We start from the raw sequence: 57,671 nt of genomic DNA, 5'->3' as shown, positions 1-57,671 counted from the left end.
TATAGATCTCGCTTGGGGGAAGAGTATTTCTTCCCCTTTTCTTGCTAAGAAGATTCTTATTTAGACGCCAGAGTAATTATCTCATTTTATCTACCAGGTAATGGCTAAACCAGAAAGAGAAAATCACACCGAAAACCGAAGAGGCAAACACCTGACCATCAGGCAAGTGGCCAAACAAATAAATAAATAAAATAGAAAAAACAACCGTAAGAATCATTGCCGCAATGTCTGGTAAAATAGATTTTATGGCTTTAATCATAATGTCATCGCTCGTAAGAGATATCTGATAGTGCCTTACGCGATGCTTCAGCATTAGTGCAGTCGTTAACCGCTTAATAATTTAATTCAGTGAGCGGGTGGATAGTTATCTCTACTATCGTAGCAGACAAGAAAATTCCCATACTAACGCAGTTGAATTTAACAGTAGTCATTGATCTTGAACATTAGAGAAATGGAGTGGTTTATTCAAATGGATAGTAACGAAAAAGTTAAAGAAATGATATGCAATTATGAAAAGCAAATCAATGAATTTAGATCGTCGGTGAATACGAAAAGCATTTGGCTATTTCTGGCAACATTGGGTTGCTGGGGTGTTGAGCAAATATGGATCCAAAATTTTGCTTTTTTTATAACATTTATCTTCTTTACATATCAGATCCATTCTAAAATAGAGGATAAACGTTCATTCAATAAAATAGAGAACGACATTAAAAAAGTGATAAATACTGAATTAGATGGTGACACACAAAAGGCACGTCTGTATGATTTATCAGAAATAAAACGACGAAAACACTCTATCATTCCCATCATTAGATCTTCATTTATACTTTCCTTAAGTTTTATATTTTTCTTCTTTACAGTATTACATTTTGCAAATCAGTGATTATCACCAATATTGACGACTCCAACAGAATTTAAAACCAAACATTTATTTTTCCGGGAAATAATTATCATGAAAAAAACACTTCTAGTACTGATACTACTTGGCCTGGCTGGATGCTCTTCGATTAGTGAACTCAGAACGAGAGGTCCTGACCAGACTTTTGAGTCCCAAAAATCGGCAAAGGCTGTTTCTGAGTGCATACTCTTCGGATGGCAAAAAATGAACATTCGCTATGGGGTAATTAATATCCAGCCATATGGTGACGGTTTTACCGTTTTTTCAGCGGAGAATATCGAAGTTGCCGATATAACGACAACTGCCTCTGGATCTTCCATAAAATTCTATGAACAAGCGGGAACATTACAGTACAGAACTAATCTAAGTACTGGGGTAATAAAAAGTTGCATTTAGTCGTCACAGATAAAGAAAATAGGTCGCCATGTGCGACCTGTTTATTTTCTAGCGATAAATTGAATAAATAGTTCTCCGTGAGCATGCCAATCACCATAGCATTAGCCAACGGCTCCCCCTTCTTTTCCATGGATACAAAAATGCAGGTACTCCACAAGCGTTGTCTAATTGAGGAGTGGGATCGCCTTTGTCATAAAAAAGAAGGTGACGCCTTTGCCAGAATATCCTGCAAAAACGTGACGACCGCACGAATGCGTGCAGAGGCTCTGAGGTCTGTATGTGTGACCAGCCAGAGTTCCTCTGAAAAAACCTTGTCGGCAGGAATCACTTCAATCAGTGTTCGGTCATTGACTGCCACAAAGCATGGCAGCAGCGCCAAACCGATACCGGCTTTGGCGGCCGCGTACTGTGTGGAGACACTGCTGGTGACCAGTGCAGGATTACGGTCACAGTGATGTTTTTCCAGCCAGAGCGCAGTGGGTAAATGGGCATGGGCTTTATCCCAGATGATAAAAGTTCTGTCGCTTAGGGGGTTTTCCGGTGTGGCCGGATGTCGGCTCAAGTAATCTGCATTGCCATAAACGGCAGAAGCCATCGTGCCGAGCTTCTGGATAACCAGATTGCCATATTGTGGGCGCACTAAACGCAGGGCGAGATCGGCCTCATAACGCTGCAGATCGACCATGCCAACACCGGTAATGATCTCAAGCTGCAGTTTTGGATAGCGCTCAATCAACTGCGGTAGTGCAGGCACGATCAGGTGAACTGCGAGTGTTTCTGCCGTCGCCAGTCTGACAATACCTGAGACATTGGCATCCAGATCGGCCACCCCCTTTGCCAGTGACAGCATACTCTCTTCGATCCCTTCGGCTTGACGCAGCACATCGCGCCCGTGATCAGTCAGAAAATAGCCGGTGGCATGACGCACAAAAAGATGGGTGCCGAGACTGTTTTCGAGCGCCGCAATCCGTCTTGCAACGGTAGATGGGCTAACCTGCAATGTCTGCGATGCGCCACTCAGACTGGTGGTACGGGCAACGCCAAGAAAAAAACGCAGATCATTCCAATCCATATTTTCCATTTTTAGAAAGCCCCTTGCCGATTTTGTCCGTAGTTTTGCAAAAAGAAAAAGCAAATAATAATACAAACACAGATAACTGCCATATAGAGAAGCAGTTTTTTCTTTTTAACTTAGGAACTACGGAGATGACAATGCAACCTGGAATATCTCGCCCCGCCTTATCGCCTACCGAACTCGTCGAAAACTATTTCGCCGCATTTGCGACTGGCAATATAGACGCGGCCTTGGAGCTGATGACTGAAGATGTCATCTGGCATATCGACGGCAGTACACATGTGTCGACAGTTGGCCTGCTGGCCGGGCGTGCACAAGTACGCACATGGCTTGAATCTTTTCCTCAAAATTTCCAGCCACAGACCTTTACTATTGAGCAACTCATCGCGTCAGACAATACTGTTGTCGTGCACGGTCATTTCCGGCACAGCGTGATCTCAACCGGGAACGCATTCAGTGGTGATTTTGTCATCCTCTTCACGCTTCGCGACGGTTTGATTGCACGCTACCAGATTTTTGAAGATTCAGCGTCCTTGTCACGGGCATTTGACCCATCCATCTGCTGGCAGAAACAGCGCATTCGTCTGAATGGCGTTGAGTATGCCTTTTCCGATAGAGGGAATGGCCCGGTTGTCATGTTCAGTCATGGGTTATTTGTTGATCGTACTTTTTTTGAGGCGCAGGTTGCGGCGTTGGAAAAACACTACCGCTGCATTGTTTTAGATATGCCAGGGCATAGTGAAAGCGGGTTTGACCCACAGGGCTGGAGCTTCGATAACATCACCGCTGACCTGGCTTTGATGATAAAAGAACTGTCGTTAGGGCCAGTGACATTTGTCGGCCACAGTCAGGGAGGCATGGTCGGAATGCGTCTGGCTGCGCGTCACCCGGAACTGATCTCGCGTCTGATAATCGTCGGCAGCAGCGCTCGCGCCGAATATGCGGAACGTATCCCGAACTGGCAGGCTCTGCGGCATACTCTGTTGCAGGGCAACGATGCAGAACGGGTTACCGCTTTGGAAAATGTTCAACGCCTGGTCAACGCACCGCAGTGGTTCAGTGATAACGCTGAATTACTGGCAGAGGAGCGAACTATTATGCTGGCACACGATCGTATCGGCATAACCCTGGCACTTGATGCCGCAACACTTAATCGTCAGGACTGCCGGAACCTGCTGGCCGATATCAAGGCGCCCACTCTTGTTGTCTGCGGTGACAAGGATATTGCAACACCGCTCGAACTAAGTCAGGAGATCGTCGATGCTATTACCGATGCCCGCCTCGAAATCATGGCAGGTGTCGGACACCATCCACCTCTTGAAGCGCCACAAGAGTTGGCATCGTTGATTGCCGATTTTTTACAAGACACACGGCGCTAAGCCTATGCTGCCAATGAAACGATGGTTTTTGTTTCGTTTCATTGGCGATTTAGATCGAGAGGGGACGCAGGTAAATCAAAAGGGAGCAACACTTTCAGCGTGATAACGCATCGCCAGACATGTACGTACCCCCTCGCTATCAGGCTATAGATTATTGAAATAAATACATATCATCACCACTGCTCCCGTCTGGCGGGTGAGTCTGCATGAACTTTCGACGCTTCCTTTGCTTCGGATGCTGGGGAGGTGAACTCCGAGGAAAGCACCATTTCAATGCCTTATAAGCTGTAAATAGTACCGCAAGCCGATTATTTCCGCCCAAACCCATATGGTGCTATATTTATGCCGGTTAGTATCTAAATTCACATGCATACTATTTGGTTATCTGCGTAAGGTCGTGACCAACGGCCTTCTAAGCCGTAGGTCTTGCGAGGTGGTTGCGTCGTTAGAATTCTTGATAAAATGAGTAATCAACTTGAAAGAGTGTATTCACACAATCGATACTCCAGTCATGCCACATCATTAGTAATGCTATTATTTTCATGGTATTACATGAAATCTAAGCACCCTATTGCATCTCTTATCGAAACTTAAATCATCCCCTGTTTCGTTACAGCAACGTGCCATATAATCCAGTCACTACGGTAAATCGTAGTCGGAATTGGCGTTCCGGAAATCAGTCTGAAGGTAGCTTTTTCACCGTTTCAGTCCGGAGGCCAATATGCCTATTCTTGCTTCTGTTTCAGTTCTCTTTCTCTTCACCTCTTTTCCCAGCTTCTCTGCCACCAGTCGTGCGGAGGTGCATCATGTATGACAATACTCCGCTGTCACTCGGTGAAATCACCGACCATTGCCGTGCACTGGTTTATGCCATTCTCGAAGTGGAAGATCACTCAGCCAAAGAGCTACTGACTTATGTGTTGTGGGAACGGATTGATCTACTTTATAGAACGCTGGATATGCCGGTTGATGCTGGGGAAGTTTCTCAGGAACTGCATAGTTGAAATTGGCGCAATGTGGATATTGGGAAATGATTTTCCTGAATTGAAGGAAAAAAGACGTCTTAGGGCGTCTTTTTTCCTAATTATGGTGCGAAGGCCGGACTCGTACTATAAATACAATTTATTGAAATGGTTGATTTTAAATTATAGTGAATTTTTTACCGACCCCCTTTCTGACCCCTACACAGTTTTTTGATGGAAATTGCTGCATAAAAAATAGACTCTACGATTGCAAATCGTATCCTTTGGGATACACTAAAAGCCATGAATATACTGATCCTCACCGCCGATTTTGATACTTGGTTAATTCAGCCTTCGTAGGCTTTTACGAATGAAACGAAATAGGAATTATTAAGTAACCGTGGCTTAATAATCATTCCCTTTTAAAGCAAACCAAAATTAATTTAATAATAATGAAGATTCCGAATACAGCTGCACAATTGTAGGGTGACAAACAAATGCCTAAGCTCCGCTGAAGATGTGCAGTCGTCTAAATACAAGCGAAGCCAAATAGCAAAAGGCAACATTTTAACACCGAGCACTACTCGAACAAGCTTTTTTATAAGCATATTAGCGGCATAGACACCTACTCATTAAATGAAAAAAATACTACTGGTAAGACTGTGCATGCAAAACCTATTCCTTTTGATAGTTTTAATTATTTAAATTCAGCTAGCGATCTGTATAACCAAGGGAGAGTTTTTTGTTGGTTAAAATTCAACCAGCATATGTATACCTAAAATAATTCGAGTTGTTTATAGGCAGCCAGTCCGAGAGTCACCAGGAGCATAGATAACTATGTAACTGGTGCGAACGGACGCAGCTAACACCAAAGCAAGTTGAAGCATGAAGGGTATAGATGCCTATACTTTAACGGGTGATACTCGGCCAAAATGAACAGGTGAGTTCCACGATGGTCTTATACATAAACGACTACCACAAACTCTTTATAGGTATCCAACCCAATGAAAAAAATGCTATGTTTAGTCATGCTACCATCTGTTGCTTCGTTATTTGATAAACTAATTGTGGCTCTGGTTTTTTAGCTAACCATGAAAATGCGGAGGCTAACGCAATGTAGAGGTCTTGGCATCTACGTGTTCTTAGCAAACGAATATAAAATACATCAAATGTGAGATAAAACATGGATAGATTTCTTGTAAACATGGCAGTCGTTAGAGTAAATTGGGACACAAAAGGCTCTGACATTTTAGATAACTATATCCCGTTGGTGCATGAAGCACTGGATAAAATGAACGAGGACGTTTTTTCTGTTGATGATTTCAAGAAGAAATTTATTGAAATCTCAGAGTTTAAGATCCCGACAGGTGCAGTACTTAGTTTGTTAAAAAGAGCCACTACAAAGTACCAACTATTGGAAAAACAACCGCACGGAATTTATAAAATACAAAGAGAGCGTATTAAAAGCTCCAACTTCTCTATCATTCGAGATGCTGAGCAGCGCCGATACAATGGCCTAGTTATAAAATTTGTAAACTACTGTAAAGAGCATCATGAGTTAGAGGTTGAAGAGGAAAGCGCTTCAACATATTTTTTTGAGGTCTTATATGACATAGCTCCATTACTTTTTGTAAACCTAAATGAAGCTGAGAAAATTAAGGCCTCACACTCTGATAAAAATAAATTTTTAGTTTCAAAATTCGTGGCTTATTCTAATAAATATGACCAGGATTCATTTGAATCAATTCTGTCATTTGTTCGTGGTTCCATGCTAACAGAAACATTTTATTACTCACAAAATACCACTGATATTCAGAATAAACCACTTAAAAATGTTGTAGTGTATTTCGATACTCAGTTTCTAGTAAGAATTCTGGGATTCTCTCAGCGAGAGCTATGCATTCCGTGTGAGGAGCTAATGGAAATGCTAAGCGATATGGGAGTAAAAACCCGTTGTTTTAGAAACACTTTTGACGAACTGTATGGTATTTTCTTCGCTGCACTAAACCAACTTGACCAATATGGAAGACTAAGACCAAATAAACCAAGTGATGTTTTTGATTATATTAATCAAAATTCAATAACACCTTCTGACTTGCTGATAATAATGAACATGCTTGAAGAAAAGCTTAATGAGAATGGGATATTTGTTGAGGAGAAACCCGAAATAATTGAAGCATACTCGTTGAATGAAACGGCTCTATCTGAAAAACTCACCAGAGTATTTGAACATCAATCCGAGAAAGCACGCGCTCACGATATAGCATGTCTACAAGCAATTTTCCAACTACGGCAAGGAAGAAGACAAGACTACCTTGATAGGTGTATCGCAATTTTCATAACAACAAATGCACAGTTAGCTAGGTTGTCAACCTTGTTTTTTAATGAGCAATATGGGCACTCTAATGCATCGGTTTGCATGGGTGACCACGTCTTCACATCATTGGTTTGGATGAAGTCTGTCAAAAAAACAGCTGACCTACCAAAAGACAGATTGGTTGCTAATTGTTATTCAGCTCTCCTACCTTCAGATTCATTATGGTCAGATTATATAAATGAAGTAAACCGTCTCAAGGATAAGGGAAAAATAACTGAACATGATTATCATGTATTGATTCACAGTATGGCAGCAAGAGACCAGTTGATGGATCAAGCGTTTTCATCTGATGACAATATGTTTGGTTCAGTAAATACAATTCTTGATAAAGCAAAAAAGATCTATACAGAAGAGTTAGGGAGCAGGCTGGATGAGGTGGAAAAAGTAGTTGAATCACAAGTTAAGAAAATGGATAGAGTTATTGGAAAAATATCTCTTTATGTTAATCGCATAGTTTTAGTTTCAATCATAGTTTTATGGGTATTTTTTCTAGGTTACGGTCTAATTTACACGACCCCAGATTCCATCAGCGACCTTGGTAACCTTGATAATAAGTCACTGGTATTTTTGGTGTTAGTAATTATAACCGTATTGAATCTAATATTTGGAATTAAATTAATTGATATTTGCAAGCCATTGGCTGATAAATGTGGGCAGAAAACAGCAGACAAAATTCGTTATCTTATAGACAACACCTAACAAGCAAGCTCCTGCACCGGAAGACAATACAAAGCAGCGCTATTGTCTTCCGGTAAGATAAGCGTTGTTCAAAATCTTCTTCTGGTGCAGGCTGTATGAAAACTGCTAACCATTTTTTGGTCTTAGCGACCGACTTATAGAGCCATTCATTTCTGATAAACACATTTTTCCCTTGCCGCTTTATTAAAAACATTAGTATACTAATTAAAAAATACATTACAATATTACCCATCATATTAGAAGGCCAAGGCAGGCGACAAGTGTTGCGAAAATCCCAGCAAGTAGTAGTTCAGGATCTACCGAACTACTTTCACACGATCTGAGAAAAAAGCGGACCAATGGATCTAAGGTCATAATACAGGTATTACTAGGCTGTGTCCCTTAACCTCCCTACACACCCAAAAGTACTTTAGGAATCATTTCCAAAATGTGATTCTTGGTTGAGTATTGAGCGTTTTCAGGACGTCATTTATCGCTTAAGAGTGTTTTTTCACAGTTATAACGATATTGATTTGTACAAATAAAGTTACGGGATACGCCCTAGCAGTCGTGTGTCTTGAACAGAGGGGAAATGTTCATGTTTGTTATATGCCATTTAGCGATAATCTTTTTCATTTAGCCATTCAATAGAATCACTGCATGAATTATAGTGAACGAAGATTATGTTAGAAGGAGGCCTTTGGCCCTCGAATACACAGCCTATAGACTCTAAGGTTTTAAGCCCCAGATGGTAATCGGAAAGAAACTCCATAAATCTATTGGCAATTAAACCATAATTGTCACCACTGATTGACTTCGGTATCAGCAGTTTGAATGTGTATCCATTCTCAGCTTCAGCGAGAATTGAAAATGCAAGAGAAAAGGGATTATGGGTAATAATCTTCCCCTGAGAACCAAACAGTGTTGGCTCAATTCTTGGGTTACACATTACTTTATTTGTTAAATTTGAAAAACTTTCTTTCATAGATTGATAGTGGTCTTTCCCCATTTCTTTCAAAAAGCCATCAAAATAGCTTTTGCCGATAAATGCAACAACAACGGGAAGTATAAACCACTCTGGACACGCCATCAGGCCTAGTGGCTTCCTAGACTCCACAACCAGATTCAAGCCCTCTGCTTTTACGTTACTTTCAAAATCCTCAAAAAATTCACTGGGAAGACTTTCTTCGAAAATTACACCAACATCTGGTTTGTTCATATTATCTCCAAAGGAATACAACGCAGAAATCATGTTCTTATTATGTATATTACCTGGCAATGGCTTCAATTAAATTTTTCATTCATAAAAAAATAGCATCTTAGTTATTTTAATTAAATTCTCATTAAAAATTAGTAATTTCATGCTTTACCTCTAAACGATCGCTGGATCACCAAAAGTAGGAAGTATTAGGATCCACTTCTGATGCACAATGGTCAACTAAATAATTCATTTTTAGAGGTTATCCTTTACATTTATTGGCACCGAATGTTGATGAATCACTGTCAGCCTCATACTGCATCTGACTCAGATCTCTCCAGTGCGTTAGTTTGGTTCGTGAATATATGAATATTTCTTAAATGTGTTCCAATCATCTAGACTATCTTCTTTTAAACTCGAAATTCTTGGTTGGTTCTTCTTAAACATCCATTGTGAGTGTGAAACAAGACGTTGCACAATCTCAGGTATAACATTTCTAGGGGAACTATTAGCAATATTTATTGCAACTAGGGCTGGAGCCCCCTCTCCTTCAACCTTAATCGTCACAATAAATGGTTCATTTTGCATGAAACATATATATTCATCGCTGGGAGGCTTACAAGACCAGTGATAAATATCTAGCTTCGTTAAATCTAAAACCAAATGTAAACAAATATGCAACCACCGACCGAATTCATTTGACGTGATTATACTACTAATTTTTTGAGCTTCTGAAGGGTGCATGTTTTTATCAATATGTGCAGAAAGTTTATTTCTAACCGTAGATATATCAGCCTTATGATCATGAGGAAGAAGGCGAGAAAACAATTCTTGAATTTCTGACACATCTTTAATTTTTGATTCATCTAGAAGGCAGCGAGTTTCTTTATTACTCTGAATATCATTGCAAAGATCATCCACAGACTTAACTAAGGAGTGAAGGGGTGTCAGTGCTATCTTTAACTTTCTTTTTCTCTTCGTAGAGTTTTTTTGATTCGCTGAGTCAACTAAAAGATCATCCAAGTCTCGTAGGCACTCCAAACAACGCCATAGTTTTTGAGCAGCGTTATTTGAAGGAAACCATGAATCCATCTCAACTTCCTCCAACGAGTCAGAAATACTCCTTGAAGTTTCATCTAAAAATATCGGCATTCCTTTTTTTTCTGAAACATTACTCATAGTAGATTCTTCTAATAACACCGACGACACACGCGGTTTTATAGTTAAAGTAAAGCCGCAACGAATCTGCTCACACATAAGTATAGGTTGTAAATTCAATATGATGAACATTACTCTGCTTCGTAGCAATTTTCAATCAATTGTGTTGACAATAAATACTAAGTAACCAGCCTAAAAAGCCAGCAATCCCTTGAACAATCAATGGACGCAATTATAATTCTATATATGGGGTGAAATTATTTTCTCTAGGCACTATGTAGTCTAGTCTGCCGGAATTTGTGCAAAACTTATCCTCCAAAATTGTCATTAAAAATAATAAGTCTGTGCAAAGCTGTCAAATCAACACCTTCAACCCATGCTTCTGCACCACACTAAGCAGTTTCAGCGATAACCCACTAGGGCGTTTTACGCCACTTTCCCATTTCTGCACCGTTGAAACACTGGTATTCAGGTAGCTAGCGAAAACCGGCTGGCTGACGTTCAGCTTCTCACGCAGTGCCTTTATCTCAAGGGGTTGAAGATCCTCCACACTATTGAGGCATGTTTTGTCAAAGTTGCGCATGGTTTCCTGTGGGATAGCATCAACGCTGAATAACCCAGAAGCCGCGCTGTGGATTGCTTCAAATGCAGGACTTTTGAATTTAGTTTTTGCGGTCATGGCAAATCTCCACCAGTTCTTTACTCTTAATCAGTGCCGTAATCTTTTCATCAGCAAGAGCAGCGTAGTGCTTTGCTAACTCGCGGAATCCGGCTAGTTCGCGATTATCAATGTTTGCCATATCCTGCTTGGCATACAAGAACGTGTAAAACCAATGATCTCCACCTTTAGCAAGGATGATGGCGCGATCGCGATTCTGGTTCAGGCGTTTTTTGTAAACTCCACCGCCGAGATCGTCGGCTTTCCCTTCCATTACCGCATCAATAGCCCGGCACAAATCACTATCTTTAATAGCATGGGATTTAGCAGCTTTGGTGAACCATTTGGTTTTAAATACACGCATTAGGCTAACATCCTGTCACCTTAACTATAGCACTTAGTGCTAGATTACTCTCTTTAATCACAGAATCAAAGCACTTGAAGTCAGTAAAGCTTTGTCGTAATTTTATCCACGTTACTTCGCTGTCGATGACAGCACCCAATGTTTCCAGTATCAGGATGATACGAGTGATCTGCGAGAAACGCCTTCGGGTGGTCACAAACCCAAAGTCATAAGGAATGGAGTGTGGTCTGAGACTGACGCTTTCGAGCGACCACTAAAAAGCTACCGAAACCTGAAAGGAAGCGCTTTAAGAGCGGTAACCCCCCTGAGCCTTTGAAAGCGGGGATCGCAGTAAATGCGATGAAGGTATACTTATCCCAGTGAAATGGCTAACAACAAGCATTTCTTAGCCGCCAGTATTGCCAGCCGAGGATACTGTGATTGGCTTTCAACCAAGTGACGACTAGCCATTATCAGGCAACGGCTTTCTAAGCCCCAGACCTGCTAAAGCGCAACTGTCATCACATCCTTAATCCGGGTTGCCCCGCTGCAACTCAAGTTATCTATACCCAAAATCTCTAGCGTCCAATAAACGCTGCTGGCTGCGCTCTGCTATGCCGAAAGGCATCTGCTAGCGCCTGCCCTGCTGCGTTTGGTGCACGGCGTCACTTTTACTTGTGAAAGTGACGCCGCAGCACGGACCCACTTCAGCCTTAGAGATACGCAACTTCACACAAAAGTCATGCATCTGACACACATGTTCTACGTCGGGCTGACCATTTTTTACAGGGGAGTTGAACTGATACCGAGGCAGGCCACAACGGCCTGAGGGGATACCTGCATCGCAGGAGGCTGCACAGAGTGCATTACCGATACCCCGCCATACCTCAACTGCTGCCGCTCTGGCGCACAGGTATCGTTCCAGGCAGATCATCTTGATGCTTCTGCCGTTTAGCCCATGCGCCAGAGAAATGCAGCGTGTTGATATTGTGAGAAGTTTGCTATGAGTAAATTAAGCCGTGAAATGAAAATGCTGGCGAAGCGAGTCGGCGGTAGCTTTAAAACCGTGCATGATCGTACCCGCATTATGGATAGATTTTGCCGTCACCTGCTTGCGCTCAATATTCAGGTTCGTGATGTTCAACATCTAAAATCCAAGCATATCGAAAGCTATATTGCCGCTCGCCAATCGGCAGGTATCGCGATCCGTTCCCTTCATAACGAAATGTCGGCACTGCGCACGGTGTTTCAGATGGCGGGTAGGGAAAAGCTAGCCATGTCTGAACGTCTGACCAATAAAGCGCTGGGATTAAGCGGAGCGAGCCGAGCAGGCACCAAGTTCGCGCTCCCGGAAGAACGTTTCCAGGCCGTATTACAAAGCGCAAAACAGCATGACAAAGGGCTGGCTTGTGCTCTTCAACTTGCCCGGTTGCTGGGGTTACGTTCCCAAGAGGCGGTGCAATGTGCTAGCTCACTGAAAAAATGGGAGAAACAGCTTGAGTGCAATCAATCCACTCTCACCGTTGTTTTTGGTACGAAAGGTGGCAGGCCACGTGAAACGCGGATCATCGATCGCAACGCGGTTCAGCAGGCGGTAAAAGACGCTTTACTGGTTGCTCAAACACGTAACGGCAAATTGATCGATAAACCCGATTTAAAAACCGCCATGAACTTCTGGCGCTCTCATACCGCACGCTTAGGGCTCACCGGCCATTATTCCCCACACAGCCTGCGCTACGCATGGGCGCAGGACGCTATCCGTTTCTACCTGTCACAGGGATTCTCTCGCAGTGAAGCCAGGGCGCTCACGTCAATGGATCTTGGGCACGGTGATGGTAGAGGGCGCTACGTTGAGCGCGTTTACAGCAGGAAGGAGGACTAATCATGGCGGATATCAAGTTGTTGCGCTTAACGGATGTGATGCAAAAAACTGGATTCAAGAAATCATGGATTTACCTTTTGATAAATCAGGGCGGTTTTCCTCCTGCGGTCAAAATCGGTTCCCGCTCTGTAGCTTGGGTGGAAAGCGAAGTGAACGCATGGATTGCTGAGCGTATCAACAAACGCGAGGAGTCGCTCAAATGATAAATTCTTATTTTTTTCTGGCGGGCCATTTACGATATAATGCCGATGCTGCGGCAAAATCCGCAGCCGGAATTGGCGTTCCGAATCCCCTGACGGTTCTCAAATACGCACACAGAGTGTATTTGAGAAATGCTCGTGCACACCTGTTGTCTATGGTAGTCCGGGCAGGGCTTCCGAAAGGAAGGCCGGTATCCGTTGGGGCCGGTACGCCAACCCTGTTCGGGCTACCACCCAATGGGCTTGGCGTCTCTGGTGGTAGCGTAAAAAATACCCCAACGGAGGCGGCCCTATGGCTACTACCCTTCCTTTTTTATACCCGCAATTCTTCATTTCTTCTGCGGGGGTGCATCATGTATGACCCCACACCGCTTACGCTGCAAGAACTCATCGATCAATGCAGGGCGTTGGCTTATGCCATCATCGAACTGAGTAACCCCCTCGCTAAAGAACTGCTGACGTTTATCCTGTGGGAGCGTCTCAACCAGTTGAATCAATCACTGGAAGCGGAGGTGCCTAACGATGAGTAAATTTGTCTCGGATATCGCCGCTAAGTGCCGCCACCGCTGGCCGTCTGTTCTTGCTGCGCTGAATATCTCTATTCTACCTGGAGGGAAGCACGGCCCTTGCCCTGCCTGCGGTGGGAAAGACCGTTTCCGTTTTGACGACAAACAAGACCGGGGAACGTGGTTCTGTAATCAATGTGGTCATGGTGATGGGCTCGATCTGATCGCCCTGGTAAAGCAATGCGATCTGTCAGCCGCTGCAAAACTGGTGGCGAGTCTGACATTACCAGCATCCACAGCGCCAGCCAGGGAAAAAGCTGTTAACCGTTTACCGCCTCAGGAAAAAATCCATCATATGCTGGCCCATGCAAGCAGTGGTGAAAGCGCGTATCTGAAAGCCAAGGGTCTATCCGCCATTCTTCCCTGCCTGACCGCACAACAAAAAATGCAAATCAGCGGCATTACATTCGATGAAGGTAGCCTTCTGCTAACGCTGTATCGTGTATCTGGTGAACTCACCGGCGCACAGTTGATCAATGCCAGCGGGGAGAAACGGCTAATGCCAGGCTCTCAGTTAAAAGGGGCCTTTATCACGGTAAATTTCCCAAAAGCACCTGAAACCATCGTGATCGCTGAAGGTTACGCTACCGGCCTTACTCTCAGCCAGATCACAACAGCGGCAGTTGTCGCGGCGGTTTCTGCCAACAACCTGATGAATGCCGCCAAAGCCTTACGCAATGAGTATCCCGAGGCCACCATTATTCTGGCGGGCGATCATGACATTCACACCGATGGTTCAACCAACATCGGTAAAGAGCTGGCAGAAAAGGCCGCGCTAGCCGTGGATGGCTGGGTTTCATTACCCCCTGCCACTACTCTCTGCGACTGGGATGATTTTCGCCAACAATACGGCCTTGAAGCCACCAAAACCGCTTTCAACCAACAACGCTATAAACCAAGTACCATGCCGATACCTCTTACCCGCATTGACTACACTGCACCGGAATTCAACACCTCACTTCCTCTGCGTAAAGGTTCTGACGGCTTTGATACGCGGCAGGATTACCTGATTAAAGGCTATTTACCCAGTTCGTCTGTTGCCAGTGCTTACGGTGCCAGCGGATCTTATAAATCCTTCCTGGCTGTATCTTGGGGATGCCATATCGCCACCGGCAAACCCTGGGCTGGCAAACCGGTTACACAGGGAGCCGTGATTTATGTCGTTGGTGAAGGTGGGATCGGCGTTCCCCGCCGTATCCGGGCATGGGAACAGACGATTAACGGCGGTAGCCCAATTGATGCGCTTTATCGCGTCGACTGCCCCATCTTTCCGGCCAGCCCGGAGAGCGTGCAACAGGTGATACAAGCCGCCAGCGATGTTAAGGCCGCAACCGGTATGCCGATTCGCCTGATCATTCTGGATACGCTCGCCCGCTGTTTTGGTGGTTCAGATGAGAACGCCGCCAAAGACATGGGCGCTTTCATTCAAGGGTGCGACTACATCAAAGCGGCAACGCAGGCTACGGTGTTGATTATTCACCACTCTGGTAAAGATCAGGACAAAGGCGCACGCGGCTCTAGCGCCTTTCGGGCCGCTTTAGATGTGGAGTTCAACGTGCGCCGTGAGGGTGATGGCGGCGCGTTGATCCTCAGTTGCACCAAAATGAAAGATGCAGAAGAGCCGTCACGACGCGCCTATGACCTGAATTCTGTCGACCTGTACGTTGACGATGACGGTGACCTGATCACCTCACTGGTACTGAACGATGAAGGCCGCGAAGTCAGGGAAGATGATGTCGCTAACGATCCCGATTTAGCCGGTATTTCTCGGCTGACGGAAAATCATGTCGCCCTGTGGCAAGCCATTCGTTCACGCACGGCCAGCGGCGATAGCTGCACCCGCGCCTTGGTTAGAGACGATATGAAAGCGATGGGATTTGATGTGTCCAAGAAGTTTGCCCGTTGGCTGGACAAGCTGGAAAAAGACGGCTTGATCGCATTCGACGGTGAGCACATCACACCATTACCGCACCGAAATAAAGTGGGGGATTAACTGGGGGAGATGTGGGGGAATCTGGCTATCGGGTTTTAATATTCAGCATATTCCCCCACTTCCCGGATGTATATATACGCTAAGTGGGGGCGATAAACTAACCATCTAAAAAATAACACTTTTCAGTTAAGCTCAGAAACAAAGTGGGGGAAGAAGTGGCCCACACTTAAGTGGGGGATAAAGTGGGAGAAACTCTTTCTGAACGCTCACCTATCATTCCCCCTTTTCTACTCTGGCCTTTCTATCAAGTAATCTCCCCGAATCATCAAAATAACGACTGGGCCAGATCTCCGCAGGGTGTATTTCAAGTGCGTTTGCCACAAGCCATTCCCCTTTCGGCCATGGACGAGAAAGGACATTGCCAAGTGTTGACGAGCTTAGCCCTGCCGAACGTGATAACGCTGACATAGTGGTCCCTCTTTTCCGTAATGCGGCAATGATATCCGCCTGATGCCAGTCTTTTTGTGGTGTCATACCCGCTCCCGTTAAGATCTCAAGTAAACAGCAATACTAAGTATTACTTAGTATATTTTCAAGGCACACAGATGAGAATCGCGACAAGGCACGTTTGAAATCAGGATTCTCATGCTACCCCATCGCTTAAAAGCCGCACGTTTAAAGGCTGGCCTGTCACAGGAACGCTTAGGGATCCTGGCCGGGATCGATGAAGCAACGGCCAGCGCCCGCATGAATCAGTACGAACGCGGTATCCATACGCCAGACTTTGAACTGGCATGCCGGTTAGCTTCGGTTATGAATATTCCGGCATGTTATTTCTATGCGGTGGAAGATGATCTGGCGGATGTGATACTTGCGTATTATAAATCACGTACTGTCTAATATTATTTCAAGGTTATTAATTTAGACAAGCATGTTTTCGGAGTATAAATTTAATAAAGTTTTTTTAGTAAGGATAATAGCATAAATGGATTTTATCAATTTAATAATAGAAAATAAAATAAGCATGAGTGCTGCAATTTTAATTGTGGCCTTTTGGTTTTTAAAGGTCATATTCAGCTCACCTAAAGAAACATTAAATCTTATTGAGCACTTAACAAAAAAGAAAATAAAAGATCTTGATGAGCTATTGAAATTACCATCATTACATGATGATGATATAAAGAAAATAGAGCAAGAGCAACGGAAGCTAGCATTGCAAAAATTAACAGGCATAAGGAATATTAACAAGGTAATCCCATTATTCGACATTATAAAAAAACAAGATCTTCCTGTTACATTCTTTGAAAAGTCAAGTCAATATATAAATAATAAAAATGGGAATCTTACACTCGACACAGGATGGACATTTTGGCTATTTGATTGGGTTTTTACTCGAATAATTTCAATCATGGTAATATCTCAGAGTAATTTCATAATTATATATTCAATTTTTGATAATAAAATAAAACCTCACACCTTCTTGCTCTTATTAATCATTTTTTTACCTTGTGTATTATTTGGTGTATATATTTGGAAAACAAGCTTAACCATATCAAAAATAAAGAGCATAGAGTTAATACTTGAAGAGAGTCAACGAGATAACGAATAGAAATCTCATTAACCTCGCCTCGTTTTTTTATGGTTGAAAAAGTAAAAAATTCAACACAAGCTATAGTAAGAAAACCGTCCTTGTACACTTCTGTTATGGTGCCATATCCCATGAATTGCCGACGCACAAAAGTCCGAAAATATAAGTTAAATTTATCCACCAACACTTATCATTATATAAATGATTACAACAATAAAAAATCACTTAACGTAAAAATATATTAACATTATAATATTTACGCACTTACTCTTTAAATGAAATTATCTTATATTTTCTTGGGTTTGCATTTTTTTATTTTAAGAATAAATGGAGATACATCTATTTTTGCAATTGCCACATTATAATCAAGTGCCTTCAGTGTTTTTAGGGTGTTTTTTAATGTTACTTTTGAAAAAAATGGTAGCTCTTCAGGTATGTTTTTAACTGTAGCAATAGCATAAACAATAGTATATTTCTTTGGGTTAGGCCTCAAACCGGCATCTTTCAGCCTTATTGATTTAGGCAGTTTAGGGTTTAATTTTTCTCTATAAGACTTATCTTTAATAAAAGCCTCTGCGCCAACCATACCTTGGAAAAATAGATGACTTAACGTGCTGGAACTTCTATAATACTTGACGTGAATAAAATCACTGCCATTTCTAATAAGATCACAGTGTTCTAACTTATCATATGCACCTCCTATTTTTATATTCTTTTTATCCATTAAAGAAAAATCAGTATTATTTTTACATACATATTCATTGTAAAACTCCTCCCTCTCATATTCATATACCGGGAATTTAAAACCATAATTTTCCAAGTCAACTAAATAAGAATCGACTTCTGTCAAAAAATCCTGATTTATCTTATACCACACACCATTTCTTAATATATAATGGTCATTACCAAAATCAATTTCAGCATATAAACATCTGTATACTGACCAAGACTTTATTGACGAAAATTCACTATTGTTTATGTGGACAACATCATTTTTAAGGTTAGTCACACACATCGGTTCATTATTGATGTGTTGCACATAGTCATCTAATGTCAGAATAACATGCCTTGGGGTTCGCGGATACATATCAAATGAATATCCAATTTGATCTTCCCAGTCGACTATTTCAGGCTCGCCTAACCAAAAATTAGAGTAATTATTAGATGACAAATAATCATCTAACTCTAAATCAAGAATTTCAATTTCATCCAGATCGCGGACTCTATTAATGTTATCAACCCAAGAAAACTTGTCAGGTAATTTCATTCTGTATCTGAAAATAGCTTCATGCAAAATTCCTGGTATTTCATTCAGCGTAGTTTCTACAGCGATGGTAAGAGCATCCCGCCCCGTTACTTGGTTACCAAATTCTTTAACTAAGGAAGCCCCTGTAACTGCATAAAGCATTTCAGACTCTGAGTCTAAATGAAGATTAAAAACATCTACATCTCTTGTACTCTGTGTTCTTGAATTCAATGGGTTATGATCATAACTAGCTTTATCTAAACTTCTTAATTTATCTGGATCTACTGAATTTAAAGTCACTCTTAAACCGAAGTCTCTTTCTATCTCATCATCTTTTATCAAATGAAAACCAGTACCAAATGATAAAATAAAGGCACTTCCAAAAACTCTCATAATAAAAACAGCACCAACATTACTTGATTCACCGAAATACTCTGACTCCACGCCTTCAGTTAAGGTAAACATTTTTGTCCACGATGGAGTCTTTTTAAAACTATTTTTAGCATATAAAAAAGAGGATTCACTCTCATCTATATAAATTTCTATACCTTTCTTAGCATTTTCAATTTTGATCAATTCCTCATCTTTTCTATTCACATTTCTTGCAAGGTATATTGAAAGTTTTTCCTTTCTAATTTTTATTTGTTCCATATGAAGTCTCATTATATCTTTTGATATCAAAAAAGAAATTCATTAAAAACATAACGTTATTTTTTTACTATTACATCAGAACTTCCTTTACCAAAGAAACGCTCGTACTCCTGAATGGCAAACGAGTCCATCATGCCTGCAATGTGATCGACAGCTAACCTCTCTATAGAATCAGATTGATTTCTTATTTCAGGTGGAAACAATAACTTCCCCCTATTAGTTTGACTAGTATAAACCTCGAAGAGCCCTCGAATAACATTCTCACCTTTTAACTCGTAAAATTGAATATTTCTTTTTCTTAAAACCGCTTTAAATAAAAGTTTCTTTAATCCAACGGCCAACTTATTTTTTGTTTTATACCCCAATACAGTAACATTACTATTACTATTACTATTACTATTACTATTACTATTACTATTACTATCAACCATACCTATATCCCTACAAAGAGTATTCACGATCTGTGAGGTAAACTCTTTTCTCTCAACTAAAGAAAACTCTTCTGAAGTATTTAATCTATGAGATTTCAAGGCGTCAGCATGTACAAATTGATAAATATTATTTATATCATCAAAAGCCATATTAAACTCATCACTTATTTTAAACTCATGAAGAATTTCTCCCATAGTAATATACCCCATACTTAGTGCGTCTTCTAAGTCATGCGCTGCATAAGCAATTTCATCAGAAAGATCCATAATTTGAGCATCTATACTTTTTGTTAATTTTATATTTTTTTCTTCTAAAACATCTTTTAAAAACAAATAATCCTCATCATATAAAAACTTTTTAGGATTACTATCTTTAGTATAAAAATATTTTGTCACTGATAATAATGTTCTGATTGTAAGATTCAAGCCTGAGTAGGAATGATGTTTCTTTTCTAGCAATCTCAATATTCTAAATGTTTGAGCATTCCCTTCAAACCCACCTTGATTTTTTATAAGTTCATTTAAAACTATCTCTCCATTATGCCCAAAAGGAGGATTACCCAAATCATGAGCTAAAGATGCTGACTCAGCAACAACAGGATTTGCTAAACCTAAATCTGTAGCTATTGAGCGAGCAATTTGCGCAACCTCTAAACTATGTGTCAATCTATTTCTTGTGAACTTACTGTGATCAATATCTAGTAGTTGCATTTTTCCTTGTAATCGCCTAAAGGATGAAGAATATAAGATCCGTGCGTAATCACGCATCATGTCATCTCTTCCGCTTGAGCGACGTTCATCTTCCAAGAAATTACGAAAGTTTAATTCTAATAATTTTCTCTCTTCTTTCTGAGCAAAATCCCTAACGTGGCTATCAAACATATAATTACACCTTCCATGATTTATTTTTATTTAATAGTAGGGCACAAAGGAAAGATAGATACCTATTTATTATGAAAAATTATAATAAGAAATCCATTTTTATTCTATTTAGTTACAACCTAAACTCATACGGCACCACATGCGCCTTGCGGTTCGCATCCAGATAATCCGCCCACCATTGCAGCATCAGCTTACGTTCTTCGATGTGTTCAGCCTTATGGATATAAGCCGCACGCACGCTATTGCGTTCCTGGTGGCTCATTTGCCGCTCTACTGCGTCCTTTGACCACTGCCCTGACTCAACCAGTGCGCTACAGGCCATGGTGCGGAAACCATGCCCGCACAACTCAGTTGTGGTGTTATATCCCATGACGCGCAACGCATTATTGACGGTATTCTCACTCATGGGTTTGGTAGGACGATGATCGCCGGGGAAAATAAGCTCATGGTTGCCGCTAATCGCCTTGATCTCTTCCAACAGTGCTAAAGCCTGCCGGGATAAAGGCACCAAATGCTCGGTACGCATTTTTGCCCCACGTTGAGAGTGTTTTACACCCGGTATCGCTTCACGTTCAGCCGGTATGGTCCACATAGCACGTTTAAAGTCGATTTCAGTCCAACGGGCAAAGCGCAGTTCGCTGGAGCGGATAAAGACACATAGCGTTAACTTTAAGGCTAAGGTGGTCAACGTCCGCCCTTTATAGTGCTCAATCCTTGCCAGAAAATCCGGTAACCTCTCCAGTTTCAAAGCAGGGCGATGGGTGGCTTTTGGCGAAGCTAACGCCCCAGAGAGATCTTGGGCGGGATTACGCTCTATCAGATCGTTCTGCACCGCATAGCGCATAATATCGGTCACCCGCTGGCGCAGCCGTGACGCCAAATCGAGATGGCCGTTTTGCTCCACCACTTTCAACGGCTCAAGCAAGTCTTTGGCTTTCAGGTCAGCAATGTGTCGCTGCCCTATCGCTGGCAGAATATTGCGTTCCATATCACGCCATACCCTTTCAGCATGCGTTTTTGACCAGCGATTCTGACTAATTTGCTGGAACCAGTCATACGCCACTTTTTCGAAGGTATTCAGCGCAACCTGCGCTTCTTCTTTTTCTACTTCCCGTTTTTCTGCCGGGTTGATGCCATCGGCTAACAACAGCCGTACCTCATCGCGCTTCTCTCTGGCCTTGGCCAACGAGATCAGCGGATAGGCACCAAAAGCAATCCGGCTCTCCTTACCGGCAAAACGGTACTTGAGATACCAGCGCTTAGAGCCGTTAGGATTTACCAAAAGATACAGGCCATGCGCATCCGCGAGTTTGTAGGCTTTCTCGCGAGGCTTGGCGGTTCTAGCTACAACGTCTGTCAGGGCCATAATTGGGGGTCAACTCATTATCGAAGTGGGTTGACCCTCATCTTGACCCCCAAATCATCTGGATGTCAATGGACGAAAAAAGACCACTGTGGATAAAGCAGACAGCTCGCAAAGGAACAAGGGAATGCAAAATATGTTATTTAACAATAATATATGGACGTCAATGGAAGATTACGGACATAAAAAAAGCCACCCTAAGGTGACTTAATTTCATACTATGGTGCCGAAGGCCGGACTCGAACCGGCACACCCGAAGGCGGTTGATTTTGAATCAACTGCGTCTACCGATTTCGCCACTTCGGCACTGAAGTAGTATGCGGAAAACGTGAGCATTATACCCAGTGGCGATCACCACGCAATACTTATCCCGTCAAATGTCGCTTAAGTGCTGAAAAAAACGGCATTTGCCCGGTTTGCTTGCCCTTTTTACCCTTTCAAACCCGCTGGTTGGTGCATTTTCAACCGTGCATTGCGGGTGATTATTTTGTTCCACCAAATTTCCTGCACTAAAAAAGGCAGCCTTTTTGGGGCTGCCCTTGCGTCTTGCTCGCTTACCCAGCGTGGGCAGGCTATCAGCTAATTGGGCTCGGCATGCCAGAGCGCAATTGAATGGTTCTTGCTACCGCGTCCTGATTAACCGTCACGTCTTGCAGCACGGTATTTACGGCTGGGGTGAGCGTAACCGGCAGCGGTTCGAGAGAGTTGAATTCTTCTTCGTCGGCTGACAGTGGGTTATGCACTTCCAGGTAACGCTTGCCGTCTGGTTCCGTCGTGGCTTTCACCGGTTCATTGATAAACCGAACCTGGGTGCCTACCGGTACGTTCTTGAACAGGTATTTGATGTCATCGGCACGCAAACGCACACAGCCGTGGCTGACGCGCAAACCAATACCAAAGTTCGCATTGGTTCCGTGAATGGCATACAGACGGCCTACATACAACGCATACAAGCCCATCGGGTTATCCGGGCCTGCTGGGAATACGGTTTTCAGGGTTTCGCCACGCGCGGCATATTCAGCATGCATCGCAGCGGTCGGCGTCCAGGTTGGGCCATCTTTCTTGCGCTGGATGGTAGTGGTCCAGTCCAACGGGGTATCTTTTCCTAAATCACCAATACCGATCGGCAATACCACCACGGTATTGGAGCCTTTCGGATAGTAGTAAAGGCGCATTTCTGCACTGTTTATCACAATGCCTTCACGCGGCAGATCCGGCAGGAGCAGTTGCTGAGGGATCGTCAGAACGGTACCCGGTGTTGGCAAATAGACGTCAACGCCTGGGTTTGCCTCCAGCAGGTTACTCAGCCCCATCTGGTATTGTGCGGCGAAATGCTCCAGCGGCAATGTGTTACCGGCAGGGACAACAACTTGAATGTTCTCCCCAACAAGGCGGCTGTTATTGGCTGGCAGTGGATATACAACGGCAAAGGCTGATCGGCTAATCGCAATGAATGCCACAAGCACCGTGAAAAACGCACGGATACTTATTTTCATGTTCATATTCCTGGTGAGTTAAACCGCAGAGGCGGTGTAATGAGATGTTCAAGTTAAGGCCAGTGTTTTCTGGATGCGCATTATATGTGCACAACCGCAAAAATGGTAAACATTAACGCGTAACAAAGCACCTTATGTTTTACAGCGCGGCCAGTCAGATATCGCCAGGAATGTCCGCCCCAAAATTCGTAACGTTTTCATGCTACCAAAATGTACACTTGCATTACTATACTAACCCCGGCCTGACTTCTTTTTTCGCTGATAAAAATGGATAAACCCTTGTTGAAAACCCTCTCCTCTTCGCTGCTGGCCATCGCATGTGCGGCAATGCCTGTCAGCAGCTATGCCCTGCAACAAACGGAGCTTCTTTCGTCGCAGGTAGTTGATAATTATGCCGAACATATCTTCTATAACAGCGGTGCGTCGGGGATGGCATTGGTCGTCATTGATGGTAATCAGCAGGTGTTCCGCAGCTTTGGGGATACCCGTCCGGGGGATGATGTAAGACCACGTAAAGATTCGCTGATCCGCATTGCGTCGCTGACCAAACTGATGACCAGCGAAGTCATGGTGAAATTGGCGGATGAAGGCAAAGTGAAACTTTACGATCCGCTGCGCAAATATGCGCCTTCCGGGACCCGTGTACCGGCGTATAACGCCAAAAAACCGATTACCTTGCTGAGCCTCGCGACGCATACCAGCGGATTGCCGCGCGAGCAACCAGGCGGAGTCGCGCACAGGTCGGTATTTACCTGGCCTACGCGTGCCGATCGCTGGCAGTGGTTGAAAGCTGCGCCGGTCAGCGTGCCGCCGGGCGTGCGGGCGAACTACTCCAATCTGGCTTACGATCTGCTGGCGGATGCGCTGGCCAATGCCTCAGGCAAGTCTTATCCCACGCTGTTCCATGAAAAAATTACGCTTCCGTTGGGGATGAAAGACACCACCTATACGCCGTCGCCAGAGCAATGTTCACGCTTGATGGTCGGTAAAGGTGCCAGCCCGTGCATCAGCACCACGGCGGCGATCGGCAGCGGCGGTGTCTATTCCACGCCTGAAGATATGCAGCGCTGGATGCAGCAGTTCCTGTCATCGAACATCGCCAAACGTAATCCACAGGCCGATCGGGAGCAGAAACTCTATTATCGCCGCGATCAGTTGACGCAGTTGAAAGGTATGGATGTTCCGGGTAAAGCCGATGCGCTGGGTCTGGGCTGGGTGTATATGGCTCCGCAGAATGGTCAGCCGGGAATCATTCAGAAAACCGGCGGCGGTGGCGGGTTCATTACCTATATGGCGATGGTGCCGGATAAAAACATCGGCGTATTTGTCGTGGTCACCCGCACCGAGTTAACCCGCTTCACCAATATGAGTGATGGGGTGAATCAGTTGGTGTCGGAACTGGCGAACAACGGTTAGTAAGGCGAGAAATGATGGCTGACGCAGGGTTGGCCGCCAATTTCCTTTTTAGCCTGCGTAATCAATGGCATTAACGCTCAACGGTTGACTGGACTCCCTCACCACCAGTTGACCGTTGAACGGCAAAATGGGGTCGAGCGGCAGTTCGGCAGAGAGACGCAGCGCCTGATCGATCGCGACGCGGCTCATTTCGCTGATGGGCTGACGCACGGTAGTCAGCGCGGGCGTCATATACTGCGCCAGAGGATCGTCATCAAATCCCACCAGCGAAACCTGTTGCGGCACCTGAATCCCGTGTTCTGACAGCGCGCGCAATGCACCCACTGCCATGTCATCATTGCAGGCAAATAACGCCGTGAACGTAACGCCGCATGAGAGCAGTCGCTGGCAGGCGTGATATCCGCCCGCAATCTCGTTATCCCCCTGCTCAGTCAGCGCTTCACAAGGCGTAATCCCGGCTTCCGACAGCGCCTGATGAAACCCGCATAACCGCAGCAAACCCGTCATCGTTCCGAGTGACGAGGTTATGCAGGCGATCTCACGATGCCCGAGAGAAACCAGATGTTGCGCCGCCAGCCACGCACCCTGCTGCTGATCGAAGTAAATGCTGTGTTCTGGTCGCTGCGGCAAAGGCCGGTTCATCACCACCAGCGGAACCGGCAGCGTATTAATCAGCGTCATCAGTTGGTCTTCATCCATCCGGCGGGTATGGATAACAATGGCATCGCAGCAACGTTCAACCAGCAGGTCAATCGCCACGCGTTCAGTCGCGGCGTTATCATGGCCGTCAGTCACGATTAAGTGTTTACCGGCGGCTTCAATCTGCCGCGCTGCCTGTTTGAGCAACGTTCCGAAATAGGGGCCGCAGAAGTCTGAAATAATCAGCCCAATGGTATTGGAGCGCTGTGTCGCCAGCGCCTGCGCCAGCGTATTGGGACGATAACCCAACGCCTCTATGGCGGCAAAAACCCGCGCTTCGGTCAATGGATTGATCTGTCCGGTACGATTCAAAACGCGGGAAACGGTCGCTTTGGACACACCAGCCGCTTGCGCCACATGCAGCATGGTCACTTTCACTGGCACCTCCCATCGTGAAATAGTCCGCGACGAACCCTGATTGAGTTCGTCGCGGCAGGTTTACAGCGTCTCGCCGTTGGACTCAATGACCTTGCGATACCAGTCGAAGCTGAGTTTTTTCTTCCGTGCGAGATTGTTCTCGTGGTCGACATACACAAAGCCGTACTGTTTCTGATAACCATTCAGCCAGGAGAGCAGATCGATAAACGACCAGGGATAATAACCGCGCACATCCGCGCCCTGAGCAATCGCATCCGCTGTCGCTTTGATGTGGTCGCGCAGGTAATCGATGCGTGGTTGATCCAGCACTTCACCATTAACGATCGGATCCTTGGCACCGAGTCCGTTCTCAGTGATATAGATCGGAATGTTGCCGTAACGGTGGGTGATGCGGCCAATCGCGTCGGTCAGACCCTGCGGATAGACTTCCCAATCCCAGTCGGTATACACGCCGTTTGGATTGCGCACCGTTTTGAACAACCCTTTGAAACCCAGCCCGCGCCCACTGCCCTTCTGCCCCGAGTTATTCATTTCGAAGCCGTTGATATCATCGTTATGCGCAATCATCTCGCGCTTGTAGTAGTTCAGGCCGATGAAGTCGACAATGTTCTCTTTCAGCAGTTGTTCGTCGCCGGGATGGAACTCCGGTACGCCAAACGCCTGTTGCGCCATCGCCAGCAGTTCGGCGGGATATTCACCTTTCAATACCGGATCGTAGAGCCAGTGGGTGAAGATCCCTTCGGCAAATTCGCAGGCACGGCGATCTTCCGGGCTGTCGCTGATCGGATCGTTGGGTTGCAAGACATTCACAAAGCCAATCTGCCCGTTGATCTTCATCTCACGGAAACTTTTCACCGCCCGGGCATTGGCCAGGAATACGTGATGACAGGCCTGGATCCCCACTTTCGGATCATTGAGTTTTGGTGGATGCTGACCAGTGAAATATCCCATGCCGATGAAAACGATCGTTTCGTTAAACGTCGACCAGAGATCCACGCGATCGCCAAAACGTTCGTAGCACAGACGGGCATAGCCATCGAACGCATCCACGATCTCGCGAGATGCCCAACCACCAAATTTATCCTGCAACGCCTGCGGCAGATCCCAGTGGTAAAGGGTGATCATCGGGCGGATGTTGTGCTTCAGCAGTTCATCGATCAAATCACTGTAGAACTTCACGCCCGCTTCATTCACTTTGCCGGTACCTTGCGGCAGCAGGCGCGGCCATGAAATGGAGAAGCGATAGGTCTGCATCCCCAGTTCGGCCATCAGCGCCACATCTTCTTTGAAACGGTGGTAGTGATCGACCGCCACATCACCGTTCGTGCCCTGATAGGTGGTGCCGGGCAGATGGGAAAAGACGTCCCAGTTGGAGAGCCCTTTACCCTCAGCGTCATGACCGCCTTCTACCTGATACGATGCCGTCGCCGCGCCCCAGAGAAAATCTTTTGGAAACTGACTCATAACGTTTTCACTCCATTCAGATCAAGAATTCGGTATACCCGCACCAGTTCCTCCACCAGTTCGCGCGCCAGCATGGCGTTCATGATGTGATCCTGTGCGTGCACCATAATCAGGTTTACCGGCAGCTTTCCTTCGCCTTCATCCTGTCCAATCAGTTCAGTCTGTACGCCGTGGGCGCGTTTGGCGGCGAGTTTCGATTCCGCCAGCAGGATATCGACTTGATCCCACTGATATTTGCGTGCGGCCTGTAGCGCCTGCATGGCGCAGCTCCGCGATTCGCCCGCGTTAATGATCAGTTCCATCACCGTACTTTCCATATCCATCACTGTGTCACTCCTTGCGTTACGGTCGCTTGTTCTTCGGTCATTTCTGCATCTTCCTGATCGAGCAGTTGTTTCTCGTAGACCTTGAAAAACGGGTAGTAAATGACTGCCGACACGGCAGCCAGAACCACCACCAATATGGCTGCCCGGAAATCCCAGCCGGTCGCCCAGGCCGCGCCGATAGGCGCAGGTGCGGTCCACGGCACCACGGAAATCACCCGGGCGATCAGGTCCGTCTTTACCGCAAAGTAGGTAATGACCGAGTTCACCAGCGGCGCGATGATAAAGGGCAGGAAAAAGGTCGGATTCATGACGATCGGCGTACCGAATATCACCGGTTCGTTGATGTTGAATAGGCTGGGAACCAGGCTCAGTTTGCCGATGGAGCGCAAGTGCGCCGATTTACTGCGCAGATACAGCAGCACCAGTCCAAACGTCGCGCCAGAACCGCCGATGACGATGAAAAATGTCCAGAAGCCTTCCATGAAGATATGCGGTAGCGGCAAACCCTGCGCCAGTGCGGTTTGGTTGAGACCCAGGTTGGTAAGCCAGAAAGCTTGCAGCATACCCGATACGATTACCGCACCGTGGATCCCGGCGAACCATAGTAAATGACCGATCAGCACCGCCAGCAGAATCGCAGGCAGCGAATCCGCCGCAGAGATCAGCGGTTGGAACAGCGACATAATGGCTTGCGGTACCAGTTGATCAAATTGGCTCTGAATCAGCAGGCTCAGCGGATAGAGCGTCAATACCACCACCAGAATCGGAATAAGCAGATCGAAGGATTGTTTAATTTTGGCGGGCACCTGTTCCGGCAGGTTGATACCAATATTCCTTACCTTCAAAAACCGTACTAATTCTGTGGTATATATTGCCACCAGAATCGCAGTAAATATCCCCACACCGCCCAGCGCGGCGGTCGGTAATACTTTATTGAGCTGAGGTGCGGCGATCAATAAAAAAGACATCAGGGCAAGCATGGCTGCCATGAATGGATCGAGTTTATAACTCTGCGCTAAATTATAGGCGATGGCCGAGGTGATATATACCGACATAATCCCCATGGTCATATTAAACGGCGTGAGGATTTCGACCTCATATTGCCCGGCCATTGCCAGCCACCAGCGGGCAATGGCCCAATTGCTGGTAGGGGAAAAAGGTGGATAGGCAAACACCAGCAGAAAGGAGCCCACAATCATGAACGGCATGGCGGAGATAAAACCATCGCGGATGGCCATGATGTGGCGCTGCGACGAGATGCGTCCGGCAATGGGGCTGATACGGTTTTCGATGAAATTAAACATGGTCTGGCTGATACTCATTTTATCAACCCCTGGGTTATTTGATCATACTTAATGCGTCGGCCAATATTTTATCGCCGCGCATCATGCCGTAATCCATACTATTAATCACTGCGACAGGCTTATTATGCGCATCGGCAATAGCCTTGAAATCCGCAAGCTTATACTTAATCTGTGGGCCAATCAGGCAGCAATCATAATTGGATAGCGTACTTTCAAATTCCTCAATGCCCACCGCAATAATATCGACGTCAATACCTTGTTGTTCCGCCGCTTTAATCATTTTGTTCACCACCATGCTGGTCGACATACCTGCCGCGCAGCAAAGAAATATCTTTTTCATAGGGTGTTCCTGAGTAATGGGTAATTGGGCATGTCTACCAAGTATCCCCGTTATACTTCACGCAACCAAGGCGTTGACTTAACACCTCTGCAACGTCAATTATTCAGGGTTTTTAATGAGAGCAATCTGAGTATTGGTGGCTTTGGCGAATTCCGCAACCGGTTTCAGTAACCGGTTTCATTTTTTTGAACCAGAGTGTGAAGAGGATCTAAAAACTCATGGATGGAGAGAGTGTGGAAGGAATTTATTCGGGTTTTACGCTGAGAAAGATCACAGTTTGGCGATCGTATATGCGTGATCGGGGAGTGAGAAGTAAAAAACCACGCGGTTAAACGTGGTTTTTTATTCGATAAGACGGTAATGGCATCCAAACATCGTTGCATGCCACTACCGCAAGGTCATTAAGACTCTTCTTCGTTTCGTTTGAGCCAGTCGCCGCTGGCAATGCGCGGTTTTCCTTCTACCGATTTACGGTAGACGTAGATCCAGGCACTGCCGAAAGGCGTCTGTATCAACTCACGTCTGTAATCCTTGGTGTTACTCTTTAATTCATCAAGCTCAGCCAAAATGGATGAATTGATGCGATAAACCTCGCAAAACACGGTTCCCTCACCCGCTACCGCCGCCGGATAATGGCCAAGATCATAAAGCTCGAACCCCTCGAGATCATGATTTCCCAACCATTGGGCGTTAGTCATCCAATGACTGTTCCCTTGTTTGCGTCGTAAACTGCCGTAGACAATAATTCTCATTGTTAAAACTCGAACTGATAAAGCATATCTAATGCCTGATCGATACCAGACACCGCTTCCAGATATAATCTTGGCATGAGCCGATAACGTAACGTTAACGTAGCCAGTGAGTCAAATATACCCACACCGTATTTTACCTGCAGACCGGGCAGCACGTATCCACTGACCACGACTTGTGACTCATCGCCGACGCCTTGGGTATCCAATGCCAGATCGCTGACACCGAATGCCTCGCCGATTTTACCCACAAGTTTACCACTTTGAGCAACCCCCATGCCGATCAGCATGGAGGTCATCATGCCACTGTCAGCGCCTGAACTACTGAGACCCTGACCACGTAACAGATAAGAGAGTGCTTCCTGCTGCGACATCGCCGGATCAGAGAAGATCTCCAGACTCGGCGCATCGGCCTGCCCGGTGACGCGCACCCCTGCCACCACGTCGTTCTGCGTGGAATCCGGATTACGGATCGCCTCCAGGTTCAGCAACGGCTGATCCGGTGGACCAGAGAACAGCAGCACCCCTTTACGCACGATCAAATCCTGCCCGTAAGCATGGAAGCGACCAGACGGGATATTAATCTGCCCGTTCAGCCCGAGTCCATTGCGATCTTGCATGACTTTCAGCGTGCCATTGAGTTTGGCTTTCAGGCCAAAGGCATCCAGTTGGACATCGTTACCGATATTTACCGCCAGATTGCTGTTGATCGGAATCGCGGCGGTAACAGGTTTGATAGGCTGGCGCTGGTCATCAAGCATCACTTCATCCGATGAGACCGCGACGGCACTTTCCGGCAGTTCCTGTACCGTAATCCGCGCCCACGGGATATCGACCCGCCCATTGAGGGAGAACAGTTGCGGCGTGGCCTCAAACACCACATCCGGCGATACATCAATGCGCACCATCGGCGGAATGGTTACCCGAACCCGATTGCCACGCGCCGCAATCCGTGCTCGCCAGGCGTCGATCTGGCTCCAGTCGGCATCACCACTGAGATTGAACTGACCGTGCGCGGTCTGAATCAAACCATCCAGCGTTGATGTGCTGCCATTGAAGTTCAGCGTCAGGCGGCCATTGGTGATGTTGAACGGCATCCATTGCCCATCAATGTCCACTCGGTCGAGCGCCATGCGGCCAAACACCAGCGGCCGCTGTGCATTACCGCCCAGTTGCAGGTTGGCGTTGAGCATACCGGCCGCTTTCTCACCCTGCATCAGCGCCGGATTCAGCATCGCCAGCGAAATATTGGTGATGTTGACGTTGCCGGAGAGCGTGCGTGCGCCCTGCGGATCGGCCACCTGAATATTGCCCTCCAACTGACCGTTATTGGCGATCCTGATCAGCCAGCCCATTTGCGCACGGCCATTGACCAGCGCGGCGTTCAGGTTCAGCGTGTCGAAATCGATAGGCATGATGTTGCCCTTCATCGATTGACGCACTTTCACACCGTTGCCAACCAGCGAGATCCTCGCCTGCGGCAGAGCGCCATCATTCTGCCAACGCACCTCCGCACGCCCGGTAAACACGCCGGTGAGTTTGGTGTCATCGGTCAGGAACGGCGCGATCATCGCCAAATCAAAGCGGTTGAGGACAACGCTCGCCTGCCCGCTGGCACCGGCATTAATCGTGGTCGGTACGCACAGCTCGGCGTTCGGATTCACCCAGCAGTGCGGTCCCACCGTGACGCGTTGTTCGGTGTTGAAATACTCCAGCGCGACGGCGCGGCTCAATCGCCAATCCCCAACCGGCGTACCAAAATGGGTGTTGCTCAGGTTACCGCGCCAGCGCTGTTGCTGGCGATCGAAGCTGCCGCTCAAAGCCAGTTCACCGGATACCGGTTTGCCCTGGACCCGCAGTCGGAGTTGATGCTGTCTCTCACTGCCACGGGCATCGAGCGTCAACTGGCTGATCTCCAGCGCATCCTGTTTCAGTTGCTGAACGCGTACGGTCACGTCACCCTGAATCTGTTCGCCAGATCGCACGTCACCTTTGACGTCAACTTCGCGAATGCGCAGCGCCTGCCATTGCAAACCTGTCGCCCGCAGATCGGCCAAAAGCTGTGGCGCAGTGAGATCACCACGCAGCTTGAGCGTGCCCCGCGCGACACCCCCCAGCCCCGGCAACGCGCCGTCAAGACGCGGTGCATCCAGGATGGCATCCAGGTTCCATCTATCACTCAGGGAACCCCGGATATTCAGATTATTACGCCCTAACTCCAGACGCATCTGCGGAATATCCCACTGACCGGCGGCATTGCCGCGCAAATTACCGCGCGCTTTAACCTGATTCTGTTTGACGTTACCGTCCAGTTCCAGCGTGGGGATCTGCAACTGCCAACTGCCGCCATGGATACTGCCGCGGGTGGTGATTTTACCCTGCAATCTGGCAGGCCAATCCGGCCACTGCTTGGCGGTATTGATGCCGTTGATCGTCAGCAAGGTGTTCCAACTGATGGCTTTACTCCAATCCACGACGCCGCTGAGATCGGAATTGCCCTGCAGTGCCGCAACCCGCAAGCGCGTGAGGTTGAACTGTTCGACATTGCCCTTGCCGTCCAGCGTCACCGTGGCGGGTGGAATATCCGGCCCCTTGATGTCAGAACGGATCGACAGCGCGTAATCTGTCGCCTTGCCGTTGAAACGCAGTCGGAAACCGTCGACCTGCACCTGCGGATCGCCCGTCAGCGGCCAGCGCAGTTGTTTGCTCTCCAGCGTCAACGCCAGCGGCAGTCCGGCCTGTGCGAGTTCTGTTTGCAGATCAAGCTGCGCCCTGACTGGGCCGGAGAGGTTAATGCCCACCGTTAACTGCTCCCGCAACCCTCCGCCCACGGTGAGTTTGATTTTCTCCCCTTTGATCGGATCGATGTTCAGCGCGGTATTGACTGTCATTTCCACGGGCCAATTGCCGTTCAGCGTCGCTTGCCCCAGCGCGTTCAGATTGCCCTGTGGGGATTTCACCTCCAGCGCATCAAGCTGTATATGCTGATCCAGAGTACTGGCGCGCAGCAACAGGCTGGTGATCAGCACATCGTTGTCACCCGTGAGGTGCAATTGCTCGCCGCGGATCTCTTTGACGGTAATATCCAGCGGCAGGCGAATGTCCGGAAGATCCGGCAGAAGCGGCTTGGCAAACAATTGTTGCAGCATTTCACCCAGCGGCGTTTCGGGTACAGCCGGTACCGGTTTCTCTTCAACGAGCGGTTTCACGCTGTCTGGCACTGGGCTTATCGGCGTTTTCGGCAGCGCAATCAGCAACGCATTGATGCGTGTTGGCATCAGGGTCAACGCCCGCTCCTGCCACTGCATGCCGGTAGTGAATTCCCCCAGGGAGATCGCCGTGTCATCGACGGTCACTTTCACATTGTTCAGCGCCAGTTTGCGCAGCGTGATGGGGTAAGGGGTGCTGAGATTGGTAGTCGGTTCACTCTCTTCTGGCTGGGCCGTGGTTGGGGTCATTTCGGCAGTTTTAACCACTACGTCGACATCTTGCGCCGTCAACGCATTCACGCAGAACTGGCTGCGTTTCAAACACCGGAGATCGACAGAGAGATGGAATTGCCCGGCATTGACCGTGACCCCCGGCATTTTGTACTGCACACCTTTCAGCGTCAGATCGCGCCAACCACCGCTGACGCTGGCGATATTCAGCCCCGGCACCCAGCGGGCAGCGCTATTGATAGTCAGATGCAGCCCGGTTTGCGTACCCAACAGGAACGCGATCGCCCCCAGCAGCAGCAAGATAATGATCAGGAAGACAATACTTATTTTTTTCAGCAGGTTCATAATTCCGGGCCCAGGCCGATGTAAAACTGTAAGCCGTGTTCGTCTTTATCCCCGACAGGCGCGGCGATATCCAATTTTATTGGGCCTATCGGTGAGGACCAGCGAACGCCCACACCGGCACCGGTTTTAAAGTCACTCTGTCTGATGTCATTCACCGCTTCGCCACCATCAACAAATACCGCGCCCCACCAGCGGCCAGAAACATTGTATTGGTATTCGAGCGAGCCGGTCGCCAATTTCGATGCACCCGTGAGTTTGCCGTTATCGTCACGCGGTGAAAGGGATTTGTATTTGTAGCCGCGAATGCTGCGATCGCCACCCGCGAAGAAACGCAATGAAGGTGGAACACGTTCAAAGTCATTGGTTTCAATCCAACCCAGATTACCGCGGGTGATAAAGCGGTGGCTGTCCCCGAGCATACGGATCCAGACGTTCTGCGCCTGAACGACGGCGAAGTCGACGTCAGATCCCCAGGTGGTGTCCGAGATATCCAGGGAATAACGCTGGCTGTCACCCCAGGTGGGCATCATTCCGCCACGCGAACGGGTGCGGTTGATGCTCAGGCCGGGATACAGCAGCATGGTGGTGTTGGTGACGCTACCCTGTGTAAAGTGATCGAGGCTCCAGCGCAGGTTAATCGCACGCTGCCAGCCGCTCGAGAGATCCCAGAAACGCGCCACGTTTACCGTGGTGGAATCCGATTCGGTATCATTCAGATTTTCGCGCTTAAAGCCGGTCTGAATTATGTAGTATTGTTCCAGTGGGTTTTTCAGCAGCGGTATTTTGTAGCTGAAATCAATGCTCTGTTCGGGTTCCGAGAGACTGATGCTGCTCTCCATACTTTGCCCGCGCGAGTTCACCCAGGGTTTGCGCCAACTGGCCCTGACCCGTGGCCCAACGTCCGTTGAAAATCCGCCACCCACTTCGATGGTATTTTCGGTTCGCGGTGAAACAACCGCGTTTAACGGCAAAATCTTGTTCTCTTTTGCGTTGGCGAACTCAGGCGAAACCACCACCGAGTTAAACCAACCCGTCGCGGAAAGGCGGCGGTTCAATTCAGCCAGATCGGTCGAACTGTAGTAATCGCCTTCATCAAAGGGCACCAGATTTTGCAGATAATCATCACGGATTTGCGATCCCTGGAAATCGACGTGACCAAAGCGATAGCGTTGTCCGGTATCAAAATCGATATCCCAGAACGCCTGATGTTGATCTTCAATCACCCCCAGTTGGCTTTTGATCATGTTCGCATCGAAATAGCCTTTGCGTACCGCAATGCTGGTCATTGAATTCTTGAAACCGTCGTAGGTGCCGTGATTCAGGATCGTACCGGTCTTGGGCAGCCCCGTCGCCAGCAGTCGCTGGTAATCCTCGTCTTCTTTTCCCTGCCCGTCGATCGCCACGTTCACCTCGGCGATTTTTACCGGTTCTCCCGGCGACACAGTGGCAATCAGCACCGGACGCCCCGGAGGCGGGATATTCCTGAAATCAAATGCAATCGTTGGCTGGTAGTAGCCCAGCGCCCGCAAACCCTGCTCAATAGCTTCACTCACACGCGCCCTGAATCGGCCATCCGCACTGACTTCGTCAGTATTAATCGTGGCCAGGCGCGCACGCACATTCCTTTCCAAATCCCCGCTCAGCCCCTTTACCTGCAGGCGCACATTGGCCGCATTCGTCAGAGGTGAAGCCAGCAGTACACATAAAAAACAAAGGACACGGTTATGTCGCACACGTACTCCTGGTAAATTTTACTATCCTGTAAAGACAATTGCCGTTTTCAGGGACGGTAGCCTGCGGATATCGCGACAACATTCGACTTCGCAACAACACTCAACTTCGCAACAACACGGGATTTCGCATTAACGCTAAAGTGACGACCGATTTTTACCCCTGAAATATTGATTAATTTGATACATTAAATCAACGATGCGTCTTATTGTGTGCAAAGACGCGTTCATATACAACTAACGTTCCCTTAACTGTAACAACTGGAGCCCATTGTGGTGCAAAATTTCGACAAATCGAGAGCGATCGCTCAGGCTGATGCCCTGCCGGGTCGTACAACGCCAATGCCGGTGGCAACGACGCATGTCGTAAATGGTCATTCTATGACTCATATACCGGAAGGCATGGATGTGGCGATTTTTGCGATGGGATGCTTCTGGGGTGTGGAAAGACTGTTCTGGCAACAGGATGGTGTTTACAGCACGGCGGCCGGTTACAGCGGCGGTTATACGTCAAACCCGACCTATCGCGAAGTGTGCAGCGGCCAGACCGGCCACGCCGAAGTGGTGCGTGTTGTCTACGATCCTAACATCATCAGTTATAAGCAACTGTTGCAACTTTTCTGGGAAAATCACGATCCGGCACAGGGAATGCGTCAGGGGAACGATCTCGGTACCCAGTACCGTTCAGCCATCTACGCGCTGACCCAGGAACAGCTCACCGCAGCGCAAGAGAGCAAGGCACGCTTTCAGCAGGCGATGGACGCCGCCAATGACAAACGCACCATCACGACTGATATCGAGAGCGCGTTGCCTTTCTATTACGCAGAAGACGACCATCAGCAATATCTGTATAAAAATCCACAGGGCTATTGTGCCCTTGGTGGAATTGGGGTGTGCTTCCCGCCGCAATAAGCGGATAATCCCTGCGCCCGGAGCGTCCGCTAAAATTTTAACCGCTGGCGGCGCTCTTAGGGCTACTGCTATACTATTGCGGGTCGTTAATTCGGCCCGATAACACTCTTTCTGTTTGTTATCACTGCTTTTTTCAATGAGTAAACCCCTTCCTTACGAGCGCCGGAACTCTCGCCGGTACTAAACGGATAGATTATGTTAAACAGTATCTTACTGATTCTTTTATTGATCGCGGTGAGTGCCTTTTTCTCCCTTTCGGAGATTTCATTGGCTGCTTCCCGCAAAATTAAGCTCAAGATGTTGGCGGATGATGGCAACATCAACGCCACCCGAGTCCTGAAATTACAAGAAACCCCTGGGATGTTTTTTACCGTCGTGCAGATTGGCCTGAACGCAGTTGCCATTCTCGGTGGTATCGTGGGCGACGCGGCCTTCTCGCCAGCGTTCAAACTATTTTTCGTTCGCTTTATGTCACCGGAATTGGCTGACCAAATCAGTTTTGCCTGTTCCTTTGTGCTGGTCACCAGCATGTTCATCCTATTCGCTGATCTGACCCCGAAGCGCATCGGTTTGATTGCACCCGAGACGGTTGCCGTCCGTATCATCAACCCGATGCGTTTCTGTCTGTTGGTTTTCCGACCAATGGTATGGTTCTTCAACGGCTTGGCTAATGTCATCTTTCGTTTATTTAAACTGCCGATGGTGCGTAAAGATGACATCACTTCCGATGATATTTACGCCGTCGTGGAAGCCGGTGCGCTGGCGGGCGTGCTGCGTAAGCAGGAACACGAGCTGATTGAGAACGTGTTTGAACTGGAGTCACGTACCGTACCTTCGTCCATGACGTCCCGTGAAAGCGTGATCTTTTTCGATTTACGTGAAAGCGAGGAGAGCATTAAAGAGAAGATTTCGACCCATCCGCACTCCAAGTTTCTGGTCTGCGATGGTCATATCGATCAGGTAGTGGGTTACGTCGACTCAAAAGACCTGCTGAACCGCGTATTGGGCAATCAGAGCCTGATGCTCAGCAGCGGCGTCCAGATTCGTTCCGCACTGATCGTACCCGATACTCTGACGCTCTCCGAGGCGCTGGAAAGTTTCAAAGCGGCTGGTGAAGATTTCGCGGTCATTCTGAATGAGTATGCATTGGTAGTAGGCATAATTACGCTCAATGATGTGATGACTACATTAATGGGCGATTTGGTGGGCCAGGGGCTGGAAGAGCAGATTGTGGCGCGTGATGAGAATTCATGGCTGATTGAAGGTGGAACACCGATTGAGGACGTGATGCGCGTTCTGCATATCGACGAATTCCCCCAGTCCGGCAACTATGAAACCATCGGCGGCTTTATGATGTTCATGCTGAGGAAGATCCCTAAGCGTACTGACTTTGTGAAGTATTCAGGTTACAAATTCGAAGTGGTGGACATCGACAGCTACAAAATTGATCAGTTGCTGGTGACCCGCCTGACGGAGGTTGTACCAACGCCACTGCTGCCGAAAACAGCGGAAGAAAAACAGAAAGAGAAGCAAAAAGAGAAAGAAAAGCAAAAAGAAAAGTAACAGCGAACCCGGCTTTTCATCCTGCAGAAACATCAGCGGCCCCATCGGGGCCGCAATACTTCTATTACTTTAAGTTCTTACGCTTACTTCAACTTCTTGCGCTTACTTCAACTTCTCAGCTCTACTGCGTGAACATTACCACATAGAAGCTTCTGCTTTACGCTATCAACCCATTTCTGCTTGCAAGCACAGAACCTGGCGGTTAACTTCGGACATTACGCTAAAGTGACGCTTGTCGCGGACTTTAGGCAGCAGGATTTTACCGTTATCAAATTCAAATGCACCGACATCCTTAATATACAACCGGCCTCGGAACAGCGTCTTAACATACTTCGCAACTTTCATAGGGTTATAACGTTGGAAGATTCTCATTTTTTTACTCTCCTCCCTTTCGATCTACTGTGCTCTGTATCAGTAAAAATCACTAAAAACACTGCCAGAGCCAACCATGAATGCAGTGTAATAGACTATAAAAAATAGCACTTCGTTCTTGATTCGCCAGTCTATATCTTTTTTTTTACACAAACTGACGAATTAATTAACAATAGCTTATTGATTTTTATAGGCAATCAGTTAAATCCTAAATATTAAAAATTCTTATCTTTCTTGCGTAACAGGACAGACCTCCGATTTGATCCTATTATTCTTCTGTCAGTTCGCAAACAGATAACAAAAACCTCTGAAAACCTTTAATAATCAATAAGGAGATAGCATGATAAAATTTAGCATGCTAATTATATCGCTCATTCTTACGCCATTCTTCGCCTCAGCCCACAATTTCACAGATCAGCAACGTGTCAATCCCGTGGGCGTCAGTGACAAAGGTGAACTCATTTATGAGAACCAGCAGTTCAGCTACAAACCGTGGAACAGCGCGAGTCTGGTTGGCAAAGTGCGCGTCGTGCAGCACATTGCCGGTCGCACGTCTGCCAAAGAAATGAATGCGCCACTGGTTGAAGCCATCAAGGCTGCCAAACTACCGCATGAATATTACCAAACGACGACAATCGTCAATACGGACGATGCCATCATCGGAACCTCTGTTTTTGTACGAAATAGCATCGAAGACAACAAGAAAGAGTTCCCGTGGTCGCAGTTTATTGTCGACAGCAATGGCAGCGTGAAAAAAGCCTGGGGTCTGGACGATAACGGTTCAGCCGTCGTGGTGCTGGATGCGGAAGGGAAAATCAGATTCGCCAAGGACGGGGCATTGACGCCGCAAGAGGTGCAGCAGGTCATCGCGATGCTGCACCAATTGCTCAAAGAAAAACGCTGATTATTTCTAATCCAGGTCACTCTTAAAAAAGAGAGACGCGGAAGCCGGGGTTAAGGAAGGATTCTTTCGGTGTATACGTCAGGGGTTTGCCCTGCCAGTCATGCACTTGCGCCCCGGCAGCCATCGCGACGGCATGCCCTGCGGCGGTGTCCCAAATTGATGTCGGTCCAAAGCGCGGATAAAGCTGCGCCGCCCCTTCCGCCACCAGACAGAACTTCAGTGACGACCCGACGGCCACTGTCTGATGCTCACCCAACTGCGACAAATAGTCCTTCAGTTCCTGATCGGCATGTGAGCGGCTCACCACCACCAGCGGAGGACGGGCATCAAGCACCTGAATCTGCTTGCTTACGCCACCCTCTTCTTTCCACGCCGTGTTTTTCATCGCGTAATACATCACGCCAGTAACCGGCACGTAAACCACACCCATCACGGGTTTGCCGTCTTCGATCAGCGCTATATTGACGGTAAAATCACCGTTGCCATTGATAAACTCTTTCGTTCCATCAAGGGGATCTACCAACCAATAGCGCGTCCAGTTGCGGCGCTCCTCCCAACCCTGCGGATCTTCCTCCGACAACAGCGGAATCTCCGGCGACAACGCCAACAGACCGGCGGCAATGACCCGGTGTGCAGCCATATCCGCTGCGGTTACCGGTGAATCATCTAGTTTACGCGTCACGTCCAGTGGCTTCTCACCGCTGTAGACTTCCATGATTGCCGCTCCGGCATCTCGCGCCAATTGACAAATTTGTTCGATCATTCCGCACCTCTATAATTTTGCATCATATTAAGCAGACTAGTTTTTTTTGCGCTGAATAGCCATCCTGATGCATTTCACATTTTCGCATATTGGACTGGCTACATGACCACTTCTGTGATTTTCAACGTGTTTATTCGCCCTTTCATCTGTCACACTTCACAAATAGCTGTGATATTTACTTACAGTTTCACAATGTTCTGGGATGTGTATCCAATAATTAACGATGGAGATGTTTCATGATTAAGCGTCCTTTGGCGTTGTCTTTGTTGGCATCACTGGTTGCTCTCTCTGCCCACGCGGTGACTGTTGATCTGCGGGTGTTGGAAACCACCGATCTGCACAGCAACATGATGGATTTCGACTATTACAAAGATAAAGCGACCGATAAATTTGGTCTGGTACGAACTGCCAGCCTGATTAATGACGCCCGCCAGCAGGCAACGAACAGCGTGCTGGTTGACAACGGCGACCTGATTCAGGGCAGTCCACTCGGTGACTATATGGCAGCCAAAGGGCTGAAAGAGGGCGAGATCCATCCGGTTTACAAAGCCCTGAACACGCTCGATTACGCCGTCGGTAACATCGGTAACCATGAATTCAATTATGGTCTGGATTACCTGAAAAAGTCGTTGTCTGGTGCAAAATTCCCGTATGTGAATGCCAACGTCATTGACGTCAAAACCGGTGAACCGCTGTTCAAGCCTTTCCTGATCACGGATAACCAGGTCAAGGATCGTGACGGAAAAACGCATAACCTGCGTATCGGTTATATCGGTTTTGTCCCGCCACAGGTGATGGTGTGGGATAAAGCCAACCTCGACGGCAAAGTCACCGTCAATGACATCACCGAAACCGCGAAAAAATGGGTGCCGGAGATGCGCAAGCAAGGGGCGGATTTGATCGTGGCGATCCCGCACTCCGGGCTGTCGGGCGATCCGTACAAGGCGATGGCAGAGAATTCTGTCTATTATCTCAGCCAGGTTCCAGGCATCGATGCCATTATGTTTGGTCATGCCCATGCGGTATTCCCAAGCGATGACTTTGCGGCAATCAAAGGGGCAGATATCAAACAAGGCACGCTGAATGGCGTTCCTGCCGTGATGCCGGGCCAATGGGGCGATCATCTTGGTGTTGTCGATTTCGTGTTGAACAACGACAGCGGCAATTGGAAAGTCGAGCAGGCCAAGGCCGAAGCACGTCCGATCTACGACAAGGCCAATAAAAAATCGCTGGCCGCTGAAGATCCGAAGCTGCTCTCTATCCTTGCAGAGGATCACAAGGGCACACGCGATTTCGTCAGTCAACCCATCGGTAAAGCGTCTGACAATATGTACAGTTTCCTGTCGCTGGTTCAGGACGATCCAACCGTACAGATCGTGAATAATGCACAACGCGCCTATACCGAACACTTTATTCAGGGCGATCCGGATCTCGCCGATCTTCCGGTACTTTCTGCGGCAGCGCCTTTCAAGGCCGGTGGCCGTAAAAACGATCCCGCCAGCTTTGTTGAAGTAGAAAAAGGCCAGCTCACATTCCGTAATGCCGCCGATCTCTATCTCTACCCCAACACGCTGGTGGTGGTAAAAGCCAGTGGTAAAGACGTGAAAGAGTGGCTCGAATGTTCTGCTGGTCAGTTTAACCAGATCGATGTAAAGAGCAGCAAACCTCAGTCGCTGATCAATTGGGACGGCTTCCGTACCTATAACTTCGATGTGATTGATGGCGTTGATTACCAAATCGATGTCAGCCAGCCAGCCCGCTATGACGGTGAATGCGCGCTGATCAACGACAAAGCCGAGCGTATCAAGAACCTGACTTTCAAAGGCAAGCCTATCGATCCCAAGGCAACTTTCCTGGTTGTGACCAATAACTACCGCGCTTATGGCGGCAAGTTTGCCGGTACCGGCGACGCACACATTGCGTTTGCTTCCCCGGATGAAAACCGTTCTGTGTTGGCGGCTTACATCAGCGCCGAAAGCAAGAACCATGGCGAGGTGAAACCTCAGGCGGATAACAACTGGCGTCTGGCACCGTTGAAATCTGATAAACCGCTGGATATTCGTTTTGAAACTTCACCGAGCGAGAAAGCCGCCGAGTTCATCAAGAACAAAGCACAATATCCCATGATCGCAAAAGGCACCGATGCCATCGGTTTCGAGGTGTATCAGATAGATTTACAAGGCAAGTAACGCTATTTCCCTGAATTTGCAACGCACCTTCGGGTGCGTTTTTTTCAACTACCTCTAAGTAACTATAGTGAAAACTTAAAGGTGCATGTAAAATGCATCTTATAATTTATCCCTTGTCTTAGAGGTTCCACCATGGATTATCGCAATCAGGCACTTGGTTCACTGGCTATCTCAATTCCCCGCGCCACCAAACTCTTCCGTCAGCATGATCTCGATTTTTGCTGCGGAGGCAAACAGACACTGCTGCGGGCGGCAACGAAAAAAGATCTCGATATCGATCTGCTGGAATCCCAGCTCGCCGCACTGTCAGCGCAGCCTTCTGAAGATCAGAACTGGCAGCACAGTCCGCTCAGCGACATTATCGATTACATCATTCCACGCTTTCACGAGCGCCATCGCGAACAGTTGCCAGAATTGATTCTGATGGCTGAAAAAGTTGAGCGCGTGCATCATGACAAACCCTTATGTCCACGCGGCCTGGCGGCACAATTGACGCTGATCCATCAGGATCTGGCGAACCACATGATGAAAGAAGAGCAGATCCTTTTTCCTATGATCCAACAAGGGATGGGAGCACACGCGGCTGGACCAATTTCAGTCATGGAACATGAGCATGACGATGCGGGCGATCAGTTGGAGATCGTCAAAACGCTGACACAGAATGTCACGCCACCGGAAGGCGCTTGCACGACCTGGCGTGCTTTGTATACGGGGATCAATGAATTTATCAATGACTTGATGGAGCATATCCATCTGGAAAACAATTTGCTGTTCCCACGCGCCTTACGTGGCGAGTAGCTAATAGCGCGGGGAACACCAGCGTATCCTGAATAAAAAAGGCGGCCAGCGGGTGAAAGTCATCACGCTGGCCGCCCTTTTCTGCTGTTACAGGATCTCTAACAGCTCTACATCAAACATCAGCGCACTGAACGGTGGAATTGATGCGCCCGCGCCACGCTCGCCATAGGCCAGGTTGTGCGGAATATACAATTGCCATTTAGAACCGACTGGCATCAGGGTCAATGCTTCGATCCAACCCGGAATCACACCACTGACCGGGAATTCAGCGGGTTGTCCACGTTCAACGGAGCTGTCGAATACGACACCATTGGTTAAACGGCCCGTGTAATGGACGCGTACGCGATCCTTACGGCCTGGGACCTTACCTTGACCCTCTTGCAGCACAGTGAACTGTAAACCGGACTCGGTGCTGGTCACGCCGTCACGCTTGGCGTTCTCTTCCAGAAATTTCTGGCCTTCAACGGCCAACTCTTTCTGGCGCTCAACACGCACGGCATCAGCACGCTCGTGAATCTCACGCAGTGCGCGATGAACCACGTCTACCGGCACAGACGGTGCATTCCCTTCCAGCGCATCCTGTAAACCCGCAAGCAGTGCTTCAGGTTGCAGACCTTCCAGACCAGACTCTTGCAACTGCTGGCCGACCTGTAAACCAATCCCGTAACTTGCTTGCGCTTCAACGCTATCAAAAGAAGGGGTTGTCATGAATTTTCCTTTAGTCTTTAAAAAGTCGAAGGCGCAGCATAACAGCGCAGAAGTTTGCGGTAAAATCTTGCATAAGGAATGGTGACTTTTGTCCGCAGAAAAGAAACAATGAAGCAGAGCGAAACCGCTCGGTTGGGAACTGCTGCTATTTGGGTGCCGCTTTCTGCTTCAAGCAGTTAACCGACTATACTCGTCATTCGGCAACTCGAATTATTTAGAGTGTATACTTAGTACAGTGGCTTTTGCCGGTAACGCATTTTTCTGCGTACCGAATTATGTAGTATCAGTTTACGCTGCAGTTGGTTCGGCTGTAGTAAGAGAGGTAGTCATGGGCAGAATCGCGCCCAGGAGAAGGAAAACCACCCGTATCTATCAGCCTATGTTGAGAAGCTGGGTCAGTATGATACCCAAGTTTAAACGCGAGGACGGTAGCACGCCAAGGGAGGTTGAAGATGAGGCTGACGCAGAGGTGGATGCCGAAACGAAAACTGAGACGGATGTGAAAACAACGCGCCCAGGTCCAAAGGAGTGGCTGAATAAAATCTGGCATTTGCCGGACAATTTTGGCTGGATGCAGCCCTTACCGCCATTTCACAGGCGCTGGATCCTGATTGCAGCATTGGTCGTGGTTATCGCCATTCTTTGGCCGTCTTCTTCCCCTTCCCAATTCCCGGTGCAATCTGTTCTGGATCAAACCAGCAATATTCCGCTTCAGGCGGAATTAACCCCTGACAATGCCAGTACGCGTGCGCCTGTTACGTCCACGGAACAAACGGGCAACTGGCGCGAATACCAGATTCAGTCCGGCCAGACGCTCGCGCAGCTGTTCCGCGATAACAATCTTGTCGTCAACGACGTGTTTGCCATGGCCCAGGTCGAAGGGAGCGATAAGCCATTGAGCAACCTGAAATCTGGCCAACAGGTCAAAATTCAGCAAAACGCCAACGGCGTAGTCACTGCGCTGGAAATCGAGACCACCAATAATGTGCCCGTGCGTTTTTCGCGGCAGTCAGACGGCAGCTATCGCCGCGACCGTTAATCGGTCTGGTTAGCCTTGCCCAGTAAAAAGTCGCGCAGGATAATGGCATGATTTTGCTGCAAATTTTTGCTGCCATATAACAGCGTGATATTCTGATTTTGCTGCAACAAGTCCACGAGCGGTTGCCATTCCTTTCCCGCTTCCAACTCTTGCCAATATGATTGGGTAAACTGCGGCCACTCCTCAAGATTCTTGTGGAACCACTGACGGAGTTCATTGCTGGGTGCCACATTTTTCAGCCAGACGACCCCTTGCAGGCGCTCTTTGCTGATGCCGCGAGGCCAGAGCCGATCGACGAGAAAACTATTCTCCGCAGCCGGTTGAGTGTGATCGTAAATGCGTTTGAGGGTGATGGTTGCCTGCATGCGTGCTCTCCTTTGTATTCCAGACGCTTCCATTACTGAGACAACAAGATTGCTGGTCACAGTGTAATGCGCAGGAACACCTGAAAGCAAAACGCCGGCACAAGGCCGGCGTTAAACGGGTCAACAAAGTAAAAACTTACTCTGCAACCACAACTACATTCAGCTGAGCGAATACGTCGCTGTGTACCTGGAAGTGAACTTCATGATCACCCACAGTACGCAGAACGCCGTTCGGCAGACGAACTTCACTCTTCGCTACTTCAACGCCTGCTGCAGTAACTGCATCAGCGATGTCGCGAGTACCGATAGAGCCGAACAGTTTACCTTCGTCGCCTGATTTAGACGCGATGGTGACACTGCCCAGTTCGTTAATTTTAGTGGCGCGTGCGTTGGCAGCGTTCAGAACGTCAGCCAGTTTGGCTTCCAGTTCTGCACGACGTGCTTCAAAGAACTCAACGTTTTTCTTGGTAGCCGGGACAGCTTTGCCCTGTGGTACCAGGAAGTTACGGGCATAGCCCGCTTTAACGTTAACCTGGTCGCCCAGGCTGCCCAGGTTTGCTACTTTATCAAGCAGAATAACTTGCATTACCTTATCCTCTCAAAGTCTCGTTAATGGACAGTGGCCGATTACTGATGACGATCAGTGTACGGCAACAAAGACAGGTAGCGCGCGCGCTTGATAGCACGGGCCAGCTGACGCTGATATTTTGCACGAGTACCGGTAATACGGCTCGGGACAATCTTACCACTTTCAGTGATGTAGTTTTTCAGCGTAGCGATGTCTTTATAGTCAATCTCTACAACGCCTTCCGCGGTGAAACGGCAGAACTTGCGACGACGGAAATAACGTGCCATATGGCTAGTCTCCAGAATCTATCAATTCAATCTGCTCGGCATGCAGAACCACTTTATTCAGTCCATTGCGCCCTTGATGGCAACTAATGAACCCGGATACCGTGACCTGACTGCCGACCGTTAACTTCTGAGTGAGTGCTTGTGACTGTTGTCCGCTGACTACCACGGGCATTCTGCACCAGGCTTGTCTGCTAAATCCGGCTTCCTGCTGCTGCGAACGGTGCTCAAGCACAAATTGGCAATGCGGAATACCGGAAGGACTGACTTTTCGAACCGGTGTTTTGCACACTGTGCCAGTTAACACCAACCGATTAGTCGTCACGGCAATTATTCTTCAGAATCCCCAACATCAGCATCATCATGGGCTTCAGTAGCGAAATCTTCACGACGCTCACGGCGTTCGTCTTTCGCTTTAACCATTGGAGATGCTTCAGTGACCGCATGCTTAACGCGCATGATCATGTTGCGGATAACGGCGTCGTTGAAGCGGAAGTTAGTTTCCAGCTCATCGATCGCTTCCTGCGGGGCTTCAACGTTCAGCAGAACGTAGTGAGCTTTGTGCAGTTTATTGATCGGGTAAGCCAGTTGACGGCGGCCCCAGTCTTCCAGACGGTGAATCTGACCAGCAGCGTTAGTGATGGTTGCACTATAACGCTCGATCATGCCCGGAACCTGTTCGCTTTGGTCAGGATGGACCATAAAAACGATTTCGTAATGACGCATCGAATTGCTCCTTACGGATTATTCAGCCTTCTGATAGGGTCAGCCGCGGCCCATGAAGGCAAGGAACGTGATTTTTGTGCGGCTGAAAAATGACGCGCAATTATAGGTTCGGGTGCCCGGAAACTCAAGGACTCTCTCGGTCTTATTTACGAAAGCGGGAAATAGTCAGGCAGCGCGGGGAGTCGCAAAAATAAGAAAAAATATCTCTATGAGAAATATCAATCAGTTACGCGGTTTTCGTTCAATTATTTTGATCATCAGCATCAATAAATGATGGTTTATTAATCGGCAGAACCTTCTATTCTTAATCTCATGAACGACACCAAGAGTACCAGTACCGGGGAAACTCACCTATACCTAGAAAGCCATCTTGAATTTCGCCCCCGCACTGCGGGGGCTTTTTTTTGCCTGTCGTCGCCATTCAGAGATGGTGCCGGAAAAAAGCCACACAAGCTTGCAATGCAGGTGGCGTGATCTTATGGCCGATGTGCGCTTCAGTCAGATAGGTAAGATTCTTGTCCAGCCCCTTTTCCTGCAGGTCGCGCCGCAAGCGTTCACTTTCCGCCAGAGGCACAACGTCATCGGCTTCACCATGCCAAACCAGCAGCGGACGATCGGCAACCCGTGACAATTGCTCGCTGATATCATATTCAAGCAATGGCGCGATTCGCAACTGATGCTCTTCGGAAGTCAGTGCGCGGCCTTGTTGCAAAGGTGGAAACAATGTATGCGATAGCGAACTAAAATAACCGGAGCCCATGAATGCCGCCGCCGAGGCAATCCACTCGTAGCGGGTCAGCGCCCCCAGCGTCGTCATTCCCCCCATTGACGCGCCACACACGCCAATTCTCCCCTCTTCAATCAGTCCGCGCTGTTCATACACCTGCTTCAGCCCAGCCAATTCGTCGATGTTCTGCCAGAGGATCTCCCAAAAATGATCCAGTCTGCGCTGTTCATCGCCGTCATAGCGTTCGCCATGCATGTTGGCATCGGGCGCAATCACTCGGAATCCGGCACTGGCCAGCGCGTAAGCAAAGTATGAGTACACTTCTTTTGAGGAAGTAAAACCGTGATAGAAAAATACCGTGGGCAACGGCTGCGCTCTTCGCCCTGCAGGTGCCGCATGAATGACGTGGATCCCTTCAACCTGCTCTTCAAACATCTCAATCATCGGCTAACCCCTTATGGCTACTGTTACGGCAGTACTTCGTCGTCATTATTCTATCGGGAAGGGCAAATGTCTTCGCTACGATTATGGAATGATTTATAGCGATAATGCCTGAATACAATCTTTCGCCAAAAATGCGCCGCGGATTTGACCATTAATGTTGTTGGCTGTCAGCCAGCGGCAGAACGCGTTAAACTGTAGCCATCAACTCAATCTGCCTGCCGCCAAGAGTGAATTATGCGCTTATCCCGTCCCTGCCTGATTTTGCTGTTGATTGTCCAACTCGCTGCTTGCGGAGTAATGAAAACCACGCCTGTGCCGCCACCTGCACCCACCAGCCAGGCGCAGCAAGTCACCCGCGCACAGACATCGACACTGCAAAAAATCGGCACCATTTCGGTCAACGTGATCGGTAGCCCAATGAATGTTGAAGACGCCATTCAACAAAGAGCGCAGTTCGCAGGTGCGCGTTATTATTTGATCATCATGATGAGCGAGACGATCATTCCGAGCCAATGGTATGGTCAGGCGATCCTTTATCGTTGAGCATTGATATAACTCAACATCTTTGCTGAAGCAGCTTTACAAACTGCTTTCACAACCTGAGCTTTTATTCGCCAGAATGATTTCAGGACGCTCGCGAGATCCGACACTCATGGAGAACTCCCGTGACTTACCCTCTAATGGGAGTCTTTGTGAGCAATGGTCCCTCAACCGATGGTGTGTCCTGTGTCTGGATACCGTAGGAGCTCGCAATGCAAAGATCTGCCGTTCTGACATCGTTGTTACTTTCGATAGGGCTGCTTGCCTCCACTGCGCAAGCTGCAGATTCTGTTACCGCTGACCGTGCAACCGGTATGAGTCAGGTAGGAACGGTGACCGTCCAGGGGATTATCGGTAACCCGCAAGATGTTGAAGATGCTGTTGCCAAAAAGGCCCAAAGCCAGGGTGCCAGTTATTATCGCATCATCTCTATGCAAGACAGCGCCAGTCAAAACAGTTGGCGTGCGACTGCAGCGATATACCGTTAATCTCGCACACAAAAGAGGCACTCGTTTTATGGGGTGCCTCTTTTTTATTTGCCCATGTAGTTACACCAGTTGAGTTACCCGGCTTAGCCACCGGTAGCACGCTCAAGCAATACCTGACAAACTTCCTCAGGCAACGGACTTTCACCCCGGTGGTCCAATGTCATTCTGCACCAGGCATCCGCCAGCGGAGGTGAGGAAAACTTCAGCATCTGCGCCGCACAACAGAGATTGAACAGTTGCGCCGTCAACGTCCTGGCCTGCTCCTCCATTGGCCGCGCCATACGTTGATTCAACTGTCGCCATGCGTGATCAAACAGGCGGTTCTGCCCTTTAGCGTCCTGTAACTCCAATTGCAGCATCTCATAGGCGGCAGGTAATTTGTGCAGTGTCCGCAGAACGTCAAGGCACATGATGTTACCTGAGCCTTCCCAAATACTGTTGACCGGCATTTCGCGATACAAACGCGGTAACTCGCTCTCTTCGCAATAACCAATTCCGCCGAGCACTTCCATTGCTTCCGCTACAAACGCGCTACCCTGATGGCAAATGCTGAATTTGGCGGCGGGCGTCAACAGGCGAGAAAACATCTGTTCCAGGGGATCCTGCTGGTTTTCCCACGCACGGGCCAAGCGGAATAGCAGCGTGGTATGGCCTTCAAGCCGCAGCGCCATTCGGCAAAGAACCTGACGCATCAGCGGTTGCTCCACCAGCGTTTTGCCAAAAGCCTGACGCTGAAACGCGTGGTACAACGCAATGGACAGGGCGCGACGCATCAATGCATGGCTGCCCAATGCACAGTCGAAACGGGTGTAGCCGCCCATTTTCAGGATTTGCCTGATGCCTTCCCCCTCTTCGCCCAGCAACCACGCTGTCGCATCCTGAAACTCAACTTCGCTGCTGGCATTGGAGCGATTCCCCAGTTTGTCTTTCAAACGCTCCAGTCGCACTGCGTTGCGGGTGCCGTCTGGCAATATCCGCGGCAGGAAGAAGCACGAAGGCCCACCTTCCGTTTGCGCCAGAACCAAATGGGCGTCGCTTTGCGGGACAGAGAAAAACCACTTATGCCCGACCAACCGATACGCTTTGCCCGTTCCGGCAGTCGCTAAGGGCACCGCACGGGTTGTATTGCTCAGCACGTCCGAGCCACCTTGTTTTTCGGTCATTCCCATCCCAATCAATAACCCGCGTTTTTGATCGCCGGGATGTGAATGGCTGTCGTAACGATCGGAAAGCAGCGGTATCAGCCAGGGAAATTCAGCGGGAAGTGTGTGTTTCAGCAGCGGGATGGCGCCAAAAGTCATGGTAATCGGGCATAACGTCCCAGCTTCAACCTGACCATGCAGAATAAAGCGGGCGGCTCTGGCAACGAAAGAACCGATTCTGGCATCGTCCTGCCAGGGTAGATTATGGATGCGGTTATTCACCAATCCCTGCATCAGCAGATGCCAGGCGGGATGAAAACGGACTTCATCAATACGCTGACCGCTGGCGTCGTAGCGCAACAGTTCCGGGGGATTGGCATTCGCCAGCCGACCCAGCTCCAATGATTCCGCCGAACCCAATTGCTGGCCCAGTGACGCCAGAACATCGACATCCCAACTTGCATGCTCGCGGATCACGGCTTCGCGAAGCGGGGTGTCCGACAGGAACAGATTGCTGTTGCTGAGGGGTTTGGGTTGATTAAAGACCGTATGCGTATTCCAGACCATAGACGTTCCCCCATTCAATGTGTCTCGGGTTAAGTATGGTCAGATAACGATTTTTTACCGCAGAATCGATCACAGGGCAGGAAATAACAGAAAGGCAGCGGAACGCAGATGCGCCCCGCTGTATGGCATCAGCTCTTCAGGGAGCGCTGGCGTACTACTTCAAACAGACAAACACCGGTAGCCACGGACACATTCAGGGAAGAAACGGTACCGGCCATGGGAATACTGATTAGCTCATCGCAATGTTCACGGGTCAGGCGACGCATACCTTCCCCTTCAGCACCCATTACCAGCGCCATAGGTCCGGTCATTTTACTTTGATACAGCGTGTGATCGGCCTCACCTGCGGTTCCGACAATCCACACGTTGCTCTCTTGCAGTAAACGCAAGGTCCGCGCCAGATTAGTGACGCGAATCAGGGGGACGTTTTCAGCTGCACCGCTGGCGACTTTTTTTGCGGTTGCATTCAACTGGGCAGAGCGATCGCGCGGAACGATAACCGCATGAACGCCAGCAGCATCGGCATTACGTAAACAGGCGCCTAAATTATGCGGGTCGGTAACGCCGTCCAGCACCAGCAGCAGCGGGTTTTCGATCCCTTCCAGTAGCGCAGGCAGGTCGTTTTCCTGATACTGACGCCCTTCGCGCACCCGGGCAATAATTCCCTGATGCACTGCGCCTTCGGCTTTTTCATCCAGCCACTGGCGGTTAGCCACCTGAATCACAATACCAATCGCTTCCAGCTCTTCCACCACCGGTTGCAGGCGACGATCGTCCCTGCCTTTCAGGATGAAAACTTCGAGGAAACGCTGGGGATCGCGCTCCAGCAGGGCTTTAACTGCATGGATACCGTAAATAATTTCGCTCATGATGCTCTTTCAATTTTCTGACTGTTAAACCTACTGACGGGTTTCCATAACCCGTCAGTAGGTGAAAAAAGGTGGGCGATGTTATTGTCGCCCGGAAATAGTTTTTGTCGCCCGGAAATAAAGGACGGATCTGTCGTTAACCTTCTGTTTTGGTATTTTTCTTGGCACGTTTGGCTTTGGTCGCAGCGGCAATTTTCTTGGTTTTTTCCGACACGTTTTTCGCTTTCTTCGCTTTCTGATCCTTGCTCACCGTCGCGGGTTTATCGCCCTCTTTCTTGCGCGCAGCAAAAGCGGGTTCAGTTGCGCTGGCCGGTTTTTTGCCCCCGCGACGCGGTGGTTTACTGCGCGATGAAGGTTGATCTTTCCCGGCTGCACCAGATTTGTCGCCTTCTTTACGGAACGCACTGTCCGGCTCAAAATTGGCTGGCTTCTTGCCACTGCGGCGTGGTGCCTTGCCGCGCGAAGGCGCGTCGCTCCGCATGGTGCGGCCACGGGAGCCCTCTTTCTTACCATTGTCGCGGGCAGTTTTACCTTCACCGCGAGATTTCCGGGTACTGGAAACCAACGCGAAATCGATTTTCCGCTCATCGAGATGGACTGCTTCAACGCGAATTTCAACGGTATCCCCCAGGCGATAAACCTGGCCTGAGGATTCGCCAATCAGGCGCTGACCAATACTGTCAAAGCGATAATAGTCGTTATCCAGCGTGGAGACGTGAACCAGCCCGTCGATGAACAGGTCGCTCAGGCGCACAAAGAAGCCAAATCCCGTGACGCTGGCGATAATACCACTGAAGACTTCACCCACGTGATCCTGCATGAAGTCGCACTTGAGCCAGTCAGCAACGTTACGCGTCGCTTCGTCAGCGCGGCGTTCGGTCATTGAGCAGTGCTCACCGAGTTGCAGCATGTCTTCGTAATCGCTATGCCAGCCGCCGGTTGGCGTCCAGCGATCTTTCACGTTACCGTGCTCTTTCGCTAACTGGTATTTGATCGCCCGGTGCATCGCCAAATCGGGATAGCGGCGAATCGGTGAAGTAAAGTGCCCATAAGATGCCAGCGCCAGACCAAAGTGGCCACGGTTTTCCGGGTCGTAAATCGCCTGTTTCATTGAGCGCAGCAGCATCGTTTGCAGCATCTCATGATCGGGACGCTCAGCCACTTCATCCATCAACTGCGCATAGTCTTTTGGCTCCGGCTTCATACCCCCGCCAAGAACCAGGCCCAGCTCGTTCAGAACGCTCTTCAGCGCAGAAATGTGATCGTCACTCGGGCGATCGTGCACGCGGAACAATGCAGGTTCGTTATTCTTTTCAACGAAGCGTGCGGCGGCGACGTTCGCCATGATCATACACTCTTCGATCAGTTTGTGGGCGTCATTACGTACGGTCGGTTCAACACGTTCAATACGGCGCTCGGCATTGAAGATAAATTTGGCTTCTTCGGTCTCGAAACCGATACCGCCACGCTCTTTACGCGCCTGATCCAGGGCCTTGTACATCACGTGCAATTCCTGGAGGTGTTTGACCAGCGGATGATACTGCTCGCGCAGTTCCTCATTGCCTTCAATAATATGCCAGACCTTGGTGTAGGTCAGACGGGCGTGCGAACTCATCACTGCTTCGTAGAATTTGGACGTCGACAGACGCCCCTGTGCGGAGATAGTCATCTCACACACCATGCACAGGCGATCAACTTGCGGGTTAAGCGAACACAATCCGTTGGAGAGCACTTCCGGCAGCATCGGTACTACCTGTGACGGGAAGTAAACCGAGTTGCCCCGGCTGCGCGCTTCGTCATCAAGCGCAGTACGCGGGCGCACATAATAACTGACGTCAGCAATGGCAACCCAGAGACGCCAACCACCACCGCGTTTCTTCTCGCAGTAAACCGCATCATCGAAGTCACGGGCATCTTCACCGTCGATCGTCACCAAAGGCAGATCACGTAAATCAACGCGGCCTTTTTTGGCCTCTTCAGGCACTTGTTCGCTCAGGGACTCAACCTGTTTTTCCACTTGTGGCGGCCAGGTATGAGGAATTTCATGCGTACGCAAGGCGATGTCGACAGCCATGCTGGTACCCATTTTATCGCCGAGGATTTCAACTATTTGACCCACGGCTTTAGTGCGGCGGGTTGGGCGTTGGGTCAATTCGACAACCACCATATAGCCCATGCGTGCGCCGCTCACGGCATCCGGTGGGATGAGGATATCGAAACTCAAACGGCTGTCGTCTGGTACCACAAAACCGGTACCGGCATCGGTAAAATAGCGGCCAACAATCTGGCTGGTTTTCGGCACCAGCACGCGAACAATGCGCGCTTCGCGGCGACCTTTACGATCTTCACCGATCGGTTGCGCGAGCACAACGTCGCCATGAATAGCCATTTTCATCTGTTCAGCAGACAGATAGATGTCTTCTTTCTTACCTTCCACACGCATAAAACCATAGCCGTCGCGGTGGCCAATGACCGTTCCGCGCAGCAAATCCAGACGTTCCGGTAAGGCGTAACATTGGCGGCGGGTAAAGACCAGTTGTCCATCACGTTCCATGGCGCGCAAACGGCGACGCAAGGCTTCCAACGCTTCTTCACCAGAAAGTTCTAATTCATTGGCCAGCTCTTCGCGGCTGGCGGGTGTTTCGCGTTTCGCCAAATGAGCAAGAATAAATTCGCGGCTCGGGATAGGGGATTCGTATTTTTCTGCTTCTCGTTCCAGAAAGGGATCTTGTGACATTGCGGTTCCTCCGTCGTCATCAGCAGGTTGCTGTTCAATAGACTTCATTCAACAAGCAATAATTTATAGAGTGGCGAATTTTCTTTCACCATATCAGCAAGGGTGTACTGATCGAGCTCTTTGAGGAAATTCTGAACAGCCGTATGCAGCACTTGCTTCAAACGGCAGGCTGGCGTGATATGGCAGAATTCAATTGAGCAGTTGACCAGGGCCAGGGGTTCCAGTTGGCGGACTACATCACCGATACGGATCTGATCCGCCGGTTTTCCGAGGCGGATACCCCCATTTTTACCCCGTACAGCGGTGACGAAGCCGACGCGACTCAATTGATTGATTATTTTGACCATATGGTTTCGTGAGACACCATAGACTTCGGTGACCTGAGAAATATTCGTCATCTGATCGTCTGGCAATGACGCCATGTAGATCAGTGCTCTCAATCCATAATCAGTAAAACTTGTTAACTGCACACATACCTCTGGGTATTAATTTACCCTGTATTTAGGCGTCTGATATGACAGCGCTTCTATTACTATAACTGAGATTACTCTTTGAATGATAAACCAGCCACAAAGTTGCGGCTAATCATTTACGCTGGGGGAGTCAATAGCAGAGGAACAACCACGGACAGGCAAAAATAACAAACCGGGCCTGTTCAGCCCGGTTATCAGAAGGGATACTGCTAACAAGCTATCTCAATCATGCATCAAACGGGTCGCGCAGAATCATCGTCTCTTCGCGATCCGGACCGGTAGAAATAATATCAATCGGTACTTCGGTCAGTTCTTCGACTCGTTTGATGTAGTTACGTGCTGCCTGAGGCAGTTTATCGAACTCTTTGACACCAAAGGTGCTTTCGCTCCAGCCAGGCATGGATTCATAGATCGGCTCAATGCCTTCCCAGTTTTCCGCTGCCAGCGGGGTAGTGGTAACCGTCGTGCCGTTTGGCAAACGATAGGCCACACAGATTTTCACTTCTTTCAGGCCATCCAGCACGTCCAGCTTGGTCATGCAGAAACCTGACAGGGAGTTGATCTGCACTGCACGGCGAACCGCAACCGCATCCAACCAACCTGTACGGCGGCGACGACCGGTCGTTGCACCATATTCGTTGCCCTGCTTGCACAGGAATTCGCCGGTTTCGTCGAACAGTTCAGTCGGGAATGGACCTGCGCCAACGCGGGTTGAGTAGGCTTTAACGATACCCAACACGTAATCAACATAACGAGGACCAATACCCGAACCGGTGGCTACGCCGCCCGCCGTGGTATTTGAAGAGGTTACGTACGGATAGGTACCGTGATCGATGTCCAACAGCGTGCCTTGGGCACCTTCAAACATGATCAGTTCACCTTTCTTACGGGCGCTGTCCAACAGTTCAGAAACATCCACTACCATGGCAGTCAGGATGTCGGCAACAGCCATCACGTCATCCAGAACTTTCTGGTAATCAACCGCTTCTTCTTTGTAGTAATTGACCAGTTGGAAGTTGTGGTAGTCAACAATCTCTTTCAACTTGACGGCAAACGTCTCTTTGTTGAAAAGATCGCCAACACGCAGACCGCGACGCGCTACTTTATCTTCATAAGCAGGGCCGATACCGCGACCGGTAGTACCGATAGCTTTCGCGCCACGTGCTTTCTCGCGCGCAACATCCAGCGCAACGTGATATTGAAGGATCAGCGGACAGGCTTCAGACAGTAACAGACGCTCTCGTACCGGGACGCCACGCGCTTCAAGCTCCGTCATCTCTTTCATCAGAGCGTCAGGCGCCAGCACAACACCGTTGCCGATGATGCTGGTAACATTTTCACGCAGAATGCCAGAGGGGATTAAGTGAAGAACGGTTTTTTCACCGTTGATTACCAGAGTATGGCCCGCATTGTGACCACCTTGGTAGCGCACAACATATTTAGCCCGTTCGGTCAGCAGGTCTACGACCTTGCCCTTACCTTCGTCACCCCATTGGGTGCCCAGTACGACGACGTTCTTACCCATCTCAAAATTCACCAGGTTGCTTAAAAAAGGATTCTACCATCTCATTATCAGGGTTTCAGTACTTTTAGCATACGATTGCGCACTTTTTTTCGACGAAAATCAGATCTGTGTCTATCATTCCCGCAACGCGTACGGTTATTTTTTTATCCACCGTTTCTGACACGCAACATGTAGTAGATCACACAGCCCGCAACCACTAATCCCCCACCAAAACGTCGTAATACCGTATCGGGCAATTGCGTCATCGCATGGATCATTTTTCGCCAGGCCTGTGGAAAAAGCATCGGTCCCAGCCCTTCCAATACCAGCACCAATCCCAATGCCAGCCAGATGGTCGAATTCATTTCTATACCCCTGATAACACTCTGAGAATACTTTGAGAAAAAGAAAAGGCCCGCGAACGGGCCTTAAAGAGAAAGCAGACTGCTTATGGACGGCTTCTTTCCGGTGATTTCATAAAGCGGAAGAAATCACTGTCCGGGCTAAGTACCATCACATCCTGCGTGTTCTTGAAGCTGACTTCATAAGCACGCAGGCTACGGAGAAATGCGTAGAAATCCGGATCCTCGCTGAATGCCGTAGCAAACAGACGGGCAGCGGCAGCATCGCCTTCACCACGGGTGATACGCGCCTGACGCTCAGCTTCTGCCAGGGTACGGGTCACTTCATAGTCAGCCGTTGCACGCAATTTCTCAGCTTCTTCCTGACCTTGCGAACGGTGGCGACGAGCTACAGCTTCACGCTCTGCACGCATACGTTGGTAGATTGCATCAGAAACTTCGGCTGGCAGGTTAATCTGCTTGATTCGCACGTCGACAACTTCAATACCCAAAGCCGCCATACTGTTTGGATTGACCTGCAACTGTTCACCGCTGGTTTCACGCTCAACGCGCTTCGCAACAGAGGCAATCGCATCATCGGCTTCCGTGGTGGCTGCTTCGTCATCTTCAGAACCGTTGTTCAGCGCATCCCGCACATCAGACATCAGGCGACCACGGGAGTCAGTAACGATATCCCGCAGATCAAGACGACCAATTTCGGAACGCAGACGGTCACTCAATTTACGTTTCAACAGCACTTCGGCCTGGGAAACATCACCCCCGCCCGTCGCCAGATAGTAACGGCTAAAGTCACTGATACGCCATTTCAGGTATGAATCGATAATCAGGTCTTTCTTCTCTTTGGTTACAAAGCGATCGGCCTGGTTATCCATCGTTTGAATACGGGCATCAAGCGTTTTTACCGACTCGATAAATGGGATTTTGAAGTGCAGGCCCGGTTCGAAAACCACAGGCTTGTTTTCGCTGTCGCGCAGGACTTTACCAAAGCGCAGCACGATACCGCGCTCACCTTCCTGAACCACAAACAGTGAAGCATAAAGCGCCACCAGCACGACAACGACGATAAGTAAAAAAGA

55 protein-coding genes, 1 tRNA gene and 1 pseudogene (1 of these 57 only partly in view) are annotated in these 57,671 nt (G+C 48.4%); 21 read left to right on the top strand and 36 right to left on the bottom strand.

Going from position 1 to position 57,671, the window contains the following annotated elements; genetic code table 11:
- Positions 1 to 76: 76 nt before the first annotated feature.
- The gene (locus tag DRI82_RS03465; RefSeq protein ID WP_114192114.1) at positions 77 to 259 is read right to left on the bottom strand and encodes a hypothetical protein; all 183 of its coding nucleotides are present in this window, start codon (positions 257 to 259) and stop codon (positions 77 to 79) included.
- 210 nt (positions 260 to 469) lie between these two features.
- Here DRI82_RS03465 and DRI82_RS03460 point away from each other — a divergent pair, with 210 nt between their 5' ends.
- A complete protein-coding gene (locus tag DRI82_RS03460) occupies positions 470 to 883 on the top strand; it encodes a hypothetical protein (RefSeq protein WP_114192113.1) in 414 nt (137 codons plus the stop codon).
- Between the two features lie 69 nt (positions 884 to 952).
- On the top strand, positions 953 to 1,294 hold the full coding sequence (locus DRI82_RS03455; RefSeq protein ID WP_114192112.1) for a hypothetical protein: 342 nt from the start codon (positions 953 to 955) through the stop codon (positions 1,292 to 1,294).
- A gap of 190 nt (positions 1,295 to 1,484) precedes the next feature.
- Here the strand turns inward: DRI82_RS03455 and DRI82_RS03450 are convergent, their stop codons facing one another.
- Positions 1,485 to 2,375 carry a LysR family transcriptional regulator gene (locus DRI82_RS03450; protein ID WP_114192111.1) on the bottom strand — a complete coding sequence of 297 codons (891 nt, stop codon included), beginning with the start codon at positions 2,373 to 2,375 and terminating at the stop codon, positions 1,485 to 1,487.
- A gap of 125 nt (positions 2,376 to 2,500) precedes the next feature.
- Between DRI82_RS03450 and DRI82_RS03445 the strand changes: the two genes are divergently transcribed.
- The 3 genes from DRI82_RS03445 to DRI82_RS03435 all read left to right on the top strand — a co-directional run bounded on the left by DRI82_RS03445 (position 2,501) and on the right by DRI82_RS03435 (position 7,786).
- Positions 2,501 to 3,748: an alpha/beta fold hydrolase gene (locus tag DRI82_RS03445; protein ID WP_245956761.1), complete on the top strand. Its 1,248-nt coding sequence runs from the start codon at positions 2,501 to 2,503 to the stop codon at positions 3,746 to 3,748.
- An 806-nt stretch (positions 3,749 to 4,554) separates the two neighbouring features.
- Positions 4,555 to 4,752 carry a hypothetical protein gene (locus tag DRI82_RS03440; RefSeq protein ID WP_114192109.1) on the top strand — a complete coding sequence of 66 codons (198 nt, stop codon included), beginning with the start codon at positions 4,555 to 4,557 and terminating at the stop codon, positions 4,750 to 4,752.
- A 1,141-nt stretch (positions 4,753 to 5,893) separates the two neighbouring features.
- Positions 5,894 to 7,786 (top strand): hypothetical protein, encoded by a 1,893-nt coding sequence (locus DRI82_RS03435; protein ID WP_114192108.1) that lies wholly within the window; start codon positions 5,894 to 5,896, stop codon positions 7,784 to 7,786.
- Between the two features lie 595 nt (positions 7,787 to 8,381).
- Here DRI82_RS03435 and DRI82_RS03430 read toward each other — a convergent pair.
- From DRI82_RS03430 to DRI82_RS03415, 4 genes are all read right to left on the bottom strand, one after another.
- Complete coding sequence (locus DRI82_RS03430) at positions 8,382 to 8,984, bottom strand: hypothetical protein (RefSeq protein ID WP_114192107.1); 603 nt, start codon at positions 8,982 to 8,984, stop codon at positions 8,382 to 8,384.
- 324 nt (positions 8,985 to 9,308) lie between these two features.
- On the bottom strand, positions 9,309 to 10,142 hold the full coding sequence (locus DRI82_RS03425) for a hypothetical protein (RefSeq protein ID WP_114192106.1): 834 nt from the start codon (positions 10,140 to 10,142) through the stop codon (positions 9,309 to 9,311).
- 334 nt (positions 10,143 to 10,476) lie between these two features.
- Positions 10,477 to 10,800 (bottom strand): helix-turn-helix domain-containing protein, encoded by a 324-nt coding sequence (locus tag DRI82_RS03420; RefSeq protein ID WP_114192105.1) that lies wholly within the window; start codon positions 10,798 to 10,800, stop codon positions 10,477 to 10,479.
- Positions 10,784 to 11,143 (bottom strand): type II toxin-antitoxin system RelE/ParE family toxin, encoded by a 360-nt coding sequence (locus tag DRI82_RS03415; RefSeq protein ID WP_114192104.1) that lies wholly within the window; start codon positions 11,141 to 11,143, stop codon positions 10,784 to 10,786. Before DRI82_RS03415 ends, DRI82_RS03420 begins: the two co-directional genes overlap by 17 nt.
- Positions 11,144 to 12,125: 982 nt before the next feature.
- Here DRI82_RS03415 and DRI82_RS03405 point away from each other — a divergent pair.
- From DRI82_RS03405 to DRI82_RS24210, 5 genes and pseudogenes are all read left to right on the top strand, one after another.
- Positions 12,126 to 13,004 (top strand): integrase domain-containing protein, encoded by an 879-nt coding sequence (locus DRI82_RS03405; RefSeq protein ID WP_114192103.1) that lies wholly within the window; start codon positions 12,126 to 12,128, stop codon positions 13,002 to 13,004.
- A gap of 2 nt (positions 13,005 to 13,006) precedes the next feature.
- The gene (locus DRI82_RS03400) at positions 13,007 to 13,207 is read left to right on the top strand and encodes a helix-turn-helix transcriptional regulator (protein ID WP_076942934.1); all 201 of its coding nucleotides are present in this window, start codon (positions 13,007 to 13,009) and stop codon (positions 13,205 to 13,207) included.
- On the top strand, positions 13,204 to 13,734 hold the full coding sequence (locus DRI82_RS03395) for an ash family protein (RefSeq protein ID WP_114192102.1): 531 nt from the start codon (positions 13,204 to 13,206) through the stop codon (positions 13,732 to 13,734). Before DRI82_RS03400 ends, DRI82_RS03395 begins: the two co-directional genes overlap by 4 nt.
- Positions 13,727 to 14,611: pseudogene (locus DRI82_RS24215) on the top strand (primase-helicase zinc-binding domain-containing protein); the annotation flags it as partial. The gene DRI82_RS03395 and the pseudogene DRI82_RS24215, both read left to right, overlap by 8 nt.
- 63 nt (positions 14,612 to 14,674) lie before the next feature.
- Entirely contained in the window at positions 14,675 to 15,763 is a 1,089-nt protein-coding gene (locus DRI82_RS24210) for a helicase RepA family protein (protein ID WP_241680040.1), read from the top strand.
- 213 nt (positions 15,764 to 15,976) lie between these two features.
- On the opposite strand, the gene DRI82_RS03385 is transcribed toward DRI82_RS24210, so the two are convergent.
- Positions 15,977 to 16,237 carry a helix-turn-helix domain-containing protein gene (locus DRI82_RS03385; protein WP_114192100.1) on the bottom strand — a complete coding sequence of 87 codons (261 nt, stop codon included), beginning with the start codon at positions 16,235 to 16,237 and terminating at the stop codon, positions 15,977 to 15,979.
- A gap of 111 nt (positions 16,238 to 16,348) precedes the next feature.
- Between DRI82_RS03385 and DRI82_RS03380 the strand changes: the two genes are divergently transcribed.
- Positions 16,349 to 16,603 carry a helix-turn-helix transcriptional regulator gene (locus DRI82_RS03380; protein WP_114192099.1) on the top strand — a complete coding sequence of 85 codons (255 nt, stop codon included), beginning with the start codon at positions 16,349 to 16,351 and terminating at the stop codon, positions 16,601 to 16,603.
- A gap of 85 nt (positions 16,604 to 16,688) precedes the next feature.
- Entirely contained in the window at positions 16,689 to 17,312 is a 624-nt protein-coding gene (locus tag DRI82_RS03375; protein WP_114192098.1) for a hypothetical protein, read from the top strand.
- A 265-nt stretch (positions 17,313 to 17,577) separates the two neighbouring features.
- Here the strand turns inward: DRI82_RS03375 and DRI82_RS03370 are convergent, their stop codons facing one another.
- The 5 genes from DRI82_RS03370 to DRI82_RS03350 form a co-directional block, all read right to left on the bottom strand.
- A complete protein-coding gene (locus tag DRI82_RS03370) occupies positions 17,578 to 19,188 on the bottom strand; it encodes a TIGR04141 family sporadically distributed protein (protein ID WP_114192097.1) in 1,611 nt (536 codons plus the stop codon).
- 56 nt (positions 19,189 to 19,244) lie between these two features.
- A complete protein-coding gene (gene dgt / locus DRI82_RS03365; protein WP_114192096.1) occupies positions 19,245 to 20,501 on the bottom strand; it encodes a dGTP triphosphohydrolase in 1,257 nt (418 codons plus the stop codon).
- Between the two features lie 112 nt (positions 20,502 to 20,613).
- On the bottom strand, positions 20,614 to 21,867 hold the full coding sequence (locus DRI82_RS03360) for a tyrosine-type recombinase/integrase (protein WP_114192095.1): 1,254 nt from the start codon (positions 21,865 to 21,867) through the stop codon (positions 20,614 to 20,616).
- Between the two features lie 218 nt (positions 21,868 to 22,085).
- Positions 22,086 to 22,170: transfer RNA gene (locus tag DRI82_RS03355), tRNA-Leu, on the bottom strand.
- A gap of 269 nt (positions 22,171 to 22,439) precedes the next feature.
- Positions 22,440 to 23,360 carry a L,D-transpeptidase family protein gene (locus DRI82_RS03350; RefSeq protein ID WP_114192094.1) on the bottom strand — a complete coding sequence of 307 codons (921 nt, stop codon included), beginning with the start codon at positions 23,358 to 23,360 and terminating at the stop codon, positions 22,440 to 22,442.
- Positions 23,361 to 23,627: 267 nt separating this feature from the next.
- Here DRI82_RS03350 and ampH point away from each other — a divergent pair, with 267 nt between their 5' ends.
- Positions 23,628 to 24,776 carry a D-alanyl-D-alanine-carboxypeptidase/endopeptidase AmpH gene (gene ampH, locus DRI82_RS03345; RefSeq protein WP_114192093.1) on the top strand — a complete coding sequence of 383 codons (1,149 nt, stop codon included), beginning with the start codon at positions 23,628 to 23,630 and terminating at the stop codon, positions 24,774 to 24,776.
- A gap of 48 nt (positions 24,777 to 24,824) precedes the next feature.
- Here ampH and DRI82_RS03340 read toward each other — a convergent pair whose 3' ends face one another.
- The 8 genes from DRI82_RS03340 to tamA form a co-directional block, all read right to left on the bottom strand.
- Entirely contained in the window at positions 24,825 to 25,853 is a 1,029-nt protein-coding gene (locus DRI82_RS03340; RefSeq protein WP_342768531.1) for a LacI family DNA-binding transcriptional regulator, read from the bottom strand.
- A gap of 60 nt (positions 25,854 to 25,913) precedes the next feature.
- Positions 25,914 to 27,317 carry a GH1 family beta-glucosidase gene (locus DRI82_RS03335; RefSeq protein WP_114192092.1) on the bottom strand — a complete coding sequence of 468 codons (1,404 nt, stop codon included), beginning with the start codon at positions 27,315 to 27,317 and terminating at the stop codon, positions 25,914 to 25,916.
- Positions 27,314 to 27,640 (bottom strand): PTS lactose/cellobiose transporter subunit IIA, encoded by a 327-nt coding sequence (locus DRI82_RS03330; RefSeq protein ID WP_170138671.1) that lies wholly within the window; start codon positions 27,638 to 27,640, stop codon positions 27,314 to 27,316. The genes DRI82_RS03335 and DRI82_RS03330 overlap by 4 nt, the downstream gene beginning before the upstream one ends.
- Positions 27,640 to 28,965, bottom strand: a complete 1,326-nt coding sequence (locus DRI82_RS03325; protein ID WP_114192090.1) for a PTS sugar transporter subunit IIC — start codon at positions 28,963 to 28,965, stop codon at positions 27,640 to 27,642. The genes DRI82_RS03330 and DRI82_RS03325 overlap by 1 nt, the downstream gene beginning before the upstream one ends.
- A gap of 16 nt (positions 28,966 to 28,981) precedes the next feature.
- A complete protein-coding gene (locus tag DRI82_RS03320; RefSeq protein ID WP_114192089.1) occupies positions 28,982 to 29,287 on the bottom strand; it encodes a PTS sugar transporter subunit IIB in 306 nt (101 codons plus the stop codon).
- Positions 29,288 to 29,688: 401 nt separating this feature from the next.
- Positions 29,689 to 30,039, bottom strand: a complete 351-nt coding sequence (locus DRI82_RS03315) for a gamma-glutamylcyclotransferase family protein (protein ID WP_114192088.1) — start codon at positions 30,037 to 30,039, stop codon at positions 29,689 to 29,691.
- Positions 30,040 to 30,041: 2 nt separating this feature from the next.
- Positions 30,042 to 33,821 carry an autotransporter assembly complex protein TamB gene (tamB, locus tag DRI82_RS03310; protein ID WP_114192087.1) on the bottom strand — a complete coding sequence of 1,260 codons (3,780 nt, stop codon included), beginning with the start codon at positions 33,819 to 33,821 and terminating at the stop codon, positions 30,042 to 30,044.
- Positions 33,818 to 35,554: an autotransporter assembly complex protein TamA gene (tamA, locus tag DRI82_RS03305; protein WP_170138664.1), complete on the bottom strand. Its 1,737-nt coding sequence runs from the start codon at positions 35,552 to 35,554 to the stop codon at positions 33,818 to 33,820. Before tamA ends, tamB begins: the two co-directional genes overlap by 4 nt.
- Positions 35,555 to 35,827: 273 nt before the next feature.
- Between tamA and msrA the strand changes: the two genes are divergently transcribed.
- The gene (gene msrA / locus DRI82_RS03300) at positions 35,828 to 36,463 is read left to right on the top strand and encodes a peptide-methionine (S)-S-oxide reductase MsrA (RefSeq protein WP_114192402.1); all 636 of its coding nucleotides are present in this window, start codon (positions 35,828 to 35,830) and stop codon (positions 36,461 to 36,463) included.
- 195 nt (positions 36,464 to 36,658) lie between these two features.
- Complete coding sequence (gene paeA, locus DRI82_RS03295; RefSeq protein ID WP_114192086.1) at positions 36,659 to 38,026, top strand: polyamine export protein PaeA; 1,368 nt, start codon at positions 36,659 to 36,661, stop codon at positions 38,024 to 38,026.
- Positions 38,027 to 38,191: 165 nt separating this feature from the next.
- Here the strand turns inward: paeA and DRI82_RS03290 are convergent, their stop codons facing one another.
- Positions 38,192 to 38,398, bottom strand: a complete 207-nt coding sequence (locus DRI82_RS03290; RefSeq protein ID WP_114192085.1) for a DUF1107 domain-containing protein — start codon at positions 38,396 to 38,398, stop codon at positions 38,192 to 38,194.
- Positions 38,399 to 38,738: 340 nt separating this feature from the next.
- Here DRI82_RS03290 and DRI82_RS03285 point away from each other — a divergent pair, with 340 nt between their 5' ends.
- Complete coding sequence (locus DRI82_RS03285; protein ID WP_114192084.1) at positions 38,739 to 39,302, top strand: YtfJ family protein; 564 nt, start codon at positions 38,739 to 38,741, stop codon at positions 39,300 to 39,302.
- A 22-nt stretch (positions 39,303 to 39,324) separates the two neighbouring features.
- On the opposite strand, the gene cysQ is transcribed toward DRI82_RS03285, so the two are convergent.
- Complete coding sequence (gene cysQ / locus DRI82_RS03280) at positions 39,325 to 40,065, bottom strand: 3'(2'),5'-bisphosphate nucleotidase CysQ (protein ID WP_114192083.1); 741 nt, start codon at positions 40,063 to 40,065, stop codon at positions 39,325 to 39,327.
- Between the two features lie 236 nt (positions 40,066 to 40,301).
- Between cysQ and DRI82_RS03275 the strand changes: the two genes are divergently transcribed.
- Both DRI82_RS03275 and ytfE read left to right on the top strand, forming a co-directional pair.
- Positions 40,302 to 42,254, top strand: a complete 1,953-nt coding sequence (locus DRI82_RS03275; protein WP_114192082.1) for a bifunctional 2',3'-cyclic-nucleotide 2'-phosphodiesterase/3'-nucleotidase — start codon at positions 40,302 to 40,304, stop codon at positions 42,252 to 42,254.
- 132 nt (positions 42,255 to 42,386) lie between these two features.
- On the top strand, positions 42,387 to 43,052 hold the full coding sequence (gene ytfE / locus DRI82_RS03270) for an iron-sulfur cluster repair protein YtfE (protein ID WP_114192081.1): 666 nt from the start codon (positions 42,387 to 42,389) through the stop codon (positions 43,050 to 43,052).
- An 87-nt stretch (positions 43,053 to 43,139) separates the two neighbouring features.
- On the opposite strand, the gene bamJ is transcribed toward ytfE, so the two are convergent.
- Positions 43,140 to 43,760: a BamJ family beta-barrel-assembly machinery protein gene (gene bamJ, locus DRI82_RS03265; RefSeq protein WP_114192080.1), complete on the bottom strand. Its 621-nt coding sequence runs from the start codon at positions 43,758 to 43,760 to the stop codon at positions 43,140 to 43,142.
- Positions 43,761 to 44,088: 328 nt separating this feature from the next.
- Here bamJ and DRI82_RS03260 point away from each other — a divergent pair, with 328 nt between their 5' ends.
- Positions 44,089 to 44,799 (top strand): OapA family protein, encoded by a 711-nt coding sequence (locus DRI82_RS03260; RefSeq protein WP_114192079.1) that lies wholly within the window; start codon positions 44,089 to 44,091, stop codon positions 44,797 to 44,799.
- Here the strand turns inward: DRI82_RS03260 and DRI82_RS03255 are convergent.
- From DRI82_RS03255 to yjfP, 6 genes are all read right to left on the bottom strand, one after another.
- Positions 44,796 to 45,164, bottom strand: a complete 369-nt coding sequence (locus tag DRI82_RS03255; protein ID WP_114192078.1) for a DUF488 domain-containing protein — start codon at positions 45,162 to 45,164, stop codon at positions 44,796 to 44,798. The genes DRI82_RS03260 and DRI82_RS03255 overlap by 4 nt on opposite strands.
- 136 nt (positions 45,165 to 45,300) lie before the next feature.
- Positions 45,301 to 45,750 (bottom strand): 50S ribosomal protein L9, encoded by a 450-nt coding sequence (gene rplI / locus DRI82_RS03250; RefSeq protein WP_114192077.1) that lies wholly within the window; start codon positions 45,748 to 45,750, stop codon positions 45,301 to 45,303.
- 41 nt (positions 45,751 to 45,791) lie between these two features.
- The gene (gene rpsR / locus DRI82_RS03245) at positions 45,792 to 46,019 is read right to left on the bottom strand and encodes a 30S ribosomal protein S18 (protein WP_005974788.1); all 228 of its coding nucleotides are present in this window, start codon (positions 46,017 to 46,019) and stop codon (positions 45,792 to 45,794) included.
- Between the two features lie 4 nt (positions 46,020 to 46,023).
- A complete protein-coding gene (priB, locus tag DRI82_RS03240) occupies positions 46,024 to 46,341 on the bottom strand; it encodes a primosomal replication protein N (RefSeq protein WP_114192076.1) in 318 nt (105 codons plus the stop codon).
- Between the two features lie 5 nt (positions 46,342 to 46,346).
- A complete protein-coding gene (gene rpsF, locus DRI82_RS03235; protein ID WP_114192075.1) occupies positions 46,347 to 46,742 on the bottom strand; it encodes a 30S ribosomal protein S6 in 396 nt (131 codons plus the stop codon).
- 421 nt (positions 46,743 to 47,163) lie between these two features.
- The gene (gene yjfP / locus DRI82_RS03230) at positions 47,164 to 47,913 is read right to left on the bottom strand and encodes an esterase (RefSeq protein ID WP_114192074.1); all 750 of its coding nucleotides are present in this window, start codon (positions 47,911 to 47,913) and stop codon (positions 47,164 to 47,166) included.
- Between the two features lie 234 nt (positions 47,914 to 48,147).
- Here yjfP and bsmA point away from each other — a divergent pair, with 234 nt between their 5' ends.
- On the top strand, positions 48,148 to 48,456 hold the full coding sequence (gene bsmA, locus DRI82_RS03225) for a biofilm peroxide resistance protein BsmA (RefSeq protein ID WP_114192073.1): 309 nt from the start codon (positions 48,148 to 48,150) through the stop codon (positions 48,454 to 48,456).
- 209 nt (positions 48,457 to 48,665) lie between these two features.
- Positions 48,666 to 48,941, top strand: coding sequence for a YdgH/BhsA/McbA family protein (locus DRI82_RS03220; RefSeq protein ID WP_114192072.1), 276 nt, complete (start codon positions 48,666 to 48,668; stop codon positions 48,939 to 48,941).
- Positions 48,942 to 49,024: 83 nt separating this feature from the next.
- Here the strand turns inward: DRI82_RS03220 and DRI82_RS03215 are convergent, their stop codons facing one another.
- The 7 genes from DRI82_RS03215 to hflC form a co-directional block, all read right to left on the bottom strand.
- Complete coding sequence (locus DRI82_RS03215) at positions 49,025 to 50,650, bottom strand: isovaleryl-CoA dehydrogenase (protein ID WP_114192071.1); 1,626 nt, start codon at positions 50,648 to 50,650, stop codon at positions 49,025 to 49,027.
- Between the two features lie 128 nt (positions 50,651 to 50,778).
- Positions 50,779 to 51,519 carry a 23S rRNA (guanosine(2251)-2'-O)-methyltransferase RlmB gene (rlmB, locus tag DRI82_RS03210; protein ID WP_114192070.1) on the bottom strand — a complete coding sequence of 247 codons (741 nt, stop codon included), beginning with the start codon at positions 51,517 to 51,519 and terminating at the stop codon, positions 50,779 to 50,781.
- A 136-nt stretch (positions 51,520 to 51,655) separates the two neighbouring features.
- Positions 51,656 to 54,256, bottom strand: coding sequence for a ribonuclease R (rnr, locus tag DRI82_RS03205; RefSeq protein ID WP_114192401.1), 2,601 nt, complete (start codon positions 54,254 to 54,256; stop codon positions 51,656 to 51,658).
- Between the two features lie 44 nt (positions 54,257 to 54,300).
- On the bottom strand, positions 54,301 to 54,726 hold the full coding sequence (gene nsrR / locus DRI82_RS03200; protein WP_114192069.1) for a nitric oxide-sensing transcriptional repressor NsrR: 426 nt from the start codon (positions 54,724 to 54,726) through the stop codon (positions 54,301 to 54,303).
- Between the two features lie 229 nt (positions 54,727 to 54,955).
- A complete protein-coding gene (locus DRI82_RS03195; RefSeq protein WP_114192068.1) occupies positions 54,956 to 56,254 on the bottom strand; it encodes an adenylosuccinate synthase in 1,299 nt (432 codons plus the stop codon).
- Between the two features lie 143 nt (positions 56,255 to 56,397).
- Positions 56,398 to 56,598 (bottom strand): DUF2065 domain-containing protein, encoded by a 201-nt coding sequence (locus DRI82_RS03190; RefSeq protein WP_114192067.1) that lies wholly within the window; start codon positions 56,596 to 56,598, stop codon positions 56,398 to 56,400.
- Positions 56,599 to 56,681: 83 nt separating this feature from the next.
- Positions 56,682 to 57,671, bottom strand: partial view of a protease modulator HflC gene (hflC, locus tag DRI82_RS03185; RefSeq protein ID WP_114192066.1) — the 3' portion only. Its footprint extends 9 nt past the window's final position; 990 of the gene's 999 nt are visible here — the last part of the coding sequence; the start codon falls outside the window, past its right edge; it ends in the stop codon at positions 56,682 to 56,684.

Origin of the sequence: Edaphovirga cremea, from assembly GCF_003332275.1 — a bacterium.
Classification (GTDB): domain Bacteria; phylum Pseudomonadota; class Gammaproteobacteria; order Enterobacterales; family Enterobacteriaceae; genus Edaphovirga; species Edaphovirga cremea.
Note: the sequence above shows the minus strand (reverse complement) of the source record. Positions and strands in the feature narration are given on the sequence as shown.

Bases quoted from the DNA above. Each gene is read 5' to 3' on its own strand.
- DRI82_RS03465 (WP_114192114.1), bottom strand. From the start codon at position 259: ATGATTAAAGCCATAAAATCTATTTTACCAGACATTGCGGCAATGATT.
- DRI82_RS03460 (WP_114192113.1), top strand. From the start codon at position 470: ATGGATAGTAACGAAAAAGTTAAAGAAATGATATGCAATTATGAAAAG.
- DRI82_RS03455 (WP_114192112.1), top strand. From the start codon at position 953: ATGAAAAAAACACTTCTAGTACTGATACTACTTGGCCTGGCTGGATGC.
- DRI82_RS03450 (WP_114192111.1), bottom strand. From the start codon at position 2,375: ATGGAAAATATGGATTGGAATGATCTGCGTTTTTTTCTTGGCGTTGCC.
- DRI82_RS03445 (WP_245956761.1), top strand. From the start codon at position 2,501: ATGACAATGCAACCTGGAATATCTCGCCCCGCCTTATCGCCTACCGAA.
- DRI82_RS03440 (WP_114192109.1), top strand. From the start codon at position 4,555: ATGTATGACAATACTCCGCTGTCACTCGGTGAAATCACCGACCATTGC.
- DRI82_RS03435 (WP_114192108.1), top strand. From the start codon at position 5,894: ATGGATAGATTTCTTGTAAACATGGCAGTCGTTAGAGTAAATTGGGAC.
- DRI82_RS03430 (WP_114192107.1), bottom strand. From the start codon at position 8,984: ATGAACAAACCAGATGTTGGTGTAATTTTCGAAGAAAGTCTTCCCAGT.
- DRI82_RS03425 (WP_114192106.1), bottom strand. From the start codon at position 10,142: ATGAGTAATGTTTCAGAAAAAAAAGGAATGCCGATATTTTTAGATGAA.
- DRI82_RS03420 (WP_114192105.1), bottom strand. From the start codon at position 10,800: ATGACCGCAAAAACTAAATTCAAAAGTCCTGCATTTGAAGCAATCCAC.
- DRI82_RS03415 (WP_114192104.1), bottom strand. From the start codon at position 11,143: ATGCGTGTATTTAAAACCAAATGGTTCACCAAAGCTGCTAAATCCCAT.
- DRI82_RS03405 (WP_114192103.1), top strand. From the start codon at position 12,126: ATGAGTAAATTAAGCCGTGAAATGAAAATGCTGGCGAAGCGAGTCGGC.
- DRI82_RS03400 (WP_076942934.1), top strand. From the start codon at position 13,007: ATGGCGGATATCAAGTTGTTGCGCTTAACGGATGTGATGCAAAAAACT.
- DRI82_RS03395 (WP_114192102.1), top strand. From the start codon at position 13,204: ATGATAAATTCTTATTTTTTTCTGGCGGGCCATTTACGATATAATGCC.
- DRI82_RS24210 (WP_241680040.1), top strand. From the start codon at position 14,675: ATGCCGATACCTCTTACCCGCATTGACTACACTGCACCGGAATTCAAC.
- DRI82_RS03385 (WP_114192100.1), bottom strand. From the start codon at position 16,237: ATGACACCACAAAAAGACTGGCATCAGGCGGATATCATTGCCGCATTA.
- DRI82_RS03380 (WP_114192099.1), top strand. From the start codon at position 16,349: ATGCTACCCCATCGCTTAAAAGCCGCACGTTTAAAGGCTGGCCTGTCA.
- DRI82_RS03375 (WP_114192098.1), top strand. From the start codon at position 16,689: ATGGATTTTATCAATTTAATAATAGAAAATAAAATAAGCATGAGTGCT.
- DRI82_RS03370 (WP_114192097.1), bottom strand. From the start codon at position 19,188: ATGGAACAAATAAAAATTAGAAAGGAAAAACTTTCAATATACCTTGCA.
- dgt (WP_114192096.1), bottom strand. From the start codon at position 20,501: ATGTTTGATAGCCACGTTAGGGATTTTGCTCAGAAAGAAGAGAGAAAA.
- DRI82_RS03360 (WP_114192095.1), bottom strand. From the start codon at position 21,867: ATGGCCCTGACAGACGTTGTAGCTAGAACCGCCAAGCCTCGCGAGAAA.
- DRI82_RS03350 (WP_114192094.1), bottom strand. From the start codon at position 23,360: ATGAAAATAAGTATCCGTGCGTTTTTCACGGTGCTTGTGGCATTCATT.
- ampH (WP_114192093.1), top strand. From the start codon at position 23,628: ATGGATAAACCCTTGTTGAAAACCCTCTCCTCTTCGCTGCTGGCCATC.
- DRI82_RS03335 (WP_114192092.1), bottom strand. From the start codon at position 27,317: ATGAGTCAGTTTCCAAAAGATTTTCTCTGGGGCGCGGCGACGGCATCG.
- DRI82_RS03330 (WP_170138671.1), bottom strand. From the start codon at position 27,640: ATGGATATGGAAAGTACGGTGATGGAACTGATCATTAACGCGGGCGAA.
- DRI82_RS03325 (WP_114192090.1), bottom strand. From the start codon at position 28,965: ATGAGTATCAGCCAGACCATGTTTAATTTCATCGAAAACCGTATCAGC.
- DRI82_RS03320 (WP_114192089.1), bottom strand. From the start codon at position 29,287: ATGAAAAAGATATTTCTTTGCTGCGCGGCAGGTATGTCGACCAGCATG.
- DRI82_RS03315 (WP_114192088.1), bottom strand. From the start codon at position 30,039: ATGAGAATTATTGTCTACGGCAGTTTACGACGCAAACAAGGGAACAGT.
- tamB (WP_114192087.1), bottom strand. From the start codon at position 33,821: ATGAACCTGCTGAAAAAAATAAGTATTGTCTTCCTGATCATTATCTTG.
- paeA (WP_114192086.1), top strand. From the start codon at position 36,659: ATGTTAAACAGTATCTTACTGATTCTTTTATTGATCGCGGTGAGTGCC.
- DRI82_RS03290 (WP_114192085.1), bottom strand. From the start codon at position 38,398: ATGAGAATCTTCCAACGTTATAACCCTATGAAAGTTGCGAAGTATGTT.
- DRI82_RS03285 (WP_114192084.1), top strand. From the start codon at position 38,739: ATGATAAAATTTAGCATGCTAATTATATCGCTCATTCTTACGCCATTC.
- cysQ (WP_114192083.1), bottom strand. From the start codon at position 40,065: ATGATCGAACAAATTTGTCAATTGGCGCGAGATGCCGGAGCGGCAATC.
- DRI82_RS03275 (WP_114192082.1), top strand. From the start codon at position 40,302: ATGATTAAGCGTCCTTTGGCGTTGTCTTTGTTGGCATCACTGGTTGCT.
- ytfE (WP_114192081.1), top strand. From the start codon at position 42,387: ATGGATTATCGCAATCAGGCACTTGGTTCACTGGCTATCTCAATTCCC.
- bamJ (WP_114192080.1), bottom strand. From the start codon at position 43,760: ATGACAACCCCTTCTTTTGATAGCGTTGAAGCGCAAGCAAGTTACGGG.
- DRI82_RS03260 (WP_114192079.1), top strand. From the start codon at position 44,089: ATGGGCAGAATCGCGCCCAGGAGAAGGAAAACCACCCGTATCTATCAG.
- DRI82_RS03255 (WP_114192078.1), bottom strand. From the start codon at position 45,164: ATGCAGGCAACCATCACCCTCAAACGCATTTACGATCACACTCAACCG.
- rplI (WP_114192077.1), bottom strand. From the start codon at position 45,750: ATGCAAGTTATTCTGCTTGATAAAGTAGCAAACCTGGGCAGCCTGGGC.
- rpsR (WP_005974788.1), bottom strand. From the start codon at position 46,019: ATGGCACGTTATTTCCGTCGTCGCAAGTTCTGCCGTTTCACCGCGGAA.
- rpsF (WP_114192075.1), bottom strand. From the start codon at position 46,742: ATGCGTCATTACGAAATCGTTTTTATGGTCCATCCTGACCAAAGCGAA.
- yjfP (WP_114192074.1), bottom strand. From the start codon at position 47,913: ATGATTGAGATGTTTGAAGAGCAGGTTGAAGGGATCCACGTCATTCAT.
- bsmA (WP_114192073.1), top strand. From the start codon at position 48,148: ATGCGCTTATCCCGTCCCTGCCTGATTTTGCTGTTGATTGTCCAACTC.
- DRI82_RS03220 (WP_114192072.1), top strand. From the start codon at position 48,666: ATGCAAAGATCTGCCGTTCTGACATCGTTGTTACTTTCGATAGGGCTG.
- DRI82_RS03215 (WP_114192071.1), bottom strand. From the start codon at position 50,650: ATGGTCTGGAATACGCATACGGTCTTTAATCAACCCAAACCCCTCAGC.
- rlmB (WP_114192070.1), bottom strand. From the start codon at position 51,519: ATGAGCGAAATTATTTACGGTATCCATGCAGTTAAAGCCCTGCTGGAG.
- rnr (WP_114192401.1), bottom strand. From the start codon at position 54,256: ATGTCACAAGATCCCTTTCTGGAACGAGAAGCAGAAAAATACGAATCC.
- DRI82_RS03195 (WP_114192068.1), bottom strand. From the start codon at position 56,254: ATGGGTAAGAACGTCGTCGTACTGGGCACCCAATGGGGTGACGAAGGT.
- DRI82_RS03190 (WP_114192067.1), bottom strand. From the start codon at position 56,598: ATGAATTCGACCATCTGGCTGGCATTGGGATTGGTGCTGGTATTGGAA.